General features: G+C 58.5%; 55 protein-coding genes and 1 tRNA gene (2 of these 56 only partly in view). 23 read left to right on the plus strand and 33 right to left on the minus strand.

Annotated features, from left to right (window positions below):
• From MHM86_RS03340 to MHM86_RS03365, 6 genes are all read left to right on the plus strand, one after another.
• Positions 1-418: the 3' portion of a prepilin peptidase gene (locus MHM86_RS03340; protein ID WP_239195701.1), read on the plus strand. It extends 104 nt beyond the left edge of the window; only the last 418 of its 522 coding nucleotides appear in the window; its start codon lies off the left edge, out of view; it ends in the stop codon at positions 416-418.
• 60 nt (positions 419-478) lie between these two features.
• Positions 479-1300: a Flp pilus assembly protein CpaB gene (gene cpaB / locus MHM86_RS03345; RefSeq protein WP_239195703.1), complete on the plus strand. Its 822-nt coding sequence runs from the start codon at positions 479-481 to the stop codon at positions 1298-1300.
• Between the two features lie 24 nt (positions 1301-1324).
• Positions 1325-2593 (plus strand): AAA family ATPase, encoded by a 1269-nt coding sequence (locus MHM86_RS03350; RefSeq protein WP_239195704.1) that lies wholly within the window; start codon positions 1325-1327, stop codon positions 2591-2593.
• A gap of 173 nt (positions 2594-2766) precedes the next feature.
• Positions 2767-3426 (plus strand): DUF938 domain-containing protein, encoded by a 660-nt coding sequence (locus MHM86_RS03355; RefSeq protein WP_370644012.1) that lies wholly within the window; start codon positions 2767-2769, stop codon positions 3424-3426.
• Between the two features lie 96 nt (positions 3427-3522).
• Positions 3523-3861 carry a carboxymuconolactone decarboxylase family protein gene (locus tag MHM86_RS03360; protein ID WP_239195705.1) on the plus strand — a complete coding sequence of 113 codons (339 nt, stop codon included), beginning with the start codon at positions 3523-3525 and terminating at the stop codon, positions 3859-3861.
• An 89-nt stretch (positions 3862-3950) separates the two neighbouring features.
• Positions 3951-5039, plus strand: coding sequence for a Xaa-Pro peptidase family protein (locus MHM86_RS03365; protein WP_239195706.1), 1089 nt, complete (start codon positions 3951-3953; stop codon positions 5037-5039).
• Positions 5040-5168: 129 nt separating this feature from the next.
• Here the strand turns inward: MHM86_RS03365 and MHM86_RS03370 are convergent, their stop codons facing one another.
• A complete protein-coding gene (locus tag MHM86_RS03370; protein ID WP_239195707.1) occupies positions 5169-5417 on the minus strand; it encodes a glutaredoxin domain-containing protein in 249 nt (82 codons plus the stop codon).
• Between the two features lie 203 nt (positions 5418-5620).
• Entirely contained in the window at positions 5621-8131 is a 2511-nt protein-coding gene (locus tag MHM86_RS03375; RefSeq protein WP_239195709.1) for an FAD-dependent oxidoreductase, read from the minus strand.
• A gap of 241 nt (positions 8132-8372) precedes the next feature.
• On the opposite strand from MHM86_RS03375, the gene panC reads away from it, so the two are divergent.
• Both panC and panB read left to right on the plus strand, forming a co-directional pair.
• Positions 8373-9230 (plus strand): pantoate--beta-alanine ligase, encoded by an 858-nt coding sequence (gene panC / locus MHM86_RS03380; protein WP_239195710.1) that lies wholly within the window; start codon positions 8373-8375, stop codon positions 9228-9230.
• The gene (gene panB / locus MHM86_RS03385; protein WP_239195711.1) at positions 9227-10033 is read left to right on the plus strand and encodes a 3-methyl-2-oxobutanoate hydroxymethyltransferase; all 807 of its coding nucleotides are present in this window, start codon (positions 9227-9229) and stop codon (positions 10031-10033) included. Before panC ends, panB begins: the two co-directional genes overlap by 4 nt.
• A 136-nt stretch (positions 10034-10169) precedes the next feature.
• On the opposite strand, the gene queF is transcribed toward panB, so the two are convergent.
• The 4 genes from queF to queC are packed head-to-tail and all read right to left on the minus strand — an operon-like array spanning position 10170 to position 12429.
• On the minus strand, positions 10170-10634 hold the full coding sequence (gene queF, locus MHM86_RS03390; protein ID WP_239195712.1) for a preQ(1) synthase: 465 nt from the start codon (positions 10632-10634) through the stop codon (positions 10170-10172).
• 36 nt (positions 10635-10670) lie between these two features.
• Positions 10671-11378: a 7-carboxy-7-deazaguanine synthase QueE gene (queE, locus tag MHM86_RS03395; protein ID WP_239195713.1), complete on the minus strand. Its 708-nt coding sequence runs from the start codon at positions 11376-11378 to the stop codon at positions 10671-10673.
• A complete protein-coding gene (gene queD, locus MHM86_RS03400; RefSeq protein ID WP_239195715.1) occupies positions 11375-11728 on the minus strand; it encodes a 6-carboxytetrahydropterin synthase QueD in 354 nt (117 codons plus the stop codon). Before queD ends, queE begins: the two co-directional genes overlap by 4 nt.
• Positions 11728-12429, minus strand: coding sequence for a 7-cyano-7-deazaguanine synthase QueC (queC, locus tag MHM86_RS03405; RefSeq protein ID WP_239195716.1), 702 nt, complete (start codon positions 12427-12429; stop codon positions 11728-11730). The genes queD and queC overlap by 1 nt, the downstream gene beginning before the upstream one ends.
• 500 nt (positions 12430-12929) lie before the next feature.
• Here queC and MHM86_RS03410 point away from each other — a divergent pair, with 500 nt between their 5' ends.
• The 4 genes from MHM86_RS03410 (at position 12930) to MHM86_RS03425 (ending at position 16853) form a co-directional block, all read left to right on the plus strand.
• Entirely contained in the window at positions 12930-13496 is a 567-nt protein-coding gene (locus tag MHM86_RS03410; protein ID WP_239195718.1) for a helix-turn-helix domain-containing protein, read from the plus strand.
• A gap of 117 nt (positions 13497-13613) precedes the next feature.
• The gene (locus MHM86_RS03415; RefSeq protein WP_239195720.1) at positions 13614-14798 is read left to right on the plus strand and encodes a glycine C-acetyltransferase; all 1185 of its coding nucleotides are present in this window, start codon (positions 13614-13616) and stop codon (positions 14796-14798) included.
• Between the two features lie 14 nt (positions 14799-14812).
• Complete coding sequence (gene tdh, locus MHM86_RS03420; RefSeq protein WP_239196891.1) at positions 14813-15841, plus strand: L-threonine 3-dehydrogenase; 1029 nt, start codon at positions 14813-14815, stop codon at positions 15839-15841.
• Between the two features lie 49 nt (positions 15842-15890).
• Positions 15891-16853, plus strand: a complete 963-nt coding sequence (locus tag MHM86_RS03425) for a PLP-dependent cysteine synthase family protein (RefSeq protein WP_239195721.1) — start codon at positions 15891-15893, stop codon at positions 16851-16853.
• A 268-nt stretch (positions 16854-17121) separates the two neighbouring features.
• Here the strand turns inward: MHM86_RS03425 and MHM86_RS03430 are convergent.
• Together MHM86_RS03430 and MHM86_RS03435 are read right to left on the minus strand one after the other, a co-directional pair.
• Positions 17122-17196, minus strand: a tRNA-Gln gene (locus MHM86_RS03430).
• A gap of 370 nt (positions 17197-17566) precedes the next feature.
• Positions 17567-18079 carry an SH3 domain-containing protein gene (locus MHM86_RS03435; RefSeq protein WP_239195725.1) on the minus strand — a complete coding sequence of 171 codons (513 nt, stop codon included), beginning with the start codon at positions 18077-18079 and terminating at the stop codon, positions 17567-17569.
• A 150-nt stretch (positions 18080-18229) separates the two neighbouring features.
• Between MHM86_RS03435 and MHM86_RS03440 the strand changes: the two genes are divergently transcribed.
• Complete coding sequence (locus tag MHM86_RS03440; protein WP_239195735.1) at positions 18230-19216, plus strand: D-glycerate dehydrogenase; 987 nt, start codon at positions 18230-18232, stop codon at positions 19214-19216.
• A 150-nt stretch (positions 19217-19366) separates the two neighbouring features.
• Positions 19367-20290: a LysR family transcriptional regulator gene (locus tag MHM86_RS03445; RefSeq protein WP_239195744.1), complete on the plus strand. Its 924-nt coding sequence runs from the start codon at positions 19367-19369 to the stop codon at positions 20288-20290.
• A gap of 42 nt (positions 20291-20332) precedes the next feature.
• On the opposite strand, the gene MHM86_RS03450 is transcribed toward MHM86_RS03445, so the two are convergent.
• Positions 20333-21049: an NAD(P)H-dependent oxidoreductase gene (locus MHM86_RS03450; RefSeq protein WP_239195746.1), complete on the minus strand. Its 717-nt coding sequence runs from the start codon at positions 21047-21049 to the stop codon at positions 20333-20335.
• A 107-nt stretch (positions 21050-21156) separates the two neighbouring features.
• Positions 21157-22074, minus strand: coding sequence for a pirin family protein (locus MHM86_RS03455; protein ID WP_239195748.1), 918 nt, complete (start codon positions 22072-22074; stop codon positions 21157-21159).
• A 225-nt stretch (positions 22075-22299) separates the two neighbouring features.
• Here MHM86_RS03455 and MHM86_RS03460 point away from each other — a divergent pair, with 225 nt between their 5' ends.
• Positions 22300-22920, plus strand: coding sequence for a thiamine phosphate synthase (locus MHM86_RS03460; RefSeq protein WP_239195756.1), 621 nt, complete (start codon positions 22300-22302; stop codon positions 22918-22920).
• A gap of 65 nt (positions 22921-22985) precedes the next feature.
• On the opposite strand, the gene lpxB is transcribed toward MHM86_RS03460, so the two are convergent.
• The 12 genes from lpxB to pyrH form a co-directional block, all read right to left on the minus strand.
• A complete protein-coding gene (gene lpxB / locus MHM86_RS03465; RefSeq protein WP_239195758.1) occupies positions 22986-24152 on the minus strand; it encodes a lipid-A-disaccharide synthase in 1167 nt (388 codons plus the stop codon).
• Entirely contained in the window at positions 24152-24967 is an 816-nt protein-coding gene (locus MHM86_RS03470) for an LpxI family protein (RefSeq protein ID WP_239195768.1), read from the minus strand. The genes lpxB and MHM86_RS03470 overlap by 1 nt, the downstream gene beginning before the upstream one ends.
• A 12-nt stretch (positions 24968-24979) precedes the next feature.
• The gene (gene lpxA / locus MHM86_RS03475; RefSeq protein WP_239195770.1) at positions 24980-25759 is read right to left on the minus strand and encodes an acyl-ACP--UDP-N-acetylglucosamine O-acyltransferase; all 780 of its coding nucleotides are present in this window, start codon (positions 25757-25759) and stop codon (positions 24980-24982) included.
• A 6-nt stretch (positions 25760-25765) separates the two neighbouring features.
• Positions 25766-26236 (minus strand): 3-hydroxyacyl-ACP dehydratase FabZ, encoded by a 471-nt coding sequence (fabZ, locus tag MHM86_RS03480; RefSeq protein ID WP_239195772.1) that lies wholly within the window; start codon positions 26234-26236, stop codon positions 25766-25768.
• A 106-nt stretch (positions 26237-26342) separates the two neighbouring features.
• Complete coding sequence (locus MHM86_RS03485; RefSeq protein ID WP_239195774.1) at positions 26343-27017, minus strand: OmpH family outer membrane protein; 675 nt, start codon at positions 27015-27017, stop codon at positions 26343-26345.
• Positions 27018-27031: 14 nt separating this feature from the next.
• Positions 27032-29404 carry an outer membrane protein assembly factor BamA gene (gene bamA / locus MHM86_RS03490; protein WP_239195776.1) on the minus strand — a complete coding sequence of 791 codons (2373 nt, stop codon included), beginning with the start codon at positions 29402-29404 and terminating at the stop codon, positions 27032-27034.
• A gap of 209 nt (positions 29405-29613) precedes the next feature.
• Positions 29614-29739, minus strand: coding sequence for a hypothetical protein (locus MHM86_RS17010; protein WP_255723001.1), 126 nt, complete (start codon positions 29737-29739; stop codon positions 29614-29616).
• A gap of 174 nt (positions 29740-29913) precedes the next feature.
• The gene (gene rseP / locus MHM86_RS03495) at positions 29914-31251 is read right to left on the minus strand and encodes an RIP metalloprotease RseP (protein WP_239195785.1); all 1338 of its coding nucleotides are present in this window, start codon (positions 31249-31251) and stop codon (positions 29914-29916) included.
• Between the two features lie 16 nt (positions 31252-31267).
• The gene (locus MHM86_RS03500) at positions 31268-32062 is read right to left on the minus strand and encodes a CDP-archaeol synthase (protein ID WP_239195795.1); all 795 of its coding nucleotides are present in this window, start codon (positions 32060-32062) and stop codon (positions 31268-31270) included.
• Positions 32059-32823, minus strand: coding sequence for an isoprenyl transferase (locus tag MHM86_RS03505; protein WP_239195797.1), 765 nt, complete (start codon positions 32821-32823; stop codon positions 32059-32061). The genes MHM86_RS03500 and MHM86_RS03505 overlap by 4 nt, the downstream gene beginning before the upstream one ends.
• A 13-nt stretch (positions 32824-32836) precedes the next feature.
• Positions 32837-33400: a ribosome recycling factor gene (gene frr / locus MHM86_RS03510; protein ID WP_239195799.1), complete on the minus strand. Its 564-nt coding sequence runs from the start codon at positions 33398-33400 to the stop codon at positions 32837-32839.
• A gap of 242 nt (positions 33401-33642) precedes the next feature.
• Positions 33643-34395 carry a UMP kinase gene (gene pyrH, locus MHM86_RS03515; protein WP_239195817.1) on the minus strand — a complete coding sequence of 251 codons (753 nt, stop codon included), beginning with the start codon at positions 34393-34395 and terminating at the stop codon, positions 33643-33645.
• Between the two features lie 172 nt (positions 34396-34567).
• On the opposite strand from pyrH, the gene miaA reads away from it, so the two are divergent.
• Together miaA and MHM86_RS17130 are read left to right on the plus strand one after the other, a co-directional pair.
• Positions 34568-35437 (plus strand): tRNA (adenosine(37)-N6)-dimethylallyltransferase MiaA, encoded by an 870-nt coding sequence (gene miaA / locus MHM86_RS03520; RefSeq protein WP_239195819.1) that lies wholly within the window; start codon positions 34568-34570, stop codon positions 35435-35437.
• A 95-nt stretch (positions 35438-35532) separates the two neighbouring features.
• A complete protein-coding gene (locus MHM86_RS17130; RefSeq protein ID WP_239195821.1) occupies positions 35533-36387 on the plus strand; it encodes an AraC family transcriptional regulator in 855 nt (284 codons plus the stop codon).
• A gap of 4 nt (positions 36388-36391) precedes the next feature.
• Here the strand turns inward: MHM86_RS17130 and MHM86_RS03530 are convergent, their stop codons facing one another.
• Both MHM86_RS03530 and MHM86_RS03535 read right to left on the minus strand, forming a co-directional pair.
• Positions 36392-37540, minus strand: coding sequence for a cytochrome-c peroxidase (locus MHM86_RS03530; protein WP_239195823.1), 1149 nt, complete (start codon positions 37538-37540; stop codon positions 36392-36394).
• Positions 37541-37664: 124 nt separating this feature from the next.
• Positions 37665-38276 (minus strand): lytic transglycosylase domain-containing protein, encoded by a 612-nt coding sequence (locus MHM86_RS03535; RefSeq protein WP_239195834.1) that lies wholly within the window; start codon positions 38274-38276, stop codon positions 37665-37667.
• 267 nt (positions 38277-38543) lie between these two features.
• On the opposite strand from MHM86_RS03535, the gene ssb reads away from it, so the two are divergent.
• The gene (ssb, locus tag MHM86_RS03540; RefSeq protein ID WP_255723002.1) at positions 38544-39047 is read left to right on the plus strand and encodes a single-stranded DNA-binding protein; all 504 of its coding nucleotides are present in this window, start codon (positions 38544-38546) and stop codon (positions 39045-39047) included.
• A 90-nt stretch (positions 39048-39137) separates the two neighbouring features.
• Here the strand turns inward: ssb and MHM86_RS17020 are convergent, their stop codons facing one another.
• A complete protein-coding gene (locus MHM86_RS17020) occupies positions 39138-39272 on the minus strand; it encodes a hypothetical protein (protein WP_255723003.1) in 135 nt (44 codons plus the stop codon).
• Positions 39273-39431: 159 nt separating this feature from the next.
• On the opposite strand from MHM86_RS17020, the gene typA reads away from it, so the two are divergent.
• A complete protein-coding gene (gene typA, locus MHM86_RS03545) occupies positions 39432-41249 on the plus strand; it encodes a translational GTPase TypA (RefSeq protein WP_239195852.1) in 1818 nt (605 codons plus the stop codon).
• A gap of 93 nt (positions 41250-41342) precedes the next feature.
• Here the strand turns inward: typA and MHM86_RS03550 are convergent, their stop codons facing one another.
• Together MHM86_RS03550 and alaS are read right to left on the minus strand one after the other, a co-directional pair.
• Positions 41343-41630 carry a DUF1330 domain-containing protein gene (locus MHM86_RS03550; protein ID WP_239195854.1) on the minus strand — a complete coding sequence of 96 codons (288 nt, stop codon included), beginning with the start codon at positions 41628-41630 and terminating at the stop codon, positions 41343-41345.
• Positions 41631-41745: 115 nt separating this feature from the next.
• Positions 41746-44406 carry an alanine--tRNA ligase gene (alaS, locus tag MHM86_RS03555; RefSeq protein ID WP_239195856.1) on the minus strand — a complete coding sequence of 887 codons (2661 nt, stop codon included), beginning with the start codon at positions 44404-44406 and terminating at the stop codon, positions 41746-41748.
• Positions 44407-45045: 639 nt separating this feature from the next.
• Between alaS and MHM86_RS03560 the strand changes: the two genes are divergently transcribed.
• Entirely contained in the window at positions 45046-45507 is a 462-nt protein-coding gene (locus tag MHM86_RS03560) for a heme-binding protein (RefSeq protein ID WP_239195868.1), read from the plus strand.
• A 345-nt stretch (positions 45508-45852) separates the two neighbouring features.
• On the opposite strand, the gene recA is transcribed toward MHM86_RS03560, so the two are convergent.
• The gene (recA, locus tag MHM86_RS03565) at positions 45853-46920 is read right to left on the minus strand and encodes a recombinase RecA (RefSeq protein ID WP_239195870.1); all 1068 of its coding nucleotides are present in this window, start codon (positions 46918-46920) and stop codon (positions 45853-45855) included.
• A gap of 188 nt (positions 46921-47108) precedes the next feature.
• Here recA and MHM86_RS03570 point away from each other — a divergent pair, with 188 nt between their 5' ends.
• Positions 47109-47708 (plus strand): sulfotransferase family 2 domain-containing protein, encoded by a 600-nt coding sequence (locus MHM86_RS03570; RefSeq protein WP_239195882.1) that lies wholly within the window; start codon positions 47109-47111, stop codon positions 47706-47708.
• 8 nt (positions 47709-47716) lie between these two features.
• Here the strand turns inward: MHM86_RS03570 and MHM86_RS03575 are convergent, their stop codons facing one another.
• Positions 47717-50116, minus strand: coding sequence for an ATP-binding protein (locus MHM86_RS03575; RefSeq protein WP_239195884.1), 2400 nt, complete (start codon positions 50114-50116; stop codon positions 47717-47719).
• Positions 50117-50214: 98 nt separating this feature from the next.
• Positions 50215-51372, minus strand: a complete 1158-nt coding sequence (locus MHM86_RS03580) for an RsmB/NOP family class I SAM-dependent RNA methyltransferase (RefSeq protein WP_239195902.1) — start codon at positions 51370-51372, stop codon at positions 50215-50217.
• A gap of 138 nt (positions 51373-51510) precedes the next feature.
• On the opposite strand from MHM86_RS03580, the gene MHM86_RS03585 reads away from it, so the two are divergent.
• On the plus strand, positions 51511-51855 hold the full coding sequence (locus MHM86_RS03585) for a RidA family protein (RefSeq protein WP_239195904.1): 345 nt from the start codon (positions 51511-51513) through the stop codon (positions 51853-51855).
• Between the two features lie 113 nt (positions 51856-51968).
• On the opposite strand, the gene guaB is transcribed toward MHM86_RS03585, so the two are convergent.
• The gene (gene guaB / locus MHM86_RS03590; protein WP_239195913.1) at positions 51969-53417 is read right to left on the minus strand and encodes an IMP dehydrogenase; all 1449 of its coding nucleotides are present in this window, start codon (positions 53415-53417) and stop codon (positions 51969-51971) included.
• A 295-nt stretch (positions 53418-53712) separates the two neighbouring features.
• Between guaB and MHM86_RS03595 the strand changes: the two genes are divergently transcribed.
• Positions 53713-54879: a CaiB/BaiF CoA-transferase family protein gene (locus MHM86_RS03595; RefSeq protein ID WP_239195915.1), complete on the plus strand. Its 1167-nt coding sequence runs from the start codon at positions 53713-53715 to the stop codon at positions 54877-54879.
• Positions 54880-54995: 116 nt separating this feature from the next.
• Here the strand turns inward: MHM86_RS03595 and mltG are convergent, their stop codons facing one another.
• The gene (gene mltG / locus MHM86_RS03600) at positions 54996-56150 is read right to left on the minus strand and encodes an endolytic transglycosylase MltG (RefSeq protein ID WP_239195917.1); all 1155 of its coding nucleotides are present in this window, start codon (positions 56148-56150) and stop codon (positions 54996-54998) included.
• Position 56151: 1 nt separating this feature from the next.
• Positions 56152-57352, minus strand: the 3' portion of a protein-coding gene (fabF, locus tag MHM86_RS03605) for a beta-ketoacyl-ACP synthase II (protein WP_239195919.1). 59 nt of this gene lie beyond the right edge of the window; only the last 1201 of its 1260 coding nucleotides appear in the window; its start codon lies off the right edge, out of view; the stop codon is at positions 56152-56154.

Here is a 57352-nt window from a genome sequence, read left to right on the forward strand (position 1 = left end):
GATCCTGGCGCTCTTGGCCTGCTACCTCTGTGTTGCCGCCGCCGCCGGTTGGACCCGCGAAGAAATCACCACCAGCCTGATTGCTGCCGCAATGGTGTTGTTCGCCGGGCTGTTGTTGAACACGCTGGGATGGCTGTCTGAAACAGGCGGCAGCGCGATTGCAAAATACGCTGCCGTATGTTGCCTCTGGCTAGGGGCACCACAGGTCCTGAACCTGCTGTTTCTGTCGGCGCTGATCACTGCTGGTTTTGCGCTGCTGATTGTCTGTCTGCCTGTTTGTCTACCAAAGGGCTGGCAAAACCGAGTTTCTGGGTCAAAACCTGAGAATTCCCGCCGTTATGGTTTTGGTGGATATGCGGTTGCTGCAGCAGCTGTGCTGTTGTTGCCCGCCTCCCCTTGGGTGTCCTCAGTTATCTGACCCGCCTGTTACATCTTGTCTCTCCTCCGCTGCGGAGGCCTCTAATCTGAGGGCGTACCTATGTTCCGATCGTTAATCATTGTGACAGCTCTTGTTTGCGGTGGCTCGGCCACGCTGCTGGTCAACATGTCGAGCCCAAAAGGCGAAGACCAAGCAACTGCCCCCGTTGTCGTACAAGAGGCCCAGACACTGAAGGTTCTGGCCGCCACCCGACCCGTTGTCCAAGGTGCCGAACTGACGGCAGAGGATCTGGGCTGGATCGACTGGCCCCGCAATGCGCTGCATTCTGGTATGGTATCCTCAAAGGATGCGCCGGACGCGCTGGAGACAACGGTTGGAACCATCGCACGGATGGATTTGTTCGCTGGACAACCGGTTCTGCCTGACAGTTTTTCCGACACCCGACAGGGCTACCTCTCGTCCCTCCTGTCGCCCGGCATGCGTGCTGTGGCCATTTCCGTCAGCGCCGCTAAAACCGCGGGCGGTTTTATCCTGCCCAACAACCGCGTCGACATCCTGCTGACCCAACGCTGCGAAGATGAGGTTCGCTGTCGCACCCGGATGTCTACCGATACGATTTTGCAAAACGTACGTGTTCTGGCGATCGACCAATCGGGGGCAGGCCCCGAATCCGGCGGCACTGTGCTGCTGGGCAAGACCGCCACACTGGAACTTTCGCCCGATGATGCCGAGCAGGTCATCGCGGCGGAAGCCAGCGGCAACCTGTCGTTGCTGCTGCGCTCTGTGGATGACAACGCCGTCATCCAACCGAAGAAAGAAGAAGTCGCCACCCTGATCCCCGAGCAAAAAGAGCCCGAAGCGGCCCCTCGCACGGTCAAGGTCACGCGGGGCGGCGTATCTGAAATCGTCGTGCTGAACTAACTCTATCCCCCCGAGGTAAACGGTATGAAGATATTCACCAAATTCACAGCGGATCCCGCCGATCCCGACAACATCGGGGGCATGCGGCCAGCCATTGGTCGATTGCCCGCCATGACCTGCGATGCCTTTGCGGCGACCCCACAGACCCGCAATGCGCTGCAACAGATGCAGGCCAGCCGTCACCTAAGCCGTGTACGCTGCCAGCTGATGAGCGGCGGCATGGAACAGGCGATCGCGGCCTATCAACAGGCCGACAGTCCCGATCTGTTGGTGGTAGAGGTCGATGACGACCCGACCAAGCTGTTCACCCAACTGGATGAACTGGCGCAACTGTGCCGCGTGGACACCGAACTGGTGCTAATCGGCCCCTCAAATGACATCGCGCTTTACCGCGCACTGACCCGTCAGGGCGTTGCGGATTATCTGCAAACCCCTGTGACCGCCCCGTTGCTGGTCACCGCGCTGTTTGAACTGTTCCGCGATCCTGACAAGGTGCATCTCGGCCGTATTCACGCCGTGATCGGTGCCCGTGGCGGCGCTGGGTCTTCGACCATTGCCCATAACGCAGCCTGGATGCTGGGCGAACAGGCCCGAGCGCAGTCCATTCTGGTGGATCTCGATTTCGAGTTCGGCACTGCTGGCCTGTGCCTCAACCGCAATCCCGAACAGGATCTGGTCGGTGCGATCACCAATTCCGAAAAGCTGGACGATCAGAAACTGGAACGTCTGTTGATCACCTACGACGATCAGCTGCGCCTGCTGGCTGGACCGCAAAATCATCAACAAGACCGAGAGTTGGATCCAGAGGCACTGGCATACGCGATGGATCTGGTCCGTGTTCTGGCGCCTCATGTGGTTCTTGACCTGCCCTCGACCCTGAACCCGCTGACGCGTAAAGCGCTCTATCTGGCAGATGAGGTGGTACTGGTGGCCACGCCGGATCTTGCCAGCCTGCGCAACACCCGTTCGCTGATTGAAATGCTGGCCTCGATCCGCATCGGGGAAAAGAAACCACATCTGGTTCTCAACCAGATCAAGCAGCCCAAACGGCCAGAGATTAAGCCAACTGACTTCGTCAAGGCCTTGGGCGTTGAGGACCATGTGGAACTGATGTTTGACGCCGCAAAATATGGCAGCGCCGATAACAACGGCACGCTGGTGGCCCAACACAAACAGAACCGCACCCAGCGACAGGCCTTTGGCAAACTGGCAACCGGCCTCAGCGGCCTCAGTAATCCAGGGGAGGCAGCCGTTGGTCTGCGTTTCTTCAAACGGGGCAAAGGCAACAACTAACAAAAGGCATACACTTTCCTTGGGGGGGACATCACCACGCGCCATGCGTGCGGTGATGCCTGAGGCGTCGGTGTCGGCGGGGCCGTGGGGGCCTTGTCGGCACCGATCCGCGTGGTAAATCGTGGTCAAAAGCTGTGTCCGACGCTAGGCTCGCCGACAACAGGAGCCGCGCCATGACATCACCACGACCCAAAAACCTCACTCTGCCCGACAGCCCGCATATGAACGCGCCCGACCAGCGCGGGCGGCTCTTTGCCCCCTCAGCCGCACGCAACATGGCCCCTATTGTGACGCTGGTCAGCGAATATGCACCTCAAAGCGGCAAGGCGCTGGAAATCGCCTCCGGCACAGGTGAACACTGCGCCGCACTGGCCCGCGCCCTGCCCCATATCCACTGGCAGCCGACGGAACCTGAAGAGGTGCGCCGTGCATCGATTGACGGCCATGGCAACGATCTCGCAAATATGGCGTCCGCAATCCCCTTGGACGCCACTGCCGTGGGGTGGTCCAAACAACATAGCGGTCAGAAACTGATCCTGCTGGTAAACCTCCTGCATCTGATCCCTGCCCCTGCGGCTCAGACGATTATCACCGAGGCGGCTCAGGCGCTGAACACTGGCGGGCATTTCATCTTTTACGGCCCATTCCTGCGGGATGGTCAGCCGACATCAGAGGGCGACGCCCGTTTCCATGCCAGCCTGCGCGCCCAAGACCCCACCATAGGCTATAAGAACGTAGAAGACGTCGAACGCTGGATCGACGAGAGCGGCTTGTCACTGATCAGTCGCGTCGACATGCCCGCAAACAATCTGGCCTTCGTCGCCAAACGCTGAAAAATCGCCCCGCCTGACACAGATCAAAGTGCAGCATGGGCGAAACATGGTCTTGCCTTCACATATTCCAAAAACACCATGCGAATAGGAAGATCAATGAGCTGGAACGACAAATTCACCGACATCAAATCGCAACTGCGCAACCTGAACGGTGCCATCCCTGAGACCACCAAAGCCTTTGGCGCATTGGGCGCAACGGTGAAAGGTGACGGCGCGCTGGAGCATAAGACGAAAGAGTTCGTCGCCCTCGGCATCGCGGTCGCCAGCCGCTGCGAACCCTGTATCATGTTCCATGTTGACGCCCTGATCCGCGCGGGTGCCAGCCGTGAAGAGGTCGGCGAAACGCTGGCGATGGCGATCCAGATGGGCGGTGGCCCGTCGATGATGTACGCCAGCAAGGCGCTGGAATGTTTTGACGAACTAAGCGCCAAGTAACACGCGCCTGCGACACTGGACAATCCCGCCACGAAACGGCACTTCTTACGGGGTCAATACAGCCTTTGCCCCCGTAAGGAACTCATATCATGTCGCTCTATTCCGACCGCCTGACCCGCCTGCGCGCAGCGATGACTGCCACTGAAACGGATCTGGTGGTACTTGGCCCCTCCAGCCATATGATGTGGCTGTCGGGCGTGAACCCGCATGGCGATGAACGCCCGGTGATGCTGCTTGTCAGCCAGACCCATGCTGGCTTTCTGATGCCCGTATTAAACGCAGATGCAGCGCGTCAGATGACCAAGCTGCCCTTTGAAACATGGTCTGATGATACTGGCCCAGCGGCGGCGCTGGATCGCCTGCTGGCCGCCTGCGATGCCACCGGTGCGGGCCTAAGCGTGGTGCTGGATGAAACCATGCGGGCTGATTTTGCCCTGCGCCTGCTGGATGCAATGGACGCCCCCGAACGCCGCTTTACCGAGGATACGGTGGGACGTCTGCGCGCGATGAAGGATGGCGCGGAATACGACGCGATCAAAGCCGCGCATCTGTTGAACGACGAAGCGGTCAAACTGGCCTTTGCCAGTCTAAAGGCAGGCATGACGGAGCGGGACGTGCAAAACGTGATCCGCGATCACTACAAGGCCAATGGCGCCACCCCCGAATTCACCATCGTCGGCTTCGGCGCCAACGGCGCCTTCCCGCATCACCACACGGGCGATACGGTGCTGGCAGACGGCATGGCGGTGCTGATCGACACCGGCTGCCGCCTCAATGGCTACCCCTCCGATATGACCCGCTGCGGCTTCTTCGGTACGCCGGATGCAGCGTATAAAAAGGTGTTTGAAACGGTGGAGGCCGCCGTGCAGGCCGCATTGGCCGCCGCAAAACCCGGCGTCACAGCGGGCGCGATCGACAAAGCGGCGCGGGACGTGATCACCGCCGCCGGATATGGGCCACAGTTCCTGCATCGTACTGGCCACGGTTTGGGCATCGACGTGCATGAACCACCCTATATCGTCGCCGGATCCGATCATGTGCTGGAGGCAGGTAATGTCTTCTCAATCGAGCCCGGCATCTACATCAACGGCAAATTCGGCGTCCGGTTGGAAGAGATCGTAATCCTGCGCGAAGACGGCAATCAGGTCTTCTCTGAACTCCCACGCAACATGCTGTAAAACAGACGAAGGGGACTGTCCGCCCGGGGGGATATTTAGAGAACGATGAAACTGTCACGGTTCCCAAAATATCCCCACCGGAGGCCGCGCGCTGCCGTCAGGGCGCAACACTCAATTTCGGGCGGTTGATTACTTCCGCTTTGATGCTTTCAGATGCGCCTTCAATTCGGTGAAGCCACCAATCTTCTTCCCATCAATAAAAATCAACGGCGTGGTGGCGACGTGGTGCTTATCCTTGAACGCATCAGTCGCGGCGCGGGATCGCAGAACATGTTCTTCGATCTCGAACCCCTCTTTGCGCAGCAAATCGCGCGCAGCGATGCCATAGCTGCAGGTGTATTTGGGCAGTTCCATACGGTGAAGGGTGGCTTTGGGCATTTTGAGAACTCCTTTGTTGCAGCCTATAAAGGAAGCCGCTTGCGCCCTCACAAGCCCCGCCGCCTCACATCGCCACACCGGCGCGTGAAGACATGAAACATTGACCTCAAGCTACTAATTAAAAAAGAAAAACCGGCCGCGCAAAGCGTGACCGGTTGAGTTGGACGCACCTTTCAAAGGCGCGCCCCATGGGTCGAAACCTATTAGCCGTTTACACGGATGGTTTCGTTTTTCGGATCGTAGGGGCTGTCGCAGGTGACGACGGCGTCCCACAGCTGCTCCATGATCTTCACCTTCACCTTGGTGCCTTCTACAGCCATTTCCGGCGGCAGGTAGCCCATGCCGATCGACTTCTCGAACGCGACCGAATAGCCGCCCGAGGTCAGACGACCCACGCGGGTTTGACCGTCTTCAGTGAACAGCGCCTCACGGCCCCAGGGATCCGCGTCATCCGGACCGTCGATCAGAAGGGTACAGCACTTGAAGCGGACACCGGTTTCCAGCATCGCCTCTTTGCCCTGGAAGTCTTTTTCCAAGTCGATGAAGCGCGGCAGGTCTGCCTCTGCCGGGGTCGCGTCGCGGCCCAGCTCGTTGCCGAAGGCACGGTAGGATTTCTCCTGACGCAGCCAGTTCTGGGCGCGGGCGCCGACCAGCTTCATACCGTGTTTCTCACCGGCTTTCTCCAGCAGGTCGAACAGGTAGTTCTGCATTTCGATCGGGTGGTGCAGTTCCCAACCCAGTTCACCGGTGTAGGCCACACGGATCGCGTTCACAGGGCACATGCCCAATTCGATCTGACGGGCCGACAGCCAGGGGAAACGCTTGTTCGACAGGGCGGTTTCGGGATCTGCATCCACAATCACCTCTTTCAGAACGTCGCGCGCCTTGGGGCCTGCGATGGCGAAGACGCCCCATTGGGTGGTGACATCCTGGATCTCGATGTAACCGAACTCTTCCATCTTGTCTTCGGCCGCTTTACGCAGGAAATCGGCGTCATACTCGGTCCAGGCGCCTGCCGAAACCAGATAGTAGTTGTTCTCACCGTTGCGCACGATGGTGTATTCGGTGCGGGTGGTGCCTGCGGAGGTCAGCGCATAGGTCAGGTTGATGCGGCCGACTTTGGGCAGTTTGTTACAGGTCAGCCAGTCCAGGAACTGGGTTGCACCGGGGCCTTTGACCACGTGTTTGGTGAAGGCGGTTGCGTCGATCAGGCCAACGCCTTCACGGATCGCTTTTGCTTCATCAACAGCGTACTGCCACCATTTGCCACGACGGAACGAACGGCTTTCTTCGTCGAAGTTGTCCGCAGCGTCCAGCGGACCGTAGTAGTTCGGGCGTTCCCAGCCGTTGACCCAGCCGAATTGCGCGCCGCGCTCTTTCTGGCGGTCAAATGCAGGCGAGGTACGCAGCGGACGTGCTGCGGGGCGCTCTTCGTCGGGGTGGTGCAGGATGTAGACGTGCTCGTAGCACTCTTCGTTTTTGCGCGCGGCAAATTCGGTAGTCATCCAGTTCGACGAGTAGCGTTTCGGGTCGAGCGACGCCATGTCGATCTCGGCCTCGCCGTCCACCATCATCTGTGCCAGATAGTAGCCGGTGCCACCTGCGGCGGTGATACCGAAGGAGAAGCCTTCTGCCAGCCACATGTTGCGCAGACCCGGTGCCGGACCCACCAGCGGGTTGCCGTCAGGAGTGTAGCAGATCGGGCCGTTGAAGTCGTCTTTCAGACCGGATTCAGCGCAGGACGGCACACGTTCGGCCATCGCCATGTACTGATCAGCAATCCGGTCCAGATCCAGCGGGAACAGGTCCGCACGGAAGCTGTCGGGAACACCGTGCTCAAAACGTGCAGGCGCATCTTTTTCGTAGATGCCCAGGATCCAGCCGCCGCGCTCTTCACGGGCGTAGGATTCGTTGTCCGCGTCGCGCACAACGGGGTGTTCGGGGTTGCCAGCTTCGCGCCATTTCACCAGCTCAGGGTCTTGGTCCATGACGATGAAGGTGTGCTCCACCGGAATGGCCGGCATTTTGATGCCCAGCTGCTTTGCGGTGCGCTGTGCGTGGTTGCCGGATGCGGTGACGACGTGCTCTGCGGTGATGACCACTTTCTCGTCGGACTCGATCAGGTTGCCGCCCTTTTCCACCATTTTGGTGCAGGTCACTTCCCAATGGGTGCCGGTCCAGTGGAATTCATCCGCTTGCAGTTTGCGGTGGATTTCCACGCCGCGCTGACGGGCGCCTTTGGCCATCGCTTGGGTCACGTCTGCGGGGTTAATGTAACCATCTTCGGTGTGGTAGATCGCACCCTTCAGATCGCCGGTCTCAATCAGCGGCCAACGCTCTTTGATCTGTTCAGGGGTCAGCCATTCGTATTTCACGTCACAGGTGTCTGCGATCGAGGCATAGAGGCGGTATTCGTCCATACGCTCTTCGGTCTGCGCCATGCGCAGATTGCCCACAACAGCGAAGCCTGCGTTCAGACCGGTCTCTTCTTCCAGCTGTTTGTAGAAGTCGACAGAGTATTTGTGGATGTGGGTCGTCGCGTAGGACATGTTGAACAGCGGCAGCAGACCGGCAGCGTGCCAGGTCGAGCCGGAGGTCAGTTCGTCACGCTCGATCAGCATCACGTCATCCCACCCTGCTTTGGCAAGGTGATAGGCGATCGAGGTCCCGACGGCACCGCCGCCAACAACCAGTGCTTTCACTTGGGTTTTCATTTAAGGTCTCTCCGATGGACGCAAGTAGTATGTGTTGATTGTCAATCATCATGCCGATTCCCACAGCTAGCGCCCCCTGCCCAGCCGACCTCTAATCGTGGGAAAACGACACCTCGCCGCAAAAGAACCGACGTTACGTCCCTACCCCTTGTTGCAACCGCATAAACACCGTAAATATACGGTGCCTTTGTGGCGAGTTTTGACGGTCGGTCCCATGAACGACCCATAAGGGAGGCGTGGCATGCAGATCTGCCGCACAGTAGACGAGATGCGCGCTGCAACACGCGCTGTTAAGAACGCTAGCCCTGAGGGTGCAAAACGACTGGGATTTGTGCCAACCATGGGCGCCCTGCATGACGGGCATATGTCACTGGTCGCACAGGCTCAGGAAAACGCGGACGCCGTTGCTGTCTCCATCTTTGTGAACCCGACGCAGTTCAATCAGCCCGCTGATCTGGACAGTTATCCACGCGATGATGCCCGCGATCTGGCGATGCTAGAGGCAGCGGGCGTCGATCTGGTATTCCTGCCGGATGTAGAAACCATCTATCCACCGGGCCATGAAACCATTGTAGAGACCACCCGCCTTGCAAATATCCTGCACGGTGCGGTGCGACCCGGCCATTTTCGCGGTGTCACTTCGGTTGTCACCCGCCTGTTCAATATCGTGCAGCCCGATGTCGCGGTCTTTGGCGAAAAGGACTACCAGCAGCTGCAGGTGATCAAACGCATGGTGGCCGATCTGCACATGCCAGTCGAAATCCTCGCTGGTCCCACCTGCCGTGAGGCAGATGGGTTGGCCATGTCCTCGCGCAACCAACGCCTGTCGGCAGAGGATCGCGCCGCTGCAGTGGTGCTGTCCCAAACCCTCAACGCCGCCGCCGTTCTGGTCAAATCCGGCACCTCAGTAGAGGACCTGCGCGATATGATCGCCAACAGCATTGATGCGGAACCACGCGCCAGCCTGCAGGGGCTGGACACGGTGACGCCAGAAACGCTGGAAAACCTGCACGGCGCCCTCACCCAATCCGTCGCTGTCATGTTGTCAGTGCAATTCTCCGACGTTCTTCTGATTGATCAAAAGGTCCTCACACCATGAGCAAGCAAAGCCAGATCCGCCGCACCACCGTCCCCGAAATCCGCGCCCGCAAAGGGGGCGTGCCGATTGTTTCGCTGACCTCCTACCACGCGCATACGGCCGCGATTGTCGACGCTTACGCGGACTTCATTCTTGTGGGCGACAGTCTGGGCATGGTGATGCACGGCATGGAAAGCACGCTGGGTGTACCGCTGGATCTGATGATCATGCACGGCAAAGCAGTGGTGCGCGGCACCCGGTCGTCGCTGGTCGTGGTGGACATGCCATTTGGCACCTATGAGGAAAGCCCGTCAGAGGCCTTCCGTAACGCGGCCCGCATCATGAAGGAAACCGGCTGCGGCGCGGTGAAACTGGAAGGCGGCGCGCGTATGAGCGAGACTATCCGTTTCCTCACTGAACGCGGCATTCCGGTGATGGCTCATATCGGTCTGACGCCCCAGGCGACCAACGTGATGGGTGGTTTCAAAACCCAAGGCCGCGACGAAGACAGCTGGCCCCAGCACGAAGCCGACGCGCAAGCGGTGGCAGAGGCAGGCGCCTTTGCTCTGGTGCTGGAGGGCATGGTGGAGCCATTGGCGGCAAAGATCACCAAACAGATCGACATCCCCACCATCGGCATCGGTGCATCGGTGGAATGTGACGGTCAAATTCTGGTGCTGGAAGATATGCTGGGCCTAAACGCCTGGACGCCGAAGTTTGTAAAGAAATACGGCGACCTTGGCCCTGCGATTGAACAGGCCGTGTCGGACTACGCAACCGAGGTCAAATCCCGCGCCTTTCCGGCGAAGGAACACACCTACTAAACGCATGCCGAAGGGGGGAACTCCCCCCTTCCACAGAAGAAACTGAACTGGGGAAAGTTAGCCGGGAGCTTTAAAGCGCGATGAAACTTTCGCTGGCCCCAAGTTTTCCCGCGGAGTCACACCATCCTAACGGCGTTTAGCCACGGCCGCGGTAAGGCGGCACGCCTTGGTCGGGGATCCAGACCCCTTCGGGCAGCGGGCCGGTTTGCCAGAATACATCGATCGGAATGCCACCACGCGGATACCAATAGCCACCGATACGCAGCCACTGTGGCTCCAGAAATTCGACCAGACGGCGCCCGATCGAGACCGTGCAATCTTCGTGAAAAGCGCCGTGATTGCGGAACGCCCCAAGGAACAGCTTCAGCGATTTGCTTTCCACCAGCCACTCAGACGGCACATAATCAATGACCAGATGGGCAAAATCCGGCTGCCCCGTCATCGGGCAGAGCGAAGTAAACTCCGGTGCGGTGAAGCGCACGTTATAGGCCACGTCGGCCTGCGGGTTTTGCACCCGTTCCAGCACCGCCTCTTCGGGGCTTGCAGGCATAACAGTGTCGCCGCCCAGCTGTTTCAGATCGCTATAAATCGACTGCGTCATCAGATCTCTCCTCTGTTTTGGCGCTGATGGTTTGGCTCAGACACCACGTTTGTTGCCCCAGACCAGCACATGCAGCTGCGGCAGCACGCGTGGGGTAAACCAGCCATCGCCGGTGACTTTCTCTATGAGCCACAAAAGCCGGTCGGTGGTGGCTTGCAGATCTACTGGCTGGAGGGGGTCCACTTCGGAATTCCCGGGCTGCACGTAAAGCGGCAGCTGCGGATATTTCGCACTCACCTCGCGCGCCCAGGCGTAGTCCACATCGTCAAAAATCACGATTTTCAGCGCCACAGTCGGGCATCCTGCGGCCTGCGTAAGACAGATATCAAAGGCCGCCCAATCCACCACCTCGCCGCTGGAGGGTGGCTTTGGGCTCAACACCAGCGTATCGAGGCTGCCAAACCACGGCTTGGCGATTGAGCCTTGGGTTTCGCAGGCGAACCGGTAACCTTCGCGGGTCCCCAGTGCGATCACCTCTGCGAAATCCTGAATCGCTGGATTGCCGCCAGAGATCGACACCGTCAACGGACGCCCGCCCGACAGATCGCGCACCCGATCCCAGACCGCCTGCGCTGTCATCAAAGCCCAGTCGTGGCGATAAGCACTGTCCACCGCATGAAGGGAATCGCACCAGCTACAGCGATAGTCACAGCCACCGGCGCGGATGAACACGGTTGGCTCCCCAATCAGGGCGCCTTCGCCTTGGATCGTCGGCCCGAAGATTTCGGCAATGCGCAGGGTCATGGTCGGTACTCGGCCCAGGTTTTCGGGGTTTCCGAAACCTTCACTGCTGCCACCTCCGCCCAGCGTTCTTTGCACCAGTCGTAAAAGTGACGCGCCATGTTTTCGGCAGTCGACGGTCCCTCCAGCACATCGTTCAGATGACGATGATCAAAAGTGTCGTCGATGTAGGATTTCAGCGGTGCCAGTTCGTGATAATCGCGCACGAAACCATCGCTGTTCAACTCTCGCGCTGCCAGCTCAACAACCACAACATAATTGTGCCCATGCAGGCGAGCGCATTGGTGATCTTCGGGCAGATGGCTCAACTGGTGTGAGGCAGAGAAGTGGAACTCTTTGGTAATGCGGTACATTACACCCCCTCCTTTTCGGCAATCGCCTGTCGCCAATAATCGGAATCGGCATAAACCGTTGGATCCGCCACCGCCGCCAGATCAAAGGCCTCGCGCCGTTCCACACAGGTGCCGCAACGACCGCAGTGATGTGCGCCGCCTTTGTAACAGGACCAAGTGTCGGCAAAGGGTGTCCCGACACGGGCACCTTCGGTGACGATATCAGCCTTGGAGCGATGCACAAAAGGCGTCAGCAGCGACACGTCCGCATACCCATCCAGCGCCGCCTTCTGCATGGTATCAAACGCCTGGGTAAACGCTGGGCGGCAGTCAGGGTAGATAAAATGATCGCCGCCATGCACCGCAGTGGCCACAGCTTCGTCACCATTGGCCGCAGCAATGCCGTAGGCGATGGTCAGCATGATCGCATTGCGGTTCGGAACGACGGTCACTTTCATCGTGTCTTCGGCATAGTGACCATCCGGCACGTCAATGTCATCGGTCAGCGCCGATCCAGTCAACGCTGCACCGATCGTGCGCATGTCGATGATCTGATGCGGCACCGCCAGACGCTTGGCGCAGGCGGCGGCATAATCCAGCTCTTTGCGGTGGCGTTGGCCGTAGTCAAAGGACACCAGACGCGAAAGGTTGCCATCATTGGCAATAGAATGCGCCAGCGACACGGAATCGAGCCCGCCAGAGCAGATAACGAGGGTTTTCATATTGTCAGTCCTTGTTTTGGTGACCGGGTAGGCTGCGACCGGTGGCGGGCTGTTATCCAATAGTTAGGACCTTGGCAACAGGCGGGCGATGCGATGTGCGCTGCCTCACACCTATTTTATCGTGCTTTGCAATGGCCAGGTGAGGGCAGCGCTACATACATTCACCTCAGACAAAGCGGAAAAGTATCTGTGCACCAAATACTTAGCCAACCATCCACAGCGGGCACTGTAAAACCCGCAGCTTCGAACGGCACCGTGTTCATAAAATGAAAAAATCAAAACGTCCCCATCGGCGTGGTCACCGCCCTGATCCGGGCCTGATCCGGGCCTGATCCGGGGGCACGCGCACAGGCCCAAATTCCGGGATGGTGGACATCATTCCTGCATGATGACGCGCGGCAAAGCCGGAAACACATCCGCAAAACCGGAATCCTGTATAGCGGAGATCTGCAAAAACATGTAAGAAGAGCCAAAGACAAGACAGCTTGAAGGCGCCCGTGATGCCGGAAAACCCAGATGAAATCCTTACTCTCTTGCCTGCCCGGCTGAAAAACGCGCGCCGCGAGCGGGGGCTGTCATTGGAAGCGGTCGCCAACCTCAGCGGTGTGTCCCGCTCTATGGTAAGTCAGATCGAACGTGGTGAAAGCAGCCCGACGATTTCAACACTCTGGAACCTGACCCGCGCCCTACAGGTGGATTTCGCTGGTCTGCTGGAGGATACGGAAACCACGGACCGCATTGAAGTTTTACGTCACACCGAGGTGCCCGCCATAGAAAACATGGGAATTGGCTGTCGGATCAAGATCCTGTCGCCCCCTGAGGAGGCTGGTGGACATGAAGTCTATGACATCACCCTCCGAGCCGACGGCGCACTGAACAGCCAACCGCATTCGCGCGGGGCCAATGAACAGATGACCGTGTTGGACGGTGCCGTTCGGGTGATCTCCGGCACGGCAGATGAGGTGCTGCAAGCGGGGGATACAGCACGCTATGCGGCGGATGTGGCCCATAGTATCGCCGCGGTTGACGGTCCGGCACGGGTGTTCCTGATTGTAAAAAATACCTGAGCCTCGAATTGCACGCCAAAATCCGCTGTGACGGAAATTTGTCCGCAATGTCGAATTCTTGTATTTGAGAATCTCTTCCGTTATGATAGATGTGCATCTCATTCTTGGAGGTCGCACATGTCAGACGCATTCTTGTCCCATATCACGGACACTCTCGCTCAGATCGAGGCAGAGGGTCTTTATAAGCGTGAGCGGATGATCACATCCCCACAGGCCGGTGAGATCACTGTGGGCGACACACAGGTCATCAATCTCTGCGCCAACAACTATCTGGGTCTGGCCGATCATCCGGCGCTGATAGACGCCGCCAAATCAGCGATGGCGCCGAAGGGTTTCGGCATGGCCTCGGTCCGGTTTATCTGCGGAACGCAGGATATCCACCGCACGCTGGAACAGAAACTGGCGCAGTTTCTGAACAAGGATGACGCCATTTTGTTTGCCGCCTGTTTCGATGCCAACGGCGGTCTGTTTGAACCGCTGCTGGGACCGGAAGATGCGATTGTCTCGGACAGTTTGAACCATGCCTCGATCATCGACGGCGTGCGCCTGTGCAAGGCCAAGCGCTACCGCTACGCCAACAATGATATGAAAGAGCTGGAGGACACGTTGAAACACGCCCGCAATGAGGGCGCGCGCCATATTATGATCGCGACCGACGGTGTGTTTTCAATGGACGGCTATCTGGCCAACCTGCCAGCGATCACCCAACTGGCCAAAGACTATGACGCGGTGGTGATGGTAGATGACTGCCACTCCACCGGTTTTATGGGGCCACGGGGGGCGGGCACGCCGGATCACTTCGGCGTTGATGTGGACATCCTGACGGGCACTTTGGGCAAAGCACTTGGGGGGGCTATTGGTGGCTACATCGCCGGGCCGCAGCCAGTGATCGACCTTCTGCGGCAGCGGGCGCGGCCCTATCTGTTCTCCAACTCCCTGCCGCCGTCTATCGTGGCCGCAGGGATCGAAGCGATCCGTCTCGTAGAGGACGGCGCAAATCTGCGCGCCCAACTGTTTGAAAACGCAAAATACTGGCGTGCAGGACTGGAAGCCTTGGGCTTTAACCTTTTGCCCGGGGAACACCCGATCATCCCCGTGATGCTGGGCGAAGCAAAACTGGCGCAAGAGATGGCGGCGCGGTTGTTTGATGAAGGCGTCTATGTTTCCGGCTTCTTTTTCCCGGTGGTGCCGCGCGGGCAAGCGCGGATCAGAACCCAGATGAACGCCGCGCTGACACGCGCGGAACTGGATCGCGCTTTGGCGGCCTTTGGTAAGGTCGGCAAAGAGTTGGGGGTGATCTGATGCGCCCCAACACGATGAAAGCGCTGGAAAAATCGAAACCAGAGGCAGGCCTGTGGATGGTGCAGGCACCAGTGCCGGAGATTGGTCCAGATGAGGTGCTGATCCGTGTGAACAAAACCGGCATCTGCGGCACGGACATTCACATCTGGAACTGGGATGACTGGGCCGCGCACACGGTGCCGGTGCCGATGATCACTGGCCATGAGTTCGCCGGTGAGATTGTGGAGATCGGCAAAGAGGTCACGGGACTGGAGATCGGCCAGCGCTGTTCGGGCGAGGGTCATTTGATCGGCACCGATAGTCGTCAATCCCGTGCGGGCAAGTTTCATCTGGATCCCGGCACGCGCGGCATCGGGGTCAATGAACAGGGCGCCTTTGCGCAATATCTGAAACTACCTGCGTTCAACGTCATCCCCTTGCCCGATGACATTCCTGATGAGATCGGCGCGATCCTTGATCCTTTGGGCAACGCGGTGCACACCGCGCTCAGTTTTGATCTGTTGGGGGAGGACGTGCTGATCACCGGCGCTGGCCCCATCGGCATCATGGCTGCGGCGGTTGCCCGCCATGCGGGCGCGCGCAATGTGGTGATCACCGATATCAATCCTGATCGCCTCAAATTGGCCGCATATGTGGTGCCCACCTGCCGCGCGGTAAACGTGGCAGTAGAAGATCTGAAGGATGTCATCACCGAACTGGGGCTAAAGGAAGGGTTTGACGTCGGGCTGGAAATGTCCGGCAGTCAGGTCGCACTGGATCAGATGGTCGAGGCCTTGGTGATGGGCGGAAAAATTGCGCTGCTGGGCATTCCGCCGGGCAAGTCGCCCGTCGATTGGTCACGCATCGTGTTCAAGGCGATCACCATCAAGGGCGTCTATGGACGAGAGATGTTTGAAACATGGTACAAAATGATCGCCATGCTGCAAAACGGGCTGGATGTCAGCCGCGTGATCACCCATCAATTTGATGTTGACGATTTTGCCACCGGTTTTGCCGCGATGAAGTCCGGCCAATCCGGCAAGGTTGTGCTGAACTGGACCTGAGATCGCAGCCCTAAGGTCTGCCTGTAATACTCCTTCGGGACAAGAGACAATGACACAAACACTCGACTCTATCCTTGGCGCCATTGGCAACACCCCGCTGGTGCGTCTGGACCGGCTGGTCAAACACTATGGTTGCGAAGGCACCATTCTGGCCAAGCTGGATCACCTGAACCCCGGCTTTTCCAAGAAGGACCGCGCTGCCCTTGGTGTGATTGAAGCGGCCGAACGTGACGGTTCGCTGAAACCCGGCCAAACTGTGGTGGAACTGACCAGCGGCAACATGGGCACGGGCCTTGCGATCATTTGCGGGATCAAGGGCTATCCCTTTGTGGCGGTTATGTCGAAAGGCAACTCACCCGAACGGGCCCGCATGATGGCCGCACTTGGGGCAGAGGTGGTGCTGGTGGACCAATTGCCCGATAGCCGTCCTGGCGAAGTGTCGGGCGCGGATCTGGCAGAGGTGGACCGTGTCGCGGGGGAGTTGGCCAATGAACGCGGCGCCTTCCGCGCCGATCAGTTCCGCCGCACTGGCAATCCGGGATCACATGAACAGATGACCGGCCCCGAGCTATGGCAGCAATCCGGTGGCAGCATCGATGCGTTTTGCGATTTTGTCGGCTCTGGCGGCACGCTGGCGGGCACGTCCAAATACCTGCGCAGCCAAAACCCCGCGATCAAATGCTATCCGGTGGAACCTGCGGGGGCTGCAGTGATCGCTGGTCAGGACGTGGAGCGCGCAGAACATCCCATTCAGGGCGGCGGCTATGTGATGGGAGATCTCGATTTCCTGCGCGGCATGAATTGGGACGGGTTCCTGCAGGTGGATGGCGACACCGCCCGCCAAACCGCCCGCGATCTGGCGCAGTTTGAGGGGATCTTCGCTGGATTCTCGGCGGGGGCCAATGTCGCGGCGGCAATCGAGTTGTTGAAAGGTCCGCACAAAAGACAAACTATCGCCGTGATCATCTGTGACAGCGGGTTGAAGTATCTGTCGACCGATCTGTTTGCCTAAGCGCAGACCTCAGGAGCTGCGCGACAACGCGCAGCTTCATTTTCTGTTCGGGCGTCTGGCGAGATCTCAGCCAACTGATTTCTATTGACCGGAAGCAAACAATCGCCGCCAGCCCAATCAGGCGTCCCCACTCTTTTCTCACGACTTTCCCGCGGATCACACCGGCATCACCGCCCTTATGCACGAGTATCGCCAAACCGAGCCGAAATCAGATCGCAATTTAGAAGCACGCCAACAGGCGTTTTAAATCAGAGACTTAAGAGGAAAATGGCTGGGGTGGTAGGATTCGAACCTACGGTGCGCGGTACCAAAAACCGGTGCCTTACCACTTGGCTACACCCCAACTTGTGTGGCGGTTTTTACGTAAAGCGGCGGGGGGGTGCAAGACCTCTTTTCACAAAAAGTGACAGTTTTTTAGCAAAAAATCCGGTCGGTTGTGCAGGGTAGCAAAAGGGCCAATAAATCTTGGGGTTTCGCCGATTATTGCGTTTCGACGGCGCTGGCGGGACGTTTATTTAGTCTGCTCTCAGCAGCTTAGACCGGGGAGCATGGCGGCGCAATTCGCGCAATTCGTTTGCCCCACATGAAAAGACAACCCTTAGACCGGAATCGCCCGAAGATGCCCTCACACGATTCCGAATGACAAACAGGCTCGCAAAAACCAGATTATAACCCGACTCGGCGATGCGCTTTTTTTGCGCCGCGCCGCGCCCTCAGTCCTTCACTTCTTTGGCGCCCACGCCCCACAACGCATCCTTGGGCGCCCAGCCACGATAGCCACCAGCATTCAGGCGGCACCAGTCTGGCGTGCATTTTTCCATCCGCGCGATCACACCGCGTTCCAGACGGGCGGAAATCGCGGATTTCGCATCAGGGCGGATATTCAGCGGCAGCATGTCCTGATCAACAATCACATGTCGCACCCCGGAAAGCAGCGCATAATGCACCCAGCCCCCTGCCCCGTCGCGATCGCGCACACGGCGCCAATGGCCGAACTCTGCGGTCACCTCAACCGGCATATTGCGGCGTTTGAACACCCAATCGATTCGATGTGTCAGCGAAGGACCACGGCGCACGTTTGCCTCTGCCGCTTTCACCGACACAAAGCGCGGCAGCGGCAGGTTGGTGACCGGACCACGCTCCTCTGCGGCGGCAGGCTGCACCGTAAAGGACGTAGAAAGAGTGAGGGCAGCCGCGAGGGCCACAAACAGGCGACGCCTTTGCATTCCGGCAACGCTCCTTCGGGTTTGGCGGGGGCGGTTTGTTACAGATGCCCCTGCTGCTCGTGAAATATTATTGCGGACCCCTTGTGGCCCGACGCTTTATCCCGCACTGTGCCAGTAACAGGCCGAGATTTAAAGAAGAGGAAAGCCAAGATGGCATCTGGACGTCTGAGTGTTGTTGTGACGCGACGCTTGCCAGAGGTGGTAGAGACCCGCCTGATGGAGCTGTTCGATGTAAAGCTGCGCAGTGATGATACGCCGATGAGTCGCGATGAGCTGGCGGCGGCGATGCGCGAAGCGGATGTGTTGATCCCGACCCTGAATGACCGGATCGACAACGGGCTCATCGGTCAGGCTGGCCCGCAGCTGCGGTTAATCGCCAACTATGGCGCCGGTGTCGATCATATTGATGTGGCCACTGCCCGTCAGCGCGGCATTCAGGTGACCAATACCCCCGGTGTTCTGACCGATGATACCGCCGACATGACCATGGCGCTTATCCTGGCTGTCACACGCCGCATCCCCGAAGGTTTGACCGCGATGCAAAGCGGTGATTGGAACGGCTGGGCCCCCACTGCCTTCCTTGGCGGCCGCGTTGCGGGGCGTCGTCTGGGCATTCTCGGCATGGGCCGCATTGGTCAGGCTGTGGCCCGCCGAGCCCGTGCTTTTGGAATGCAGGTACATTATCACAACCGCACCCGCCTGCGTCCTGAGATCGAAGAAGAGTTGGAGGCGACCTATTGGGAAAGCCTTGATCAGATGGTGGCGCGGATAGACGTGCTGTCGATCAACTGTCCGCACACGCCGTCAACCTTCCACCTGATGAACGCCCGCCGTTTGCGCCTGATGAAACCGTCGGCTGTGATCGTGAACACGTCGCGCGGTGAAGTGATTGACGAAAACGCCCTGACCCGTCAGTTGCAGGCAGGCCAGCTGGCTGGCGCGGGCCTTGATGTGTATGAACATGGGACCGAGGCAAACCCAGATCTTCGCGCCATGTCCAATGTGGTCATGCTGCCGCATATGGGATCGGCGACACAGGAAGGCCGCGTTGAGATGGGCCAGAAAGTGATGCTGAACGTCAAAACCTTCGCCGACGGCCACCGCCCCCCCGATCTGGTACTGCAAGCGCTGGACTGAGGCGAGAACGCGATAAGAGAGAACAGAGGCGGTCCATGGGCCGCCTTTTTTGTTGCCGCCTGACCGCGTGACATTGATTAACAGCCGCGGACGCCCCACTTAGATCGCACACCCTTCCCCCAAACCGCATTCCGCAAAAGAGAGCACCTTATGGACACCGACAGCCTGCGCCTGTTTGTACTGGCGGCGGACAAGCTGAACATTTCCGCTGCAGGGCGTCAGTTGGGACTGGCACCGGCCGTCGCCAGTGCGCGGTTGGCGAAGCTGGAACATGCCTTGGGCGCGGATCTGTTGCACCGCTCCACCCGCAAGGTATCGCTGTCACAGGAAGGTGCAGCCTTTCTGCCTTATGCACGCGAAATGATTGCGCAAGAGGAGGAAGGGCTGGCCGCGTTGGGCAAGGGCGACACATCGCCCAAGGGCACATTGCGCTTCACTGCGCCCAGCACCTTCGCACAGACTTATATCGCGCCACTCCTTCCGAAGTTTCTGGCCTGTTACCCCGGTATCACGCTGGACATGCGGCTGTCGGATCGGGTTTTTGATCTGATCGAGGGCAGTTTTGATCTGGCGATCCGCAATTCCGCACTGGAGGATACCAGTCTCAAAGGGCGCAAGCTGGCCGATGATCACCGCATCCTCTGCGCAGCGCCCAGCTATCTGGGAAGACGCGGCACGCCTCAGACGCCAGATGATCTGGCGAGTCACGATCTGATTGCCTTCACGGATCAGGAGGTGAAGCCACTGCGTCACCAGGACGGCACGATGGCGCGATTTGACCCACAGCAGGCGCGCAGCCGATTGACCATTGATGATGGCACCAGCCACAAAATTGCAACGATTTCCGGCGCGGGCATCGCTTTTTGCGCGCTGTGGTGCGTACACGAAGAGTTGCGATCCGGTGCGCTGGTGCGGGTGCTGCCCGATTACGATATCGCGGACGGATCGGTTCTGTGGCTGATCTACCCCAAGAGCACAACCGTCTCGGCCAAGGTCCGCGTTTTTATGGATTTCCTGATCGCAGAGATCGGTACAGACCCCATCTGGGAACGCGGGCTGAGCCTGCCCAAATAAGCGCACGCCCCCTGATCCAGGGGGCGCTCAATGTTCACAGCATCACACCCATTCGACGATCTGCTCTATATCGCGGCGGGTCTTGCCAAAGGCCGGCTCATCCACGCGATAGCCGAAGGCAACCATGACAGCAGGTTTATAAAACTTGGGGTCAACGCCAAAGTGCTCTTGCAGAACAGCCACGGTTTTGTCCATCTCAAACCCTTCGATCGGGCAGCTGTCCACACCCAAGAGCGCAGCGGCGGTCATCATATTTGCCAGCACGATATAGGCCTGTTTGCCGGACCAATCGGTGATTTCGCGCGCGGTGCTGACGCCGTGGTCGCGGGACTGGAAGGTGCCGTATGCGTCGTTCAGGAAGGCGATCACATCCTCAGGCAGCTGTTTCACATCGCGGTAGAATTTCTGCAGATAGTCAGATCCTGCGGTCATGGTTTCGCCTGTATGCGCCAGCAACACGGCAAAGTGGCTGGCGGTGCCCAGCTGCCCCGCCGTGCCGTTAGTCGCGCCATTTGCACCCCAGGCGAAATCACGCAGCAGGTCGCGGCTTTTGGGGTTTTGGATCATCAGGATCTTGTAGGGTTCATGACCAAAAGAGGTCGGCGACAGGCGTGCGGCTTCTAGAATAGTGTCAAAGACAGAGTCGTCGATTTTACGTTCGCCATCAAACACTTTACAGGCATGGCGAAAGCTGAAAGCGTCCAGAACTTGAGTCTGAACTTGGGCTATATTCGGGGTGTGGTCTGGGATATTTTTCATCTGGTCTACTCCAATAAAATCGTTGCAGTGGACCTAATGGGCGCGTCGCCTGAGCGGTAGAAAGGCATCTGCCAAAACAGAATTCCGTTTTGGCAGATAATCGGTGATTAGCCTCGCGCGCCCTGTTTGATGAAGGTGCCATTATTCAATTCATCGAAGGCCTGCACCAATTCATCGCGGGTGTTCATCACAATGGGTCCATGCCATGCCACCGGTTCCTGAATGGGCTGGCCGGTCATCAACAGGAACCGCAAACCGTCACTGCCTGCCTCCACCGTGATTTCATCACCTGACCCAAAGCGCACCAGCGTCCGGTTACCGCTGTAATCACGCAACGCCAGTTCCTGACCCTGATACTCTTTTTCGACCTGAATGCCGATCGGATCCGACGCATCACGAAACCGCCCCGATCCGGCAAAGACATAGGCCAACGCATTGGCACGGGTATCGACGCGGAAGGTCTTGCGCCGACCTGCAGGCACAAAGATATCGAGCAGCATCGGGTCAGCGGCAATGCCATCCACTGGACTGCTCTTGCCCCAGAAGGAGCCGATCAACACCTTGACCAGCGTACCGTCCTCGTCGCCCTCAATCGGCAGGTCGGCGGCAGCGATGTCCTGATAGCGCGGCGCAGTCATCTTCAGATCACGCGGCAGGTTCGCCCACAACTGAAACCCGTGCATCCGACCCTGCGCGTCGCCCTGCGGCATTTCCTGATGCAGGATGCCAGATCCCGCGGTCATCCATTGCAGCGACCCCGCCCCCAACAGCCCCTTGTTACCCAGACTGTCGGCATGCTCCACCTCCCCCTCCAGCACATAGGTAATCGTCTCAATCCCGCGATGGGGGTGCCAGGGGAATCCTTTAGCATACATGCGAGGGTCATCGTTGCGGAAGTCATCCATCATCAGGAACGGATCCGTCAGACTGGGATCATCAAAGCCGAAGACACGGCGCAGATGCACGCCCGCGCCCTCGATCGCGGGTTGGGACTGGCTGGTGGCTACAACAGGTCGAAAGGTCATGGTGTGCTCTCCTTGGCTGTGGCTTAGAATATGTCCTTGTCACCGTCACAGGAAAATCCCTGCCGCCTCACCAGACTTGTGCGCAAATGCGCAGGCTATGGGGTTGCGCCCGCCGCAGGCTTGAAATTCCCGCCAGACAATAGCCAAAGCAAAAAAACCAATGTATAGCGGCGCGAACGCATGAAAAGCAGGGCCCGTTGCGCCCGAAATAAAGGAGCCCGCGCCATGTCAGAGGTTGAGCAGCCCCAAATCTACCTGATCACCCCCCCTGAAGTAGAGCTGTCGCGCTTCCCCGATCGTCTGGCCGCTGTGCTGGACGCACATGAGGTGGCCTGCGTGCGTCTGGCCTTGGCGACGCGCGATGAAGATAAGATCAGCCGCGCCGCAGATGCCCTGCGCGAAGTGACGTATTCCCGCGACGTGGCGCTGGTGATCGACAACCACATGCTGCTGGTCGAACGTCTGGGTCTGGATGGTGTACACCTGACCGACGGCTCCCGTTCGGTGCGCAAGACCCGCAAGGCGCTGGGGCAGGACGCGATCGTTGGCGCTTTCTGCGGTGCCTCCAGCCATGACGGCATGTCGGCAGGGGAAGCGGGCAGCGATTACGTGGCCTTTGGCCCACTACGTGACACTGGCCTCAACGATGGCTCTGTCGCAGAGCGTGACCTGTTCCAGTGGTGGTCCGAAATGATCGAGGTGCCAGTGGTCGCCGAGGGTGCCCTGACCCCCGAAATCGTACGTGAGATCTCCCCCTTCACCGATTTCTTCGGCATCGGCGAAGAAATCTGGAACGCAGAGGGCCCGGTCCAAGCACTGGCCGACCTGAAAGCGCAATTCAGCTAAGTGAAACGACGCGGGCGGAAATCTGGCATCAGATTTCCCCACCCCACCAAATGAGTACAGTTCCGTTAAACCTGCACACCCATGCCACGCAGAACCGCATGGGCCGCGCGCAACCCCGGACGCTGACCACCACGGCCAAGGCGCTGCATCGTCAGTTCCATCGCCTCTTGCTGACCGCGCGCACCTTCCAGCACCTTCAGGACCGCAGGGGCGATCCGCTCTGGCTGGCAATCTTTACCGATAAATTCGGGAATGGTACGGGTGTCAGAGACCAGATTAACCAGCGTCACGGTGTCCACCTTCAACATCCGCGAAATGATGATCCGGCTCAGCCAGTTCATGTCATAGGCGATGACCATCGGTGTGGCCGCAGCCGCCAGTTCCAGCGACACAGTCCCCGATGCCGCCAGCGCCGCATCTGCAGCGGCAAAGGCAGCAGCCTTTTCCAGTTTGTAAATGGCCGGATCTATACCGCGTGGGTCCATCACGATGGGCTGCACCGGCCACCCTGCCACCTGTTCCCGCACCAGATCGGTTACATTTGACGTCGTCGGGATCACCACGTTCAAGTCCGGTGTCTGCGCCACCACATCAGACAATACGGTGCCGAATGTTGGGGCCAGACGGCTGACCTCCCCTCGCCGCGATCCGGGCAGCACCAACAGTGTCTTACCCTGCCCCATCCGATGTTTGGCGCGGAACAAAGTGGCCTCTGCTGCGCTGGCCTGAGGTTCGGACACCACCGGATGACCAACGAAACTGCACTCCATCCCCGCCGCTTCCATCAGCGGCGGCTCAAACGGCAAGAGCGCCAAAACGTGGTCAATCACCTTCGCCATCTTCGCAGCCCGTCCCTCACGCCATGCCCACACCGAAGGGGCGACGTAATGCACGGTTCGTATGTTACTGACAGCTTTCACCAATTTCGCCACCCGCAGGCAAAAATCAGGGCTGTCGATAGAGATGATCACATCAGGTTTTGCCGCCAGAGCCGCATCAGCGGTTTGGGCAATACGGCGTTTCAGCTGGCGGTATTTCGGCAGGATTTCGGCCAGTCCCATGACGGACAACTCATCCATTGGAAAAAGGCTCTGCATCCCTTCAGCCTGCATAAGCGGACCACCAACGCCGAGGAAGTCCACCTGATCTTCCAGCAGTTCCGACAGACCCGCCATCAGCGCGGCTCCCAGACGATCGCCCGACGCCTCCCCCGCAATCAAGAAGATCTGCATTAGGATAACCCCTCAAACACCTGACCAATAATAAAAATACCGGCCTTATGCGCCGCCGAAATGGTCTGATCACGTTCCAGAATCATCACATGCTCTGCCTGCACCGCAATCCCCGCCAGACCCGCCGCGGCAACCTGCGCCACAGTATCCGGACCGATCGCAGGCATATCCACGCGCAGGTCCTGACCTTTTTTGGCGGCCTTCACGAACACCCCTTTGCTGCCACGGCGCAGATGCGGTGCAGTGCGACGCACTGTGTCGAGCATAAACTCGGTGCCTTGCAGCGTCTCAACCGCCAGCACCAGACCACCGGCAACCACGCAGCCCTGCCCCACATCATGAGGCGACAGCGCCGTCAGAATGTCAGCGGCGCGGATGATATCAGCTGTTGCAGCCTCATCCGGAGCAGAGCCTACCAGCAGCGCAGGTTCCGCAGTCAGACCTTTCAACAGTTCATGGGCCCCCAGAACGGTAAAACCCTCATCCTCGATGACTGCGATAATCAAACGTAACAACGCGTCATCGCCGCCCTGCATCGCAGCCATAAGGCGCGGCGCAAGGGCGATCATGAAAGGATCAAGGGCGGCGGGATCCAGGGGCGGGCGGCTCATCGAACCCGCCATAACCACACGGGTGACGCCTGCCGCGCGCAGGGCATCGAACATCTCACCCAGACGTTCAAACCGGTGGTTTTCAACCATGCCGGTCACCTGATGCGCCACGCCCTCAAAACACACGCACAGCGCATCGGGATGCGCTGCGGACAGGGCAACGGGCAAGGCCCCATCACCGGAAAGGATTGCCAAACGCCCCATCAGATCGCCCCTTTAGCTGGGTGTCAGGAAGGAGCGGTCAGAGGCCCCTGTCACGAACTCGACGATCTGGCGGACATATTCGCTGTCTGCATCCAGACCACGCACGCGCTCCTGAAAGGTGCCATCGCCGCTCGCCATTGCCTTCAGCGCTGCGCGCAGAGCCGTGATATCGCCACGTGGAACGCCGCGGCGTTTCAGGCCCACAAGGTTCAGACCGTCCAATTCGCCCCGCGGGGCCTGTACCAGACCGTACGGAATCACGTCTGCAGTCACCATCGACAGCGCACCGATAATGGCGCCCTGCCCGATGCGCACCCACTGATGGATGCCGCAGAGACCGCCGATGATCACATCATCACCGATATGACAGTGGCCCGCCACCGCGGTGGAATTCACAACAATCACCCGATCGCCAATGATAGCATCATGCGCAACGTGACAGCCGGCCATGAACAGCCCGTCATCACCAACCTTGGTCAGACCGCCGCCCCCTTCGGTGCCGGTGTTCATGGTCACATGTTCCCGGATCCGGTTGCGGGCGCCGATTTCCAGACGGGTCGTCTCACCGTTGAATTTCAGATCCTGAGGGATCTCGCCGATCACCGAGAAGGAGAAGATAACCGTATCCTCGCCCACAGAGGTCTGACCCGTGACAACGACATGGCTCTTCAACTCCACGCGGTCGTGCAAAACTACGTCCTTGCCAACAACGCAGAACGGGCCGATCTTGCAGCCCGCGCCGATAGTGGCGCCATCCTCGATAATGGCAGAGGGGTGAATATCAGCGCTCATCCCCGATCACCCAGCGTTGGCACTGAGGTCCATCATCGCGGTAAATTCGCATTCGCAGGCCATTTCGCCTTCGACTGTTGCGACACCGGCGAATTTCCAGACCTTGCCGCCCGGTTTGCCGCGGGTGGTGGTAACGTTCATTTCCAGCACGTCACCGGGGACAACCATGCGACGGAACTTGGCCTTGTCGATGGCCATGAAATAAACCAGCATGTTCTTGTCCGCCATATCCAGCGCGGTGCCAACCATCACAGCAGCGGTTTGCGCCATTGCCTCAACAATGGTCACACCGGGCATGATCGGCTTGCCGGGAAAGTGACCTTGAAAGTGGGGCTCGTTCATGGTGACGTTCTTGATGCCGCGACCGGACTGGTAGCCGTCGATGTCCACCACTTTATCCACCAGCAGGAAGGGATAGCGATGTGGGATGATCCGTTGGATCAGGTCGATATCCGCTGACAGCAGCTGCTCGGTCATGGTGTGTCCTTTCTGACGACATGTTCTTAGCGCCGATCCCTAACAATTCGGGCTTGTCGGGGCAAGCGTGCAGGCCCTGCAGGGCGCGCGGAGCCTGCAGAAATTTCTATTGGTCGGTGGGGACGGGTGCCGATGAATCCGCGGGCTGATCAGAATCCGTCACGGTTTCCTCTGTGTCGCCGTCCCCCCCCTCTGCGGGCGGTTGACCGGCGATATCACGCAACCCGTCGCCCAGTTCTACATTGATCCGTGCAATTGCCTGATCAGTGATCTCAATCGACAACGAAGCAATGAACACATCACGTTTTTCCACGATCAGCGCCGCACCGCTTTCGGCCATCAAGTTTTCAAGAACTGGCAAGGCTGCCTGCAGAAACATTCGTTCCGCCAGTTCCAGACGGGATTCGATCACCTGCTGCTTGGCGCTTTGTTCGTTGCGGATGCGCTGCACCTTCTGATCAAATGCATCGGCCAACTGCGCGAAGGTTGCAGCGGTGAGGCTGGCGCGACGTCTGGTCAGCGCCTGCTCTTCATCGCGCAGCTCCTGAGCGATACGGGTGTTTTCCGCATCCAGCCGCTGACCCGCAGCCTCAAATTCGGCCAGCGCCCGCAGGCCAAAACTGGACTGACGAAAGAAGCGGTCACTGTCGATCGCCAACACTTGCGATTGGGGCACACCCAGATTTTCCGGCACCGAATTCTGCGCAGACGCAATCGGCACGTTGGCCATGCCTGTCAGCATGGCCAATGCCAAAGCCCCAAGAACGGGGCGCAAACGCATGCCCTGCCCCGCCATCAGAACTGGGTAGAGACCGTCAGGTTAAAGGTCTGTTCTTCGTCAAACTCTTCCTTCTGCAGCGCCTGCGTCCAATTGAAACGCAGCGGGCCCAGCGGAGTGGTCCAGAAGACAGACAGACCAATCACCTGACGCGGTGTGAAATCATCATAGAAGATATCGCCCGTAGCACCAGTGGTGGAGCCAAGCCCCCAGACAGAGCCGATGTCGTAGAAAACACCGCCGGTGATACCGTACTCCTCTGGCAGGCCCAGCGGGAATTCAGCCTCAAAGCGGGCAACCGCAAACTTGTCACCGCCAAGTGCGTCATTGGATTCGATCGCATTGGTGGTTGCATTACGCACAATCTCACGCGGGCCGATGCCGTCAGGCTGGAAGCCGCGGATCAGACCACCAGAGATCTGGAAACGGTCCACAGTCCGGCTGGAGCCTTTGTTGAACGCCAGAACGCCCCCCTCGACCGACGCACGCAGGGTGATTTCATCATTGAACACCTTGGTCTGCGCAATCGCGCTGGCAGTGGTCTTGATATAGCTGTTGTCACTGTTCAGACCGCCCGCTTCCTGTTCAAAAGACAGGCGATAGCCACGGTCACGCTCCAGCTCATTGATGCGGCTGTCGTAGTTCAACGAGTAGCCGATCCCCAGATCCCATTCATCCTCGCGGGCGATCTCTTGGGTCACGATGCCACCAAATGCGGTATCGCCATCTGCGCTAAGCGAAATGCGCTCTGCCTTGACGAACAGGCCAAGGGTGCTCTTTTCGCTCAGACCGAAACCGATCCCCGGGCGGAACCGCAGGGTTTCCGTGTCAAAGTTCGTCGCCCCGCCGGAATTTTCCGCGTAGGTCGCATCGAGCGAGAAACGCAATTCGCGGCCCAGCAGCGCCGGTTCGGTAAACTGCAGACTGTAAATTCGTGCACCCTCGGCGCCGGACACGTTCACGTTGACCGATTGGCCACGGCCAAGAAAGTTGCGTTCACTCAGGCCAACAACCAGTCCCAGACCGCTGTTGGTTGAATAGGTGCCGCCAAAGTTAAGCGAGCCTGTAGGCTGCTCTTCGACGTTCACGTCGACGATGACCTGATCAGGACGGCTGCCCTCGCGGGCGCGCACGTCGGAATTGGCGAAATAGCCAAGCGCACGAATCCGTTCGGCGGTTTCGCGGATTTCACGCGGGTTGAACGGGTCGCCTTCAACAATGCGGAACTGACGGCGGAGCACCTGATCCTGCGTCGTGGTGTTGCCTTCGATATCGATACGTTCCACAAAGACGCGCGGGCCGCGCACCAGTTCAAATTCCACATCCAGCGTCAGATCGCGGTCATTTCGGCTGATGCGTGGTTCCACTCGGACGAAGTTCAGGCCCTTCTTATTGGCCAGCCCTTCCAGACGGGAAATCGCGTTTTCAATCGCGGTCGGCGTGTAGATGTCACCGGCAGTCAGTTTCAGCTCTGCCTGAAACTCATCCGGATCCACGTTCGACAGGTTCGACGTGGTGGTGATCTGTCCAACCTTGAACTGGTCACCTTCATGGATGTTGAAGGTGATGAAATAACCATCCCGTTCCTGCGCCAGTTCGGCATTAACGCCAACTACGCGGAAATCAACGTAGCCGCGCGACATGTAGAAATCGCTCAGCACCTGACGATCGAATTCAATCCGGTCTTCGACAAACGTGTCGGTTTGTACAAAACGACGCAACAGGCCAGCCTGTTTGGTGGTCAGCACGCGACGCAGCCGGCGGTCTGGATAGATCGCGTTCCCGACAAAGCTGATACGCTCAATCTCGGTGATGTCGCCCTCGAAAACCTCAAAAACCACATCGACGCGGTTGTCGCTGCGGCGGATGATTTTCGGCGTCACACGCGATGCCAGACGCCCACGCGAATTATAGACATCGGCGATGGTTGCAGCATCTTTTTCCGCTGTCGCCGGATCAAAGACCAGACGCGGTTTCACATCCAGAAACTGCAGCAGATCATCATCCTTGAGGCGGCGGTTGCCTTCAATGCGGACCTGATTGACGGTCGGGAATTCCTTGACCTCAATCACCAGCGTACCACCGCGCGGGGTGATGTCGACGCTTTCGAACAGGCCGCTTTCCAGAATGCGCTGGTAGGCTGCGTTCAACTCGCCGGCAGACACGGACTGACCGCGGCTGATACCAGCGTAGGTCAGGATGGTACCATCCTCAATCCTCTGGTTGCCTTCGATGGCCACAGTGTTGAACCGGAAGCTCTGCGCAGCAACCGAAAGAGGCACAGAGGTCAGTGCCGTGGTCGCAGACAGAAACAGCGCAATACCCATACCGCGCAGCTTCGATTTTGATTCAGCAGGTGAAGTGCCCCGCCCCCCCAGAAACTTGGTCATTCAATCAACCTAATCAGAGATCCCTTTGGCGTCCTGACTATCCAGATTGCGACCCGTTGTCAAAAGCGCAAAACGCCCATGTGAGACATGGGCGGGGCTTTGCTGTTGATTTCTCAAGACTTGCGCCTGAATGCAGCGCAGATGTCGCGCTCTGGACCTTAACAGAGGGCTGATCAGGATACCGCGCGCGGCCTATATCTGATCATCGGTCAGGGTGTGGAGAACATCACCGTCAGCGCCAGCGTCAACGCGATAGTTCCGACCATCAGGATGCGATCCCAGTTCAGTTCGACCAAGAGGCTGAGGCCGTTGTAACCTTGCTGAATGATCTGCATTGCGATCTCCTTTTCCGTCTGAAAACCATGTGCCTACACTCGATGTGCAGCGTCATGCGTCTGTGGCAATCGTCAGGAAGGAGTACTGATTCAATAAGGCAAAAAAGGGGCACAATCGCGCCCCTTTTGGTAAAGTTTTAAACGCCTGAAGTCTGCCGCCTGTCCTGTTCCGGATCAGGGACAGAAGAAATCGTTGAACAGCGCAAAGGCGGTCAGCGACAGGATCAGCGTCAGCCCCAGTGTCATCAGGAACTGCAGCGCCCGCTCGCTGGGTTTGCGGCCTGTCACGGCCTCATAGGCATAGAACGTCAGGTGGCCGCCATCCAGGACCGGGATCGGGAACAGATTGAGCAGTCCCACAGCAGTAGACAGAACACCGATAAAGTAGATGAAGTTTTCCACCCCCTGCCGCGCCATCGCACCGCTGACCTGCGCAATGCCCAGCGGGCCGGACATGTTGCAGGAACTGATCGCGCCCGACACCATATGATAAAGGCCAGAGAAGGATCCGGTGATAATGTTGGTGGTCATGTTGACCCCCGCCTGCACCCCCTGCAATGGCGACAGGTTGTCGGTTGCAGGGCGGAACAGCATGCCGCCGACAATACCGATACGCCAGTTGGTCTCATAGCCGCCATCAGGCTGGGGTTCGTCCACACGTTTGGCCGACAGGGTCACATCCAGCACCTCACCGCCACGCCAGACGGTCAACGCCAATGGTGCGCCTTCGGCAGATAGAACCGCCTGTTGCAACTGGCGGAAGGCCAGAATTTCCTCACCCTCAACATGGGTGATCACATCCGCAGGCTTCAGCCCTGCCTCATAGGCGGCAGACTGGGGCGCCAGTTGCACCACCACAGCTGGCATCGGATGCGCGGTGCGCACGGCAACCTCGACCCCATCACGACGCAGCAGATAGTCGACGTTTGATTCCACCGGCAACTGGCGCAGCAGCTGATCAAAGGTCAGCGCATCACCGGGACCGGGCACTTTGATGCCACCGATCTCCAGCACCTCATCCCCGGGCAGCAGGTCCACCGTGTAAGGGACGATGTTCACATCCCCTACAGTCAGCGGCTGGCGCGCACTGCCATTGAAGGTAGCAATAGCGGCGAAGATCGCGATTGACATGATAAAGTTGAATACAGGCCCGGCCGCAACGGTCGCCGCACGCGCCCAAAGCGGCGCACCAGCCATCGTGTTGCGCGGCGCGGGCGCGTCCGCATCCACGTTTTCGGACCCGACAGAGGCCGCATTGGCATCGCCCACAAACTTCACATAGCCCCCAAAAGGAAGCGCTGCGAATTGCCAGCGAGTGCCGCGTTTGTCGACGCGCGAAAACAGCACCGGACCAAAGCCGAGCGAAAACACCTCTGCCTCGATGCCGGACCAGCGACCGACGATGTAGTGGCCATATTCATGCACCGAAACGATGACCGAGAGCGCCACCACAAAGGCCAGAAAGGTTGTCAGCGATCCGCCCAATGCGGAAAACAACGAGAGACTGTCCAAGGTCATACCTCTTGAATTACGAAATCGTTGGCAGGAAGCCGATGATCCGGCTGGCGATCAGCACCACGACCAACGCCCCCAGCATCCCGTCAAAGCGGTCCAGAAAACCACCGTGGCCGGGAATCAGGTTGGAGCTGTCTTTGACCCCGAACCGGCGCTTGATCGCACTTTCGCCAATGTCACCCATTTGCGCGGCAAAGGCGGTGATGACCGAAATAACAATCAACTCGGCACCAGCTGCACTGGTCATCGCAAACACCACACCGACCAGCGCGGCACCGACCCAGCCAGCAATGGTGCCGGACCATGTTTTCTTGGGGCTGATTTTAGGCCAGAACTTCGGCCCGCCAAGGGTGCGGCCGGCAAAATAGCCCGCAATATCGCTCATCACCACGACAGACACGAGCCAGCCCAGCCAGAATGTGCCGTGTCCGCCCATGATGACCAAAGCGCTATAGCTGCCAAACAGCACAACCGCGCCATAGGCCATCCAGATACCAGCGCTACCTGCCGCCAGCAAAGAAGCTCCCATTAGCAAAGGAGCCACCAACATTGGCAGATGCGCGACACCTGGCACGTGCGCCACAGCAACAATAACAGCGGCACTCAACAGCCCCAGCTGCACCGGCGCACCGGGCTGTTTCGGCCCCAGAATGCGCACCAATTCCCAGATCATCAGGCCAGCCAGCGCAGCCACCAGCAGGACAAAAGCCACCCCGCCCTGCCACAGCGCCGCAGCGCCCACGGCGACCATGACCAGCGCCGACAGGACGCGCGGACCCAGATCGGTCCATTTCGATGCAATGCTCATGTCTTTACGCCACCAAAGCGCCGATCACGCCCGGCATAGTTTTTCACCAGATTGGCAAAAATCTCATCGGTGAAATCCGGCCACAGGGTTTCGATAAATTCGTATTCCGCATAGGCAGACTGCCACAGCAGGAAGTTGGAAATCCGTGCCTCACCACTGGTGCGGATCACCAGATCGGGATCGGGCAGCACGCAGGTGTCGAGGTATTTGGGCAGCGTTTCCTCCCCCACATCGGCGGGGTCCAGACGGCCATCTGCCACGTCCTGCGCCAGTCGCTGAGTGGCGCGTGCCACCTCATCACGGCCGCCGTAGTTCAGCGCGATGGTCAGATTCACCTTGGTGTTGGCGGATGTATGCGCTTCCAACTCATCCATCAGCTTGACCAGTTTGGCATCCAGCCGCACCCGGTCCCCGATGAAACGCACCCGCACGCCTTCGTCATGCAGGGCACGGGTTTCTTTTTTGATGTAATGGCGAAACAGCGTCATCAGACCGGAAACTTCGGTCTGAGTACGTTTCCAGTTTTCTGTCGAAAAGGCAAAGATCGTGACATACTTCACCCCCAGATCGGGGCAAGCACGAACGATTTCGCGAACACGGCGCGCACCGGCACGATGGCCGAACAGGCGGGGCTGCCCCCGCCGCTGCGCCCAGCGCCCGTTCCCATCCATGATAATCGCTACATGATTGGGGCCTGTGGGGCCGCCCTGCAGGCCATCCTGAGGGCCAGCGTCCTGCGCCGTGTCGCTATTTTGAGACATCGTGCTGATCCGATCAGACCTGCATGATTTCGGCTTGCTTGGCTTCAAGCGCCTTATCGACATTGCCGATAAAGGTGTTGGTCAGGTCCTGCACCTCGGTTTCCCAGAGTTTCTGGTCATCCTCAGACATGCCGTCGTTCTTGGCCTTCTTAATCTGATCCATACCGTCGCGGCGGACGTTGCGGATCGAAACGCGGGCGCTTTCGGCGTATTGTGCGGCAACACGCCCCAGATCGCGGCGACGCTCTTCGTTCAGCTCGGGGATCGGCAGCATGATGATGGTGCCATTGAGCTGTGGGTTGATGCCCAGACCGGAGTTACGGATTGCTTTTTCGACCGCGCCAACCATGGATTTGTCCCAGACATTTACCGTCACCATACGCGGCTCCGGCACGTTTACTGTGCCCACCTGGTTGATCGGGGTTTTCTGGCCGTAAGCTTCAACCATCACCGGCTCCAGCATGGAGGCCGAGGCACGCCCAGTCCGCAGCGATGCGAATTCGGTCTTGAGGTTGGACATGGCACCTTCCATGCGGCGCTCCAGATCGTCGGTATCGATCATGAAATCATCGGACATTTCTGCTGTTTCCGTCAGTTGTCTGCGTCAGGGATTAGCTCTTAAGCTATTGTGAGACAGTTGTATAGCACCGCGACCCAAGGGTGAAGGGCGAACCGCGCAGGCGATGGCGTATTCTTGCAGTCAGGGTCTTACAGCAAGCACAACGCGCCACATAACAAAGGCGCCTCCAAGAGCAGAGACGCCTTATTTACAGTCAAATATCAGCCCATGCTGGACATAGTTCGGGTCGCGCCCAGTAATTAGCTATGCACAGTGGTATAGGTGCCGCGCCCTGCCAGAATACCCTTGAACCCGCCCGGTTCATCCAGCGGAAAGACGATCAGCGGCAGATTGTTATCACGGGCCAGCGCAATCGCAGAGGCGTCCATCACTTTCAAATGCTTGGCCAGAACTTCATCATAGGTGATCTCTTCATAGCGCACAGCATCCGCATGGGTGGCAGGGTCTTTGTCATAGATGCCATCAACGCCATTTTTGCCCATAAAGATCGCTTCACACGCCATTTCATTTGCACGCAGTGTCGCGGCGGTATCAGTGGTGAAATAGGGGTTACCGGTGCCCGCGGCAAAAATGCAGACACGCTTCTTCTCAAGGTGGCGCACAGCGCGGCGGCGGATGTAAGGCTCACACACCTCATCCATACGGATGGCCGAAATAACACGGGTGAACACACCAATACTCTCCAGCGCGCTCTGCATCGCCAGTGCATTCATCACAGTCGCCAGCATGCCCATATAATCAGCAGTGGTCCGCTCCATCCCTTGTGCGGCGCCAGACAGACCACGGAAAACGTTGCCGCCGCCGATGACCATGCAGATCTCTACCCCCATATCGTGCACGGTCTTCACCTCATGCGCGATACGCTCAACGGTCGGCGGATGCAGGCCAAAGCCCTGATCGCCCATCAACGCCTCACCGCTGATTTTCAGCATAACGCGATTGAACTTGGTGTCGTTTTCTAAGGTAATGGCGGAGGAGGTGTCGGCGGCCATGCGGGGCTCCATCTGGCAAGGACTCAAAACTTCACGCAAAATGTCGGAAAACGTCGTGAGGTTCAATCGAATAACGGGTCGTAAATGAAAAAGCTGCCCCTGCCGATTTCCCCTGAACTGCGGGCCGTACCCACCTCTTTCCTCCTCCCCGCAATCGCGATATTGGCAAGGCATGGATCTGATTGCGCAAATATCCCCCGAACAGCCCGTGTTGATCGCAGGCCCCACCGCATCCGGCAAATCCGCGCTGGCGCTGGAGGTGGCGATGCGACAAGGCGGCGTGGTGATCAATGCGGACGCCATTCAGGTCTTTGCCAACTGGCGGGTGCTAACCGCACGGCCACCTGTCGAGGATGAGGCCCGGGCAGCACATCTCCTTTATGGTCATATCGCGGGTGACGCCGAGTATTCTGTTGGTCATTGGCTACGCGAGGTGGCCCCGCTGCTAGAAGGGCAGCGTCCGATCATCGTCGGCGGCACCGGTCTCTACTTCACCGCGCTGACCGAAGGGCTGGCCAATATCCCCCCCACCCCGCCAGAGGTGCGCGCACTGGCAGATCGTCGTCTGGCAGAGGAAGGTCGCGAGGCATTGCTGGCAGAACTGGACGCAGCCAGCCGTAATTACATCGACCAGATGAACCCGATGCGAGTGCAGCGTGCATGGGAGGTGCTGCAAACGACTGGCAAGGGCATTCGCGCATGGCAACTGGACACGCCGCCACCGCTGCTGCCGCTGGCGAAGTGTTTTCCTGTGGTCTTTGATGTAGACAAAAATTGGCTGAACACCCGCATCGCGCAGCGGTTCGATCTGATGTTGGAACAGGGGGCGCTAGAAGAGGCGGAGGCAAACCTGCCCACATGGAACCCTGCGCATCTGTCAGCAAAGGCCATCGGTGCGCCGGAACTGATTGCGCATCTGCAAGGCACCCTGACACTGGATCAGGCGCGCGAGGCTGCCACCATCGCCACGCGCCAGTTCGCCAAGCGTCAACGCACATGGTTCCGCGCCCGCATGAAGGCATGGGCGGGCTATACCCCATAACCCCCACGGAACCGCGCGTTTTCGCGCCGTGATCTGACAAAAGTCTTTACAAACAACGCCTCTCCGCCAACGGTATCGGTGGGAGGTGGTTACTGGTGACAACACAGGTGAGGCGAGACACACATAGCAACACATCCCGGGTTGCCAACACGCATCCTTCGGGGATCAGGCTGCGCCCGCTGGCCCAGTTCGAACGTGGTGAAGACTGGCGCCTGACCACACTGCATGATCGTGCTGACTACCTGCTGATCTGGATCACCAAGGGACAAGGCCGCACGATCCTTTCCGGCCAGCGCCGTGGCCTTGCACCGCATACCGCATTACTGATCCCGCCGCGCACGCTGTTTTCACTGGACCTGATGCGCCATGCAGGCGCGTTGATCCTGACGCTGTCCGCAGATCTGGCAACAGATCTGGCACTGCCGCACAGCGCCGAACTGCTGCGTCTGCGCGACGGGCAGGATCAGGCAGAGATGACCCAGCGGCTGGAGGCCATCCACCGTGAACTCACCAGCCCCCTACCCCATACCACCGACGCGTTAAAGGCACATATCGCGCTCTTGTCCGTGGCCCTGCGGCGCCACCTTGATACCCGAGAACCGCCCCCACGCCCCACCGGCAGCGCCCGTCTGACAGAAGCTTACTGCGGTCTGATCAGCCAGCACTATGCCAGCGGTTTGAGCGTTGGCGATTATGCCCGCATGCTGGGTGTCACCACACCCCACCTGACGCGGTGCTGCAAAGAGGCCGCCGGCCACACTGCCGCCCATATCCTCAGCGCCCGCGCATTGTTTGCGGCACGGGACATGATCGAACGGTCAGATTTGCCAATACAGGATATCGCCGCGCAGCTACACTTCGGCACTGCGGCCTACTTCTCTCGCTTTGTGACCAAACATACAGGCGCATCGCCGCTGGTGCTGCGGAAACGACAGCGTGCCAAGGTATGATCCGTCATTCCTCCAGCAGATGCTCGTAGCGCTGATCCGTCAGCGTCTTCATAAACGCGACCAACGCATCGATGCGCTCATCTTCCAACGCAGGGCCGTGGGTCAGCTCTTCGAAGGACAGGGTTTCTGTCACCTCGGGGTCGGCCCAACGGGCGCCGGTTTCAGGATTGATCTGCCGGCGTTCTGAGCGCGAGTTGTAGCGGTTGTAAAACAACACCACTGTGCGCAGATCCTCAAACACGCCGTTGTGCATATAGGGACCTGTCACAGCAACATTGCGCAGCGACGGCACCTTGTATTTCCCCAGTTCTGCCTCATGATCCACTGCAGGGTTTGCCAGCAGCCCAAGGTCTACAAAATCATCCGCAACACCGTTGTGCGCACGCGCTGCTGTGTTCGCGGGCGTACCGATGTTGTGGTATTCGTAATTGGTAAAAGTCTCTGCCGAGTCAATGGCACTACTACGCAGCTGATGACATTGATTACAGTTGGTAAACTGCTGAGAGAAAAAGAGAACACGGCCTAGATCCTCTTCGCGCGTTAGCTCTGCCTCACCGCGCAGGAAACGGTCATATTTACTATCGAAGGGGGCAAAAACCTCTGTCCGCTCAAAGGCAGCGATGGCGTCTGTCATGGCGGCATAGCCTGCCTCTGCATCCTCCAGAACGCCCGTGCCATAAAGCGCATCAAAGGCCGCAACATAATCAGGGATCGCCTGCAACCGGTCCATCACTGCGGCCTTCGACGGCATGCCCATTTCGATCGGATTCAGCGGCGGGCCACCGGCCTGTTCTGCCAGATCGGCGGCACGGCCATCCCAAAACTGACCACCGATGTAATCACCATCCTCATTCCGGTGAAACCGCGGCGAAAAGGCCGCATAGCCGATCGCAGGCGCATTGCGGTCGCCCAAAGACACACCGTCATCACCCAAAGACACCGCCATTCCCGCATCATTACTGCGCGGGTCAGCAAAGCCATAATCAGGGTCATGACATGTGGCGCAGGACATGGTGCCATTGGCCGACAGGTCCATATCAAAAAACAACAGCTCACCAAGGGCAGCTTTGGTGTCGATCCCTTCGGCGATCACGGCGCCGCCGGTAATGGCCGCGAAGGTGGCCAGCGCAACTACGGAAACGGATTTTGTCATTTGAACGCCCCTCTGCATCTTCGCGACCCTGACGCAGGGGCCGGGCCGCTGCCCTGACTTAGATCAAGGTCAGACAAAGGACCAGCAAAGATCACCGCTCCTGCCTGCGGCCAAAGATCAGGCGTTAGGTTCCGTCGCCCAGAATAATGCGCACGTAGTTGCGGGTTTCTTTATACGGGGGGATACCGCCATGTTTCTTCACCGCCCCCGGCCCCGCGTTATAGGCCGCCAGCGCCAGGCGCCACGAGCCGAACGCACGGTATTGTTCCGCCAGATAGCGCGCGCCGCCTTCAAGGTTTTCATACGGATCGCGGGGATCGACGCCCAGCGTCTTTGCCGTCGCGGGCATCAACTGCGCCAGTCCCAGCGCGCCTTTGGGTGACACGGCCTTGGCGTTGAAACCACTTTCCTGCTGAACCAGCTTCAGGAACATCGTTTCTGGTATATTGTGCCGCCGCGCCGCAGATCGTGCCATATCAAGGAACGGGCCGCTATATTTGCCCTTGAACCCTGTACGCCCCAGTTCATCATCCCATTTGGTCGGGGTATTCACCCGAGGTGCCGCCAGAGAAATCGACAGGTTGCTTTGCCGTTTCAACCGGCCATCCAGAAGATCGGTCTGTGATTTCAGCAGCTTGACGCGGCCTTGAGACCCATGAACGTCAGAGGCCAGAACCGGTGTTGTCAGGACCGCACACAGCCCAATCGCCACGGCCACCGCGCGTGTAGAGGTCATAAAATTGCCGTTGCGCATCATTGTTCCTGTCGTTGTCTTGCAGGAAATATAGGCACAATGAAAATCAATTCAAACATTCGGACTGATCCTCGGCGCCTCTTTGCGCAGTTTTGAAGGAACAGGAGTTTGAATTCCCTTGATTTACTGGAGCAAAAGCCGTGAAATCGGCCGATCAGGGCGCGGATACATTGCAATTATAAGAAACTTTACCTTTCCGTAAGAGCATGGTGTAAGCAATGCCCAAGTTCGAGTCAGAGGGAGACAATCATGGCCGGATCCGTCAACAAAGTTATTCTCGTCGGCAATCTGGGTCGTGACCCCGAAGTGCGCAGTTTCCAGAATGGCGGCAAGGTGTGCAACCTGCGCATCGCCACCTCTGAAAACTGGAAGGATCGCAACACCGGCGAACGCCGTGAGCGGACCGAATGGCATTCGGTTGCCATCTTTCAGGAAGGTCTGGTGCGCGTTGCAGAACAGTACCTGCGCAAAGGCTCTAAGGTTTATATCGAAGGTCAGCTGCAAACCCGCAAGTGGCAGGACCAGAACGGTCAGGATCGCTACTCCACCGAGGTGGTGCTGCAGGGCTTCGGCGGCACGCTGGTGATGCTGGACGGTCGCGATGGCGGCGGTGGCGGTGGCCAGGGCGGCTACGGCGGTGATCAGGGTGGCTACGGCGGTGGCTACGATCAGGGCGGCGGCTACGGCGGCGGCAACCAGAACCAACAGCAAAGCGCCCCGTCGCGCGATCTGGACGACGAAATCCCATTCTGATCCACACACAGAAAATCAACAGAAAGCGGCCGATCACCTCGGCCGTTTTTTTATGCGTTTATTTGTGTTCAGCGTATTCGGACAAAGGAATCAAAACACCCGATGCACCAGCGCCAGACCGATCATCGCGTAAATCGCGACCGCGCCGCTCAGTGCCATCAGGGCGCCAACCATACGACCCACACGCGGCGGGACTTGTTTGAGACGTTGTTTCACTAAAGCCATAAATAAACTCATACACTAAAACGTTACATCTTCGTGAATAACGGCAAAACCCGTGCCGGATTTATGCACCAGACGTCAAAAATCACGAAATCGCCCAATTTCACTGGCCTTCGGAACCGATCCGGTATAGCCGGAGCGCGAACAAACAAGGACAGCCTTATGGATCTGCGCAACATCGCCATCATCGCCCACGTTGACCACGGCAAAACCACGCTTGTGGATGAGCTGCTGAAGCAGTCGGGCGCCTTCCGTGAAAACCAAGCTGTGGCCGAACGCGCCATGGACAGCAACGACCTGGAACGTGAACGTGGGATCACCATCTTCGCAAAACCTACCAGCGTTGAATGGAAAGACACCCGCATCAACATCGTAGACACCCCCGGCCACGCCGATTTCGGCGGCGAGGTAGAGCGGATCCTGTCGATGGTGGACGGTGTTGTCCTGTTGGTTGACGCCGCCGAAGGCCCGATGCCGCAGACCAAATTCGTAACCTCCAAGGCGCTGGCACTGGGCCTGCGTCCGATCGTTGTTCTGAACAAGGTTGACAAACCCGACGCCGAACCCGATCGCGCACTGGACGAGGTGTTTGACCTGTTCTCCTCTCTGGATGCAAACGAAGATCAGCTGGACTTCCCGCATATGTACGCCTCTGGCCGTTCCGGCTGGGCCGATCACGATCTGGATGGTCCGCGCAAGGATCTGCACGCGCTGTTTGACCTGATCGTCAACCACGTGCCGGAACCCAAACAGGTCAAACAGCAGGGCGAAGATTTCCGCATGCTGGCCACCACCCTTGGCTCCGATCCGTTCATGGGCCGCACCCTGACCGGCCGCGTTGAATCGGGCAAAATCTCTGTGGGTGCCACCGTGCAGGCGATCACCCGCATTGGCCAGAAAATCGAACAGTTCCGCGTGACCAAAATTCAGGCCTTCCGCGGTCTGCAGAACGCCGACATCGACGAAGCCACCGCAGGCGACATCGTCACCCTCGCCGGTATGTCGAAGGCCACCGTGGCCGACACCATCTGTGCGCTGGCCGTAGACGAAGCACTGGACGCACAGCCCATCGACCCGCCGACCATCACCGTGACCTTCGGCATCAACGACAGCCCGCTGGCCGGTCGTGACGGCAAAAAGGTTCAGTCGCGTGTGATCCGTGACCGCCTGTACAAAGAAGCTGAATCCAACGTCGCGATCAAAATCGAAGACACCCCCGGCGGCGAAGCCTTCGAGGTGTCCGGTCGTGGCGAACTGCAGATGGGCGTTCTGATTGAAAACATGCGCCGCGAGGGGTTCGAACTGTCGATCTCGCGCCCGCAGGTGATCATGAAAGAAGAAGACGGCAAGCGTATTGAGCCAGTCGAAGAAGTCACCATTGACGTGGATGACGAATATTCCGGCGCTGTCATCGAAAAGCTAACCGGTGCCCGCAAAGGCGATCTGGTGGAAATGCGCCAGAACTCGGGCAAGACCCGCATCATCGCCCACGTGCCTTCGCGTGGTTTGATCGGCTACCACGGCGAGTTCCTGACTGACACCCGCGGCACTGGCGTTCTGAACCGCGTGTTCCAAGGCTGGACCGCTCACAAAGGCCCGATCCCCGGCCGTCGCGCTGGCGTTCTGATCTCGATGGAAGACGGTGAGGCCGTGGCCTACGCACTGTGGAACCTCGAAGATCGCGGCCGCATGATGATCGGCGCTCAGGCCAAGGTTTATCAGGGTATGATCATCGGCGAACACTCGCGCGATAACGATCTGGAAGTGAACCCGCTGAAGGGCAAGAAGCTGACCAACGTCCGTGCCTCCGGCACCGACGAAGCAGTCCGCCTGACCACCCCGATCACGCTGAGCCTGGAAGAGGCGATCGCCTACATCAATGACGACGAACTGGTGGAAGTGACCCCCAACTCGATCCGTCTGCGCAAACGCTACCTCGACCCGCATGAGCGTAAGCGCATGGCGAAAGCCAACCAGTAAGCGATCTGGTTCTGACAAGAAAAAGCCCGGTGAGAGTGATCTCACCGGGCTTTTTCTTGCGTTAGCGGTTGCGAAACATACGGCGGCGTATGGTCATTCGGTCGTTTCAACCACCATCAACTCACGTTCCGACGCGTCACGCGCATGACTCAACGCCTCTTGGTATTCTGGGCTATTGTAGCACTCCACCGCAGCCTCAACGCTGGGGAACCGCGCCACGACATTGCGCGGACGCTCCTTGCCCTCTAGCTGCACAAAACGGGCGGCACGGGCGATGAAATAGCCACCGTGCTTTTCAATCGCGGGCCCCGCAAGGGCAGCGTATTTTCCGTAGGCCTCTTCATCGGTGACGGTGACATGGGCGATCCAAAGTGCGGGCATGAAAACTCCTCCGGCGTGTATGTTTCCCTGAAGCTTAGAGAAACCGCCGGAGGAGCCAATTGTTTTATACGCCGAGGCGCAAATTTTTTGACCGACTGGTCGAAAGCGTGGCGATTTAGCCGGTGATCGCCGCCTCTGCCGCTGCGATGGCTGCATCCGCATTGGCCACATCCTTGCCGCCACCCTGGGCCATATCAGGACGGCCACCACCGCCCTTGCCGCCCAGTTCCGGCACGGCTGCCTTAACCAGATCCACCGCCGACACTTTGTCGATTGCGTCCTTGGTCACGCCAGCGGCCACTGCCACCTTGCCGCCGGTATCGGCGATCAGCAGCACTGCGCCAGTGCCCAGACGGTCCTTATGCTCGTCGATCAGGGCAGGCAGATCCTTGCCCGACACGCCGGACAGTACCTGCGCGATGAACTTCACACCGTTGATTTCTTTGGCTTCTACGCCGCCGCCATTCGATGCGCCGCCCGCCATCGCCAGTTCACGACGCAGCTGTGCCACCTCATTTTCCAGCTTTTTGCGTTCGTCCATCAGGCCGCGCACACGCTCCGCCACCTCAGCCGGTTTGGTTTTCAAAACCAGAGCCACCTCAGCCAAACGCTGATCCTGTTCCGCCAGATAGTCCATCGCGGCCTGACCAGTCAGCGCCTCAATTCGACGCACACCAGCGGAGGACGCGCTGTCCCCCAGCGCCACAAAGGCGCCGATGTCACCGGTTTGGCGCACGTGCGTGCCGCCACAGAGTTCCAGCGAATAAGTGTTGCCATCGTTGCCCTTGCCGGACCCGTCCTGCACACCCATCGACACAACGCGCACCTCGTCGCCGTATTTCTCACCAAACAGCGCCTGTGCCCCCAAGTCGCGAGCATCGTCCGGAGTCATGATACGGGTCGTGACCTCAGTATTCTGCCGGATGTAGGCGTTCACGTCATGCTCGACACGGGCCAGTTCCTCAACGGTCAGCGCCTTAGCATGGCTAAAGTCAAAACGTAAACGATCCGGCGCGTTGAGCGAGCCGCGCTGCGCCACATGTTCACCCAGCGCCTCGCGCAGAGCCTCATGCAGCAGGTGCGTGGCAGAGTGGTTGGCGCGAATGGTGCTGCGGCGGGCGTGATCAACGACCAATTGCGCCGCGGCGCCTTTGGCAATCTCGCCTTCGGTGACTTCGGCGAAGTGGATGAACACACCAGCCGCTTTGCGGGTGTCGGTCACGCGGGCTTCGCCGCCCTCGACCTTGATCACGCCGGTATCGCCGACCTGACCACCGCTTTCTGCGTAAAACGGCGTCTGGTTGACCGCAATCTGCACAGTGTCGCCTTTGGCAACCTTGTCGACCTGCGCGCCGTCCTTGATCAGCGCCACGACCTGCCCTTCGGCCACTTCCGTGTCGTAGCCGAGGAATTCAGTCACGCCGTTATTTTCGGCAACGTCAAACCATACGGTTGCGTCTGCCGCCTCACCAGAACCAGCCCAAGCGGCACGCGCCTTGGCCTTCTGCTCTTCCATCGCGGCGTCAAAACCGTCGGTATCCACGGTCAGACCTTTTTCACGCAGTGCGTCCTGCGTCAAATCAAGCGGGAAGCCGTAGGTGTCATAGAGTTTGAACGCGGTTTCGCCGTTCAGCGCATCGCCTTCGTTCAGGCCTGCAACCTCACCATCCAGCAGTTTCAGGCCGCGATCCAGCGTCTGTTTGAAACGGGTTTCTTCCAGTTGCAGCGTTTCTTCGATCATCGGCTGCGCCTGACGCAATTCGGGGTAGGCATCGCCCATTTGGCTGACCAGCGCCGGAACCAGCTGGTGCATCACCGGATCCTTGGCCCCCAGCAGATGCGCGTGACGCATGGCGCGGCGCATGATGCGGCGCAGCACGTATCCGCGACCATCGTTCGACGGCATCACACCATCCGCAATCAGGAAAGAAGTCGAGCGCAGGTGGTCAGCAATCACACGGTGGTGCACGTTCTGATCGCCATAAGGATCGACGTTGGTGACATTGGCCGAGGCCTCGATCAGCGATTTAAACAGGTCGGTGTCATAGTTGTCATGGCTGCCCTGCAGCAGCGCGCCAATCCGTTCCAGCCCCATACCGGTGTCGATCGACTGCATGTCCAGATCGGTCATCGAGCCATCTTCAAACCGTTCGTTCTGCATGAACACGACGTTCCAAATCTCGATAAAACGGTCGCCGTCTTCCTCAGGGCTACCCGGAGGACCACCCCAGATGTGATCGCCGTGATCATAAAAAATTTCGGTGCACGGACCACAGGGCCCGGTCGGACCCATCTGCCAGAAGTTGTCCGAGGTGGCGATGCGGATGATGCGGTCCTCGGGCACGCCGAGTTTTTTCCACATTTCGAACGCTTCATCATCGGTGTGATACACAGTGGTCAGCAGACGCGATTTGTCGATGCCGAACTCTTTGGTCACCAGTTCCCACGCGAAAGGGATCGCCTCGGATTTGAAGTAATCGCCAAAGCTGAAGTTGCCCAACATTTCAAAAAACGTGTGGTGACGTGCCGTGTAACCAACGTTGTCGAGGTCATTGTGCTTGCCACCGGCGCGGACGCATTTCTGTGACGTGGTGGCGCGGGTGTAGTCCCGCTTTTCCACGCCGGTGAAACAGTTTTTGAACTGCACCATGCCCGAATTAGTGAACATCAGTGTCGGATCGTTGCGCGGCACCAGCGGGCTGGAGGACACGATCTCGTGCCCCTGTTTCTGGAAGTAGTTCAGAAAAGTCGAACGGATTTCGTTAAGACTGGGCATCGGCCTGAAATTCCCCAATGGATCGGTTTCAAGCTGATGTATCCGCACGCTACCGCCATGTCCACTGCTACCTCTGCAAAAGCAGAGGGGACGCAGGGGGATATTGGCGTCACGTTGAAATGATCGCATACATAAGTCTGCCTTTTGGGTCAGGTATGTTGCCTGTGGTATCGTGCCGCTGAACGCGCAAAACCTGCCGGCCTGCAATGACACTCAGACAACTTTCGCCGTTAGAGCCGTATTGCACGCGGAGCAGGCAGCAAACCTTCGCGCCGCAGCCAAAATTCGAAAGAACCGCGATTAAGAACGGGAGTGAAATCCGAAATAGGTGTTTGGCCTCCAGAAATTCGGACCCTGGCACAGGCTACGATTTGTTCTCTGCAGACCTTCGACGATGAAGAGATCAGCACTGCCGAAGCCGAAGGGATATGCGTTCGAACATAGCAGCCTGAAAGTCGCCACTTGACCTTGCCTTCGACCTCTTGTTCGCAGCTTGGTAATGCCAACACAACGCATAAGCGGTTTTCAGCCACAGCTACGAAACAGACTGTTTTCCTCTTTACCTGCCCGTCACTTAGATCGATAGCCTTGACTGCGTCGGCTCGGTGCCGACGTAGAACTCTTGAACTAAGGTGAACAATGAAAAAAATTGTTTTTAGCTCGCTCGTGATGGGTTTCTGCGCTGTGATGGCGCAGGCGGAAACACGCGATATTTTGACTTACGAGCAAGCTGCTGCAGGTGTTGACGCCTGTATTTCCATGGCAACAGACAATGGATGGAATGTATCCATCGTCGTGGTGGACCGTGGTGACAACGCTGTTGCATCGGCCCGGATGACCGAAGCCCTAAGCGCATCCTACACCGGCGCGACCCTGAAAGCCTCTTCTGCTTTGGCTTGGGGCATGCCCACACAGGGCATTGAAGGGTTTATTGCCGACAAGCCTGAATTTCGTGCCTTTCCTGGCTTGCTGACCATTGCGGGCGGTGTTCCTGCGACAAGCGAGGCTGGAACAGTTATTGGCGGAATCGGTGTTGCTGGAAGCAGCCCGGGCAATGATGCCGCCTGTGCGGCTGTTGCAGCAAACGCGCTTGCAAAGTAATCATCTGAGATTCGGGAAAGCTGCTCATAGCAGCTTTCTTGCAGCCCTTTCCATCAGGGTCCCGGATCATCTTGATGGCGACTTTGGTATACGCAATACCCGGATACGCTCGGCGTTTAGAAATATGGAACTGGCTACGCTCATACCCAATGCAGGCGCGAGGATATGAAGACCTCAGGAGTTTAGAGGTGTTCCCAGCTGTTAGACCACCTCTCTACGCATTTCCGCGACAACCTCTCAGTGCGCCTTGTCACACGTTTTGCCGCACATACGCAGGATCAGATACGAAAAGAGCCGCGGATTGTCTCTCACGGCTCTTCCCACATTTCGCATCATGACAGGCGATCAAGCTTCCAGAATGTCTTCATCATCCTTGTCCATATCAAACTCCAACCCGTGGGCGGCGCGGATCTTATCCTCAATTTCGGTCGCAATCTCCACGTTGTCGCGCAGGAACTGCTTGGCGTTTTCACGCCCCTGCCCCAGACGGTCATCAGCATAAGAGAACCAAGCGCCAGATTTATCAACCACGCCGGCCTTCACCCCCAGATCCAGCAATTCGCCGGTTTTGGAAATGCCTTCGCCATACATGATGTCAAATTCCACCTGTTTGAACGGCGGCGACACTTTGTTTTTCACCACTTTCACACGGGTAGCGTTGCCCACAACCTCATCACGATCCTTGATTGCGCCGATGCGGCGAATGTCCAGACGGACAGAAGAGTAAAACTTCAACGCGTTACCGCCGGTGGTGGTCTCGGGGCTGCCGAACATCACACCGATTTTCATCCGGATCTGGTTGATGAAAACCACCATGCAGTTGGAGCGATTGATTGAACCTGTCAGTTTACGCATCGCCTGGCTCATCAGGCGGGCCTGAACGCCAACGTTGCTGTCGCCCATGTCGCCTTCCAGTTCCGATTTCGGCGTCAGCGCCGCAACCGAATCGACCACAACCATACTAACCGCACCGGAGCGTACGAGAGTGTCGACAATCTCCAACGCCTGCTCACCAGTGTCGGGCTGCGAAATCAGCAATTCATCCAGATTAACGCCCAGCTTTTTCGCGTACTGCGGGTCCAGCGCATGTTCCGCATCGACAAAAGCGCATATGCCGCCTTTTTTCTGTTCCTCCGCAACGCAGTGCAGGGTCAGTGTTGTCTTGCCCGAGCTTTCGGGGCCGTAAATTTCGATAATACGCCCTTTGGGCAGACCACCGATGCCCAGTGCAATATCCAACCCGAGGGAACCGGTCGATGTTGCCTCAATCTCGGGAACAACGTTGTCGCCCCCCAGTTTCATAATCGAGCCCTTACCGAACTGACGTTCGATTTGTGCCAGAGCGCTATCCAGCGCCTTTTGCTTGTCCGCGTTGCGTTTGCTGTCCATCGAAAGAAGATCTGCCATAGCCATTGTTATGATGTCCTTATCCCACAGCCGCAGCGTCGCGGCAATCCTTAGATGTTCCCATCTTGTTCTTTTTATCTATGAGATCAAAACAAGAACATTGCAAGAAATTATTTTCATCCATATTTGACCAAACTGGTTAAGGAATGGTTTAAAGGCCGTGCGTTCGAGTATTCTTCAGGAGAAATCGTTTTATGCTGGTATTTTGGAAGCAGAACCTCGTGTTCCTCTCTGTGCCCAAAACTGGCACCACGGCCTATGAAAAAGCACTGGCACCGCTGGCCTCAATGTCAGTGCAAGATCCGCCAGAACTGAAGCATTCCCCGCTTTTTCGCTACAATCGGTTTTTCCGACCAATGTTTGAGAAGGTATGTGGCCGCGAGCCGGAAACGCTCGCCGTGGTGCGCGAGCCGATAAGCTGGCTGGGCAGTTGGTATCGTTACCGCCGCCGCCCGTTCCTGTCAGGGCGCCCGAATTCGACGGAGAACGTGAGCTTTGACGAATTTGTAAACGCCTATTGCCGCGGTGACACGCCAGCATTTGCCCGCGTTGGCAGTCAAGCAACATTTCTTGAACCACGCCCGAATGGCACCTGCGTGACCTATCTGTTTCAATATGAGAACCAACCGCCGCTGATTGACTTTCTGCAGGAACGCCTGAACTGCACGCTGGATCTGGCACGCGAAAATGTCTCGCCATCGATGGAGCTGGAATTGACGGCGAAAACACGCGCGAAACTGGAACGCAAGTATTCCGCCGATTTTGAGCTGTGGGAAACTGCAGCGGCGCGCTAATGCACGGATCAATGCAAATTTTTACGCACGACGTCGGTCAGTTCCTCTAATGTGAAGGGTTTTGGCAGAAAAGCCGCCGTTTCAAAATCATCGCGGGTGCCTGTCAGAACATCTTCGGCGTAGCCCGACATGAAGACAACAGGTATGTCAGGGCGTTTTTTCTGCGCCTCCCGGACCCAACTGGGACCATCAAGGCCTGGCATCACCACGTCGGTCAGGAACATATCCACCTGAACTGCCGGATCCGAGAGCAGTTCCAGCGCTTGCTCAGCGCAATCCGCTACTATGACCGAAAGCCCCGCAAGCTCCAACGCCCGAACCGCGAAGGCCCGCACGGGCGCCTCATCCTCCACCAACAAAACAGTGCCGGTTTCAACCGACTGTGCGGCACAATGGGCCACCGGCGCATCTGCAGTACTGATCGGCTCAAAGACTGCCGGGAACAGCAGCGTAAACCGCGTCCCTTCACCAACCATGCTGTCAACAAAAACAAACCCACCACTTTGTTTCACGATACCATAGACCGTCGCCAGCCCAAGACCGGTACCCTCCCCCAGTGCTTTGGTGGTAAAGAACGGCTCGAAGATTTTTTGCAACACTTCAGGCTGGATTCCACAACCGGCATCCTCCACCTCAATGATTAGGTAATCCCCCGCAGGAACCGTGACCTGATCACGTGTATAACATGCGGCAATCATGTGGTTTCCAGCGGTGACGTTGATCAGCCCCTGCCCATCCATCGCGTCGCGGGCATTCACCACAAGGTTAATCATCACCTGTTCCAGCTGCCGCCTGTCAGCGCGGATATTGTCGATCAATGGGTCGACATTCAGCGCCACCGATACCCGTTCGCCCACAAGTCGGTTCATCAAATGCGCCAGATCCGCCAGCACCTCGCGCAGATCCAACACCTCTGGCCGCAAGGTTTGTTTGCGCGAAAACGCCAGAAGCTGCCCGACCAGAGACGCCGCGCGGTTGCTGTTTTGGCGGATCTGCATAAGATCCGCGAAATCAACATCCCCCTCATCGCGGTGACGCAGCAATAGATCGCAATGGCCAGAAATCGCCGTCAGCAGATTGTTGAAATCATGAGCCACCCCGCCTGCAAGCTCCCCAATTGCCTGCATTTTCTGACTTTGTGCAAATTGATCCTCTAGCGTTTTAATCTGGGTCGCATCACTCAGCACCGCCAGCAGACGACGCCCGTCACTTTGTTCGATATGACACAGCGACGCCTGCACAAACAGGTCATTGTCTTTTTGCCGAACCCGCAGGAATTCGGATTTGGTTGGTGCCACATTGTCCAGGGCCAGTGACAGCCAGTCGCGCACCGACCGACCGGGGCCCTCCAGCACATCGCCCAGATAATTCACATCCGCAGGATCTATCTGCAGCAATTCCTGAGCGGCGCGGTTGGCCGCAAGAATGCACCCGTCCCTGTCAAGACGCAGGATTGCCAGTGGCAACAGGTCCATCGCACCATCGTCCAAGCCGCCCTGATGCAATCCGTCACCATCGGTCATCGGTAAAAAATACACCTCTAAGTGCGCCTCGCTCCGGTGCCAGAGAGTGACCAAACAGTTGCGCGGCCCCGTCTCTGTGCGCACGACGGCGAAACGGCCAGATTTCGGCGTGCCGTTTGGAAAGACATCCCCCAGCACGTCAACCTGACCACCACACAGGTCCATTGCAGCCGCGTTCATAAACAGAACCGCATCCCCCCGTCCCACTGTCAGCATCGGCACACCTGCACCCATCTGATCCGCAGCAGGCCCCAGCGCCTGATCCTGCAAGCGCCAGAGGTAAAGCCCATAGGGCAGCCTTTGGACGGTCAGACGCAAAGGACCACGTTGGCCAAAGGCGTCAGCGCTGCCCTGACCGGATTTTTCCGCACGATTGCGTAGCTGCCACAGGACCGCCATTGGCGCCGCAAACAATCCGTCAAACAGGCCATCAAAACCCGGAGGGGAAGACCCACCGGCACGTTCCACCGCAGCCGGATTGCAATGTAACAGGTGCAGGCTGTCATCGCTGATGAAACAAGGCAAATCATCGTATCTGATCAGGGTAGAAAGGCGTCGAACCCGTTGGCGCTGCATCCAGTGCCAAACCTGATCTGGTAGCCCTAAAAGCCCCATACTCATGATCAGAGACACCCCCAGTGCAGCAATATAAAGCGCCCAGTCTGTCGCCCAGAACTGCGACGCAACCAGAAGGCACGCACCAAATAGCACGATCACCGCTGCAACAGACCCACGCGTCACGGCGAGGGCGCCGGATTGATCTGGTCCCCCTTGTAAATAAGAGGCATTATGCGCCCCCCGCTCCTGCGCAGCCACCTTCCGCGCAGCATGCCCTGTGTCAGCGTGATGTCCTGCGATGTCCTGTGTGATTTGCGACTGTATCAAAGCAACCTCACCCTTTAGCTGGGATGAGTATGACACACAGCCTTTAACAGAGGCTTAATCGCGACAGACCCTTTCCCCAACCAAAAGTTGCAACGACTTTAGGCTGCCGTCAAGATTGCCAGATAGAATCCATCGCCTTGTGATGCAGGCAGCCAATGCAGCTCTTGATTAAGGCTAAACTGTCGGTTTTCTGCCAGAAAATCACGCACAATATCGTCGTTTTCCCGCTTTAGAACCGAACAGGTCGCATAGGCCAACGTCCCGCCATCCGCAACCATTCCTGCCGCACGGCGCAGAATCTGACCCTGCAACTGCGTCAGATCATGCAACTTTTCCGGGTTCATTCGCCATTTCCCTTCGGGCGCACGGCGCCAGCTACCACTGCCGGAACAGGGCACATCGCACAGGATCAGATCAAAGGGCGCAGCCCCTTCGGGGTTTTGACAAACTTCAATCCGCGCCGAAGCGCGACGGGCGCGTTCAGGCAGGTCGCGCAGGCGTTGGGCGTTTGCGTCATAGGCCATGAACCGCGCTTTGGCGCGTGCTGCTAACGCCAATGACTTACCGCCGCCACCGGCACACATGTCCAGAACTTTCTGACCGTCCTCCAGCGGCAGCGCGTCGGCCACCGCCTGACTGGCGCCATCCTGCAATTCAACCAATCCATCGCGATAGGCGTTAGAATTGTTGATTTTACGCACACCATCAATGACATGCAGCGCGTTTGGTGCGGCCTCTGAGACCTCTGCGGTGATGCCTTCGGCGGCCAGTTTGGTGATGGCTGCAGCGCGGTTCAGCTTACGGCTATTCACCCGCAGCATCACTGGCGCACGATGGCGCAGCGCCTCTGCATAGGCGCCCAGATCATCGCCCAGACTGTCGCGGAACATCGGCAGTAACGCCTCTGGCAGGTCGAGGGCAGCGCCGCCTTCGGCGGGCTGGCCTGCGGCCTGCTCTGCCTCTGAAAGGGCACTTGGCGCGTGGCCTTCGCCGCTAAAGACTTCGGCGGGATCCACCCCCTCCTGGCGCAACAGGCCCAGCACCATCGCGCGGCCTGTTTCCGCGCCCCCCACAACGGCAACGCTGCGCTTGCGGCGCAGAATGTCAAAGACATGATCGCGGATCGCCGCACGGTCCTTGGACCCTGCAAAACGAGACCGGCGCGCCCAAGTGGTCAGCGCCTTCTCGGCTGGCGCGCCACCCAAAATCTGGTCGAGGATTTCAATGGCGGCACCATAACGGGCGGCTGGGGTCATCGGGGCGTCCTCATCTGGCTACTGGGGCGTTTCAGCGGGGATAGCAGCGGCAGACAGCGGCGACAAGCGTAACAGCATGGCTTGACCCAACAGTGCAATGTAGCGCAAGCAGGCGCCAACACAACGAAGGATAAAGATATGATCGAACGCATGCACACCGGACAGCGGATGAGCAAGATCGTCAAGCACAACGGCACCGTCTACCTCTGCGGTCAGGTCGGTAAGGCAGAGGATGGGATCAAAGAACAAACCGCCGAATGTCTGGCCCGCGTCGAGACCCTGCTGGCAGAGGCTGGGTCCAGCAAGGAGCAGATCCTGCAGGCGATTGTCTGGGTATCCGACATGAAGTATTTTGCTGAAATGAATGAGGTCTGGGACGCATGGGTGCCCGAAGGCCACGCGCCCGCCCGCGCCTGCGGTGAGGCAAAACTGGCCCGTCCAGAGCTGCTGGTTGAGGTGATTGTCACGGCGGCGTGTGAGTAAACTGCGGACCGCCGCATAGTCTAAAAGCAAAGAGCGCGTGGATCGCTCCACGCGCTCTTTCTGTGTCATGCTCGCCCCGCTAACGGGCTTGGGTACAAACCTATCACTGCACCTTAACCGATGCGGTAGTTCGGCGCCTCGCGGGTGATCTGAACGTCATGCACGTGGCTTTCCTTCAGGCCCGCGCCGGTGATGCGGACGAAGTTCGACTGGGTGCGCATTTCCGCCACAGTGGCGTTGCCAGTGTAGCCCATGGCCGCTCTCAGCCCCCCCACCAGTTGGTGGATCACGGTGCCGGCTGGACCTTTGTAAGGCACCTGACCTTCGATACCTTCGGGCACCAGCTTGTCGCTGGCGGCATCCTTCTGGAAATAACGATCTGCGGACCCACGCGCCATCGCGCCAAGGCTGCCCATACCACGGTAGGATTTGAACGAGCGACCTTGGTACAGGATCACCTCACCCGGGCTTTCATCGGTGCCTGCGATCATCGAACCCACCATCGCGCAGGAGGCACCCGCCGCAATCGCCTTGGCAAAATCGCCAGAGAATTTAATGCCACCGTCGGCAATCACCGGAATGTCGCCAGCAGCGGCAGCGCAATCCATGATCGCAGTCAGCTGCGGCACGCCCACGCCTGCCACCATACGGGTGGTGCAGATAGACCCGGGGCCGATGCCGACCTTGACCGCATCCGCACCCGCGTCAATCAGTGCCCTGGTCGCGTCCCCCGTCGCAACGTTGCCTGCGATAACCTGAACGCCGCTGTTCAGCGCTTTCACCCGCTTCACCGCCTCGATCACGCCTTCGGAGTGGCCGTGCGCAGTGTCGACAACCACAACGTCCACGCCCGCGTCAATCAACGCCTCGGAACGGGCAAAACCGCTGTCCCCTACAGAAGATGCCGCCGCAACGCGCAGACGACCCAGATCGTCCTTGCACGCAGTGGGGTTCAACACCGCCATTTCGGTGTCTTTCAGCGTCAGCATGCCGGTCAGCTTGCCCGCGCCATCATGCACCAGCAGCTTTTCGATACGACGGGCGCGCATCAGGCTCTTGGCCTCATCCAGATCTGCAGGTTCTGCCAGCATGGCCAAATCCTGCGTGGTCATCATTTCACGCACCGGCATGTCGTCGGAATTTGCAAATCGCATATCACGGTTGGTCAGGATGCCAACCACGCGACCCGCGTGATCAATCACAGGGAAGCCGGTGAATTTATACCGCTCCACCAGCGCCTTGGCATCCGCCAGAGTCTGATCTTCGGTCAGGGTTACGGGATTATAAACGATCCCCGATTCAAACCGTTTCACCCGACGTACTTCGCGCGCCTGTTCTTCGACGTTGAGGTTTTTGTGAATAACCCCCATGCCGCCTGACTGTGCCATGGCAATCGCCATCCGGCTTTCAGTTACGGTGTCCATCGCCGAGCTGAGCAGCGGAATGTTCATCGCAATTTCACGCGTCACAAAGGTGCGCGTATCTGCCGTGTTTGGCAACACGCTGGAAGCCGCCGGCACCAGCAAAACATCATCAAAAGTGAGAGCCTCACGAATCTGCATAACCCGTCCTCATGCAATACCCCGTTTGGCGATGACCCTATGACACAGTTCTAACGCAGAGGAAAGCCCGTCGCCCGCCTTAGCCAAAGTTTTTGGTACAGCCACAAAATGAGGCACAGAACCTGCACCTTGCCGCCGCAGTATCCCTGCCAGCAAAACAACCGGTGAAGTGCCGTAAAGACGCCCGCAAAACGTGATCTGCATCAAAGCAATGTCATACGCGCAGGCTATGACGCAGCCGACAGTTTCCCCCCCGTACTGCGGGGGTTTCATCCTTTGAAAGGACCGCCTTCCGATGACCTCCTCCCTTTCGTCTTCTGCCCCGCTTGACGGCATCACCGTTCTTGACCTGACGCATGTTCTGGCCGGACCTTACGCCTCGATGATCCTCGCCGATCTGGGCGCGCGGGTGATCAAGGTAGAACGCCCCGGCATCGGGGATGACACCCGCGCTTTCCCGCCCTTCAAGGATGGGCAAAGCGCCTATTTCGCCACCATCAACCACGGCAAGGAAAGCATCGCGCTGGATCTGAAAGAGGACGGTGATCGCGCCATTTTCGATCAGTTGCTGGCACGTTCCGACGTGGTGCTGGAAAACTACCGCCCCGGTGTAATGGAAAAATTGGGCTATGGCTGGGAGGATCTGCACAAACGCCTGCCATCGCTGATTTATGGCGCGGTCTCAGGCTTCGGTCATACAGGTCCCGAGGCGCTGAAGCCCGCTTATGACATGGTCGTGCAGGCCCGTGGCGGCGTGATGTCGATCACGGGCGAACGCGACCGCGAACCGGTGCGCGTCGGCGCCTCTATCGGGGATATTGTGGCAGGCATGTTTCTCGCACAAGGCGTCACCGCCGCGCTGTTGCAGCGGCGCGAAACGGGGCTGGGACAGAAGGTAGATATCGCTATGCTGGACAGCCAGCTGGCGCTGTTGGAACACGCGATCGCACTGACCTCGGTCACTGGTGAGGCCCCGCGTCCATCAGGTGCCCGCCACCCGTCAATCACCCCGTTTGAGACCTTCCATGCCGAAGACGGTTTGTTTGTCATCGCGGCAGGCAATGACGCGCTGTTTTCGCGGCTGTGCGATGCGCTGCAACTGCCGCTCGCCGCGGATGAACGGTTCGCCACCAACCCCGCCCGCTGCGACAACGCTCGCCTGCTGAAACGCCTGATTGAGGCGGTCACGCTGGGTGCGCCCAAAGCGCATTGGATTGAGGTGCTGACAGAGGCAGGCATCCCCACCGGCCCGATCCAGAACGTCGCAGAGGTGATGAAAGACCCGCAAATCCTGTCGCGCAATATGGTGGTGGATGTGCTGGATAAGGCAGGAAAGCCACAATTCACCGCGGCTGGAAACCCGATCAAGCTTTCTGCGATGGCGGACAGCACCACCCGCGGACCCTCGCCTAAGCTGGACGGCGACCGCGAGAGGATTTTGGCGTGGTTGGCGCAGGAGTGATCGCCACATTCCCAAGCAAGTCGCGCGGACATCAGACCGCACCGCGCCCACTCTCTACTCTCAAACAAAACCCCCGCCACAAAGGGCGGGGGTTCATTTTAAGTTGCCAAAGCAGATCAGTTGTTCTTCCGCTCGGCCTCGATCTGGCGCCATTTCGCAACATTGCGGTTGTGCTGAGCCAAAGTTTCGGCAAAGGCGTGACCGCCAGTGCCATCGGCCACAAAAAACACGAAATTAGTGCTGGCAGGATCAAGGGCGGCCTCGATGCTGGCCTTACCAGGGTTGGCGATGGGCGTCGGTGGCAGCGCATCGATCACATAGGTGTTCCAAGGGGTTTCGCGGCGCAATTCGCTTTGACGCAGACCTCGGCCCAACACGCCCTGCCCTTTGGTGATGCCATAGATCACCGTGGGGTCTGTTTGCAGACGCATGCCACGATTCAGACGGTTGATGAAGACAGAACCAACCGTGCGGCGTTCCTCGGCCACGCCAGTCTCCTTCTCGATGATCGAGGCAAGGATCAGTGCTTCTTCAGCGGATTTCAGCGGCAGGCCATCCACACGGTTTTGCCAAGCCTCGGCCAAAATGGCCTCCTGCGCGGCAACCATCCGGTCAATGACCGACTGACGGCTATCGCCCTGTTTGACCTCATAGCTGTCAGGAGCAAGCGTGCCCTCTGCAGGCAACGCGGCAACCTCCCCGGCCAGAATGCCAACCGATTTTAGGCTCTCCACCACCTGCCAAGAGGTCACACCTTCAGCAAGGGCAACACGGTGACGGGTGTCATCCTGTTCCGCAGCAGCCGTGAAAGACGCGGGCGCCTCCTCCTCTGCCGGATTGAAGCTGGCAGTTTCCACGAAACGGCTGCTGGCCGGATCCAGCTCGCGTACCAGAACACGGCTGCGGGTGACGCCGATGCGATAGACCACTTCGGTGCCGCAGGTGCTGGCGCCGCCACGGGTCAGGATATCGACAATCTCTGCCATAGAAGCCTGTTCAGGCACCAGAAAAGCACCGGCTTTCAGTTGATCAGCCTTGCCGGAATAATCGGCACCGATACGAAACAGCGGACCGCTGGAAATCGCACCTTCGCTTTCCAGTCGGGCGCTCATCCGCGACATGTTCGCGCCGCTTTCAACGCGCACACAAATCGGGGCCTCAAGAGGCCCCGCATTCTGGTAGCTTTGCTGCCCCCACAGGACAATGCCGCCTGCGAGGAACAGTAAAACCACTAAAAACGTCAACGCGTTAGAGGCAAGTGCCTTCCACATATCAGTCGACTTTCCCAAACATCACAGAAGCGTTGGTGCCGCCAAAGCCGAAGCTGTTGGACAGCGCCACCTTAATCTCGCGTTCAACCTTTTTGTTCGGCGCCAGATCCAGTTTCGGCGCGACCGCAGGGTTGTCGAGGTTGATGGTGGGCGGGGCCACCTGATCGCGGATCGCCAGGATGGAGAAGATCGCCTCGATCGCGCCAGCCGCGCCCAACAGGTGACCCGTGGCGGATTTGGTCGAGGACATCGTGGCCTTCGACGCTGCATCGCCCAGCAGGCGCTCAACCGCGCCCAGTTCGATGGTGTCGGCCATGGTCGAGGTGCCGTGCGCGTTGATGTAGTCGATCTGCGACGGATCAACACCCGCATCACGGATCGCGGCCTTCATTGCGCGCTCGCCGCCTTCGCCATCCTCAGAGGGGGCGGTGATATGGTAGGCGTCGCCCGACAGGCCGTAGCCCAGAACCTCGGCATAGATTTTCGCGCCGCGCGCTTTGGCGTGTTCGTAGTCTTCCAGAACCACGATGCCCGATCCCTCGCCCATGACGAACCCATCACGGTCCTCATCATAGGGACGGCTGGCGGATTTCGGATCGTCCGAGCGTTTGGTCGACAACGCCTTACAGGCGTTGAAACCGGCGATGCCGATTTCACAGATCGCTGCTTCGGCGCCGCCGGCGACCATCACGTCTGCATCACCGTATTTGATCATGCGGGCTGCATCACCAATGGCGTGAGCACCGGTAGAGCACGCGGTAACAACCGAATGGTTCGGGCCTTTGAAGCCGTATTTGATCGACACCTGACCAGAAATCAGGTTGATCAGCGCACCGGGGATAAAGAAAGGCGACACACGGCGTGGGCCTTTTTCCTTCAGCAGCAGAGTGGTTTCAGCAATCGACTGCAGACCACCGATGCCCGATCCGATCATTACGCCGGTGCGCTCTTTCTCTTCGTCGGTTTGTGCAACCCAGCCAGAATCCTCAACCGCCTGCTGCGCAGCGGCGATACCGTAAAGGATGAAGTCATCCACCTTGCGGCGTTCTTTGACCGACATCCAGTCATCAGGGTTGAAGGTGCCGTCGCTGCCGTCGCCATAGGGCACTTCGCAGGCGTAATCGGTTGCCAGATGGCTGGCATCAAAACGGGTGATGGTCCCCGCGCCGGACTGACCGTCCAGCAGGCGCGACCAGCTCTCT

Source organism: Thalassobius sp. Cn5-15 (genome assembly GCF_022347685.1).
Taxonomy (GTDB): Bacteria; Pseudomonadota; Alphaproteobacteria; order Rhodobacterales; family Rhodobacteraceae; genus Thalassobius.

Bases quoted from the DNA above. Each gene is read 5' to 3' on its own strand.
- cpaB (WP_239195703.1), top strand. From the start codon at position 479: ATGTTCCGATCGTTAATCATTGTGACAGCTCTTGTTTGCGGTGGCTCG.
- MHM86_RS03350 (WP_239195704.1), top strand. From the start codon at position 1,325: ATGAAGATATTCACCAAATTCACAGCGGATCCCGCCGATCCCGACAAC.
- MHM86_RS03355 (WP_370644012.1), top strand. From the start codon at position 2,767: ATGACATCACCACGACCCAAAAACCTCACTCTGCCCGACAGCCCGCAT.
- MHM86_RS03360 (WP_239195705.1), top strand. From the start codon at position 3,523: ATGAGCTGGAACGACAAATTCACCGACATCAAATCGCAACTGCGCAAC.
- MHM86_RS03365 (WP_239195706.1), top strand. From the start codon at position 3,951: ATGTCGCTCTATTCCGACCGCCTGACCCGCCTGCGCGCAGCGATGACT.
- MHM86_RS03370 (WP_239195707.1), bottom strand. From the start codon at position 5,417: ATGCCCAAAGCCACCCTTCACCGTATGGAACTGCCCAAATACACCTGC.
- MHM86_RS03375 (WP_239195709.1), bottom strand. From the start codon at position 8,131: ATGAAAACCCAAGTGAAAGCACTGGTTGTTGGCGGCGGTGCCGTCGGG.
- panC (WP_239195710.1), top strand. From the start codon at position 8,373: ATGCAGATCTGCCGCACAGTAGACGAGATGCGCGCTGCAACACGCGCT.
- panB (WP_239195711.1), top strand. From the start codon at position 9,227: ATGAGCAAGCAAAGCCAGATCCGCCGCACCACCGTCCCCGAAATCCGC.
- queF (WP_239195712.1), bottom strand. From the start codon at position 10,634: ATGACGCAGTCGATTTATAGCGATCTGAAACAGCTGGGCGGCGACACT.
- queE (WP_239195713.1), bottom strand. From the start codon at position 11,378: ATGACCCTGCGCATTGCCGAAATCTTCGGGCCGACGATCCAAGGCGAA.
- queD (WP_239195715.1), bottom strand. From the start codon at position 11,728: ATGTACCGCATTACCAAAGAGTTCCACTTCTCTGCCTCACACCAGTTG.
- queC (WP_239195716.1), bottom strand. From the start codon at position 12,429: ATGAAAACCCTCGTTATCTGCTCTGGCGGGCTCGATTCCGTGTCGCTG.
- MHM86_RS03410 (WP_239195718.1), top strand. From the start codon at position 12,930: ATGCCGGAAAACCCAGATGAAATCCTTACTCTCTTGCCTGCCCGGCTG.
- MHM86_RS03415 (WP_239195720.1), top strand. From the start codon at position 13,614: ATGTCAGACGCATTCTTGTCCCATATCACGGACACTCTCGCTCAGATC.
- tdh (WP_239196891.1), top strand. From the start codon at position 14,813: ATGAAAGCGCTGGAAAAATCGAAACCAGAGGCAGGCCTGTGGATGGTG.
- MHM86_RS03425 (WP_239195721.1), top strand. From the start codon at position 15,891: ATGACACAAACACTCGACTCTATCCTTGGCGCCATTGGCAACACCCCG.
- MHM86_RS03435 (WP_239195725.1), bottom strand. From the start codon at position 18,079: ATGCAAAGGCGTCGCCTGTTTGTGGCCCTCGCGGCTGCCCTCACTCTT.
- MHM86_RS03440 (WP_239195735.1), top strand. From the start codon at position 18,230: ATGGCATCTGGACGTCTGAGTGTTGTTGTGACGCGACGCTTGCCAGAG.
- MHM86_RS03445 (WP_239195744.1), top strand. From the start codon at position 19,367: ATGGACACCGACAGCCTGCGCCTGTTTGTACTGGCGGCGGACAAGCTG.
- MHM86_RS03450 (WP_239195746.1), bottom strand. From the start codon at position 21,049: ATGAAAAATATCCCAGACCACACCCCGAATATAGCCCAAGTTCAGACT.
- MHM86_RS03455 (WP_239195748.1), bottom strand. From the start codon at position 22,074: ATGACCTTTCGACCTGTTGTAGCCACCAGCCAGTCCCAACCCGCGATC.
- MHM86_RS03460 (WP_239195756.1), top strand. From the start codon at position 22,300: ATGTCAGAGGTTGAGCAGCCCCAAATCTACCTGATCACCCCCCCTGAA.
- lpxB (WP_239195758.1), bottom strand. From the start codon at position 24,152: ATGCAGATCTTCTTGATTGCGGGGGAGGCGTCGGGCGATCGTCTGGGA.
- MHM86_RS03470 (WP_239195768.1), bottom strand. From the start codon at position 24,967: ATGGGGCGTTTGGCAATCCTTTCCGGTGATGGGGCCTTGCCCGTTGCC.
- lpxA (WP_239195770.1), bottom strand. From the start codon at position 25,759: ATGAGCGCTGATATTCACCCCTCTGCCATTATCGAGGATGGCGCCACT.
- fabZ (WP_239195772.1), bottom strand. From the start codon at position 26,236: ATGACCGAGCAGCTGCTGTCAGCGGATATCGACCTGATCCAACGGATC.
- MHM86_RS03485 (WP_239195774.1), bottom strand. From the start codon at position 27,017: ATGCGTTTGCGCCCCGTTCTTGGGGCTTTGGCATTGGCCATGCTGACA.
- bamA (WP_239195776.1), bottom strand. From the start codon at position 29,404: ATGACCAAGTTTCTGGGGGGGCGGGGCACTTCACCTGCTGAATCAAAA.
- MHM86_RS17010 (WP_255723001.1), bottom strand. From the start codon at position 29,739: ATGCAGATCATTCAGCAAGGTTACAACGGCCTCAGCCTCTTGGTCGAA.
- MHM86_RS03500 (WP_239195795.1), bottom strand. From the start codon at position 32,062: ATGAGCATTGCATCGAAATGGACCGATCTGGGTCCGCGCGTCCTGTCG.
- MHM86_RS03505 (WP_239195797.1), bottom strand. From the start codon at position 32,823: ATGTCTCAAAATAGCGACACGGCGCAGGACGCTGGCCCTCAGGATGGC.
- frr (WP_239195799.1), bottom strand. From the start codon at position 33,400: ATGTCCGATGATTTCATGATCGATACCGACGATCTGGAGCGCCGCATG.
- pyrH (WP_239195817.1), bottom strand. From the start codon at position 34,395: ATGGCCGCCGACACCTCCTCCGCCATTACCTTAGAAAACGACACCAAG.
- miaA (WP_239195819.1), top strand. From the start codon at position 34,568: ATGGATCTGATTGCGCAAATATCCCCCGAACAGCCCGTGTTGATCGCA.
- MHM86_RS03530 (WP_239195823.1), bottom strand. From the start codon at position 37,540: ATGACAAAATCCGTTTCCGTAGTTGCGCTGGCCACCTTCGCGGCCATT.
- MHM86_RS03535 (WP_239195834.1), bottom strand. From the start codon at position 38,276: ATGACCTCTACACGCGCGGTGGCCGTGGCGATTGGGCTGTGTGCGGTC.
- ssb (WP_255723002.1), top strand. From the start codon at position 38,544: ATGGCCGGATCCGTCAACAAAGTTATTCTCGTCGGCAATCTGGGTCGT.
- MHM86_RS17020 (WP_255723003.1), bottom strand. From the start codon at position 39,272: ATGGCTTTAGTGAAACAACGTCTCAAACAAGTCCCGCCGCGTGTGGGT.
- typA (WP_239195852.1), top strand. From the start codon at position 39,432: ATGGATCTGCGCAACATCGCCATCATCGCCCACGTTGACCACGGCAAA.
- MHM86_RS03550 (WP_239195854.1), bottom strand. From the start codon at position 41,630: ATGCCCGCACTTTGGATCGCCCATGTCACCGTCACCGATGAAGAGGCC.
- alaS (WP_239195856.1), bottom strand. From the start codon at position 44,406: ATGCCCAGTCTTAACGAAATCCGTTCGACTTTTCTGAACTACTTCCAG.
- MHM86_RS03560 (WP_239195868.1), top strand. From the start codon at position 45,046: ATGAAAAAAATTGTTTTTAGCTCGCTCGTGATGGGTTTCTGCGCTGTG.
- recA (WP_239195870.1), bottom strand. From the start codon at position 46,920: ATGGCTATGGCAGATCTTCTTTCGATGGACAGCAAACGCAACGCGGAC.
- MHM86_RS03570 (WP_239195882.1), top strand. From the start codon at position 47,109: ATGCTGGTATTTTGGAAGCAGAACCTCGTGTTCCTCTCTGTGCCCAAA.
- MHM86_RS03580 (WP_239195902.1), bottom strand. From the start codon at position 51,372: ATGACCCCAGCCGCCCGTTATGGTGCCGCCATTGAAATCCTCGACCAG.
- MHM86_RS03585 (WP_239195904.1), top strand. From the start codon at position 51,511: ATGATCGAACGCATGCACACCGGACAGCGGATGAGCAAGATCGTCAAG.
- guaB (WP_239195913.1), bottom strand. From the start codon at position 53,417: ATGCAGATTCGTGAGGCTCTCACTTTTGATGATGTTTTGCTGGTGCCG.
- MHM86_RS03595 (WP_239195915.1), top strand. From the start codon at position 53,713: ATGACCTCCTCCCTTTCGTCTTCTGCCCCGCTTGACGGCATCACCGTT.
- mltG (WP_239195917.1), bottom strand. From the start codon at position 56,150: ATGTGGAAGGCACTTGCCTCTAACGCGTTGACGTTTTTAGTGGTTTTA.